The organism is Pseudomonas sp. GP01-A4 (assembly GCF_058780865.1).
This window is the reverse complement of record NZ_JBYSWF010000048.1, coordinates 1-56106: the sequence shown is the minus strand read 5'-3', so window position 1 is coordinate 56106 and position 56106 is coordinate 1. Positions and strand designations below refer to the sequence as shown.

The 56106-nt window shown below is 60.1% G+C and carries 53 protein-coding genes and 1 pseudogene; 29 read left to right on the top strand and 25 right to left on the bottom strand.

Going from position 1 to position 56106, the window contains the following annotated elements:
- Positions 1 to 92: 92 nt before the first annotated feature.
- From AC3WKX_RS23780 to AC3WKX_RS23765, 4 genes are all read right to left on the bottom strand, one after another.
- Complete coding sequence (locus tag AC3WKX_RS23780) at positions 93 to 2261, bottom strand: cysteine peptidase family C39 domain-containing protein (RefSeq protein ID WP_010567875.1); 2169 nt, start codon at positions 2259 to 2261, stop codon at positions 93 to 95.
- A gap of 781 nt (positions 2262 to 3042) precedes the next feature.
- Positions 3043 to 3474 (bottom strand): ubiquitination-like system serine protease family protein, encoded by a 432-nt coding sequence (locus AC3WKX_RS23775; protein ID WP_010567874.1) that lies wholly within the window; start codon positions 3472 to 3474, stop codon positions 3043 to 3045.
- A complete protein-coding gene (locus AC3WKX_RS23770) occupies positions 3471 to 4658 on the bottom strand; it encodes a ThiF family adenylyltransferase (protein WP_102604455.1) in 1188 nt (395 codons plus the stop codon). Before AC3WKX_RS23770 ends, AC3WKX_RS23775 begins: the two co-directional genes overlap by 4 nt.
- The gene (locus AC3WKX_RS23765; RefSeq protein ID WP_010567872.1) at positions 4633 to 5382 is read right to left on the bottom strand and encodes a multiubiquitin domain-containing protein; all 750 of its coding nucleotides are present in this window, start codon (positions 5380 to 5382) and stop codon (positions 4633 to 4635) included. The genes AC3WKX_RS23770 and AC3WKX_RS23765 overlap by 26 nt, the downstream gene beginning before the upstream one ends.
- Before the next feature lie 213 nt (positions 5383 to 5595).
- Here AC3WKX_RS23765 and AC3WKX_RS23760 point away from each other — a divergent pair, with 213 nt between their 5' ends.
- The 3 genes from AC3WKX_RS23760 (at position 5596) to AC3WKX_RS23750 (ending at position 8099) form a co-directional block, all read left to right on the top strand.
- Positions 5596 to 5967, top strand: a complete 372-nt coding sequence (locus AC3WKX_RS23760) for a helix-turn-helix domain-containing protein (RefSeq protein ID WP_010567871.1) — start codon at positions 5596 to 5598, stop codon at positions 5965 to 5967.
- Between the two features lie 14 nt (positions 5968 to 5981).
- Positions 5982 to 6851 carry an ImmA/IrrE family metallo-endopeptidase gene (locus AC3WKX_RS23755; protein WP_010567870.1) on the top strand — a complete coding sequence of 290 codons (870 nt, stop codon included), beginning with the start codon at positions 5982 to 5984 and terminating at the stop codon, positions 6849 to 6851.
- 906 nt (positions 6852 to 7757) lie between these two features.
- A complete protein-coding gene (locus AC3WKX_RS23750; RefSeq protein WP_102604454.1) occupies positions 7758 to 8099 on the top strand; it encodes a DUF6124 family protein in 342 nt (113 codons plus the stop codon).
- 69 nt (positions 8100 to 8168) lie between these two features.
- Here the strand turns inward: AC3WKX_RS23750 and AC3WKX_RS23745 are convergent, their stop codons facing one another.
- Genes AC3WKX_RS23745 through AC3WKX_RS23735 form a run of 3 tightly spaced genes read right to left on the bottom strand, consistent with a single transcriptional unit; the run spans position 8169 to position 9773 of the window.
- Entirely contained in the window at positions 8169 to 8879 is a 711-nt protein-coding gene (locus AC3WKX_RS23745; protein WP_003218108.1) for an SDR family NAD(P)-dependent oxidoreductase, read from the bottom strand.
- A gap of 31 nt (positions 8880 to 8910) precedes the next feature.
- The gene (locus AC3WKX_RS23740; protein ID WP_102604453.1) at positions 8911 to 9561 is read right to left on the bottom strand and encodes a DsbA family oxidoreductase; all 651 of its coding nucleotides are present in this window, start codon (positions 9559 to 9561) and stop codon (positions 8911 to 8913) included.
- On the bottom strand, positions 9558 to 9773 hold the full coding sequence (locus AC3WKX_RS23735) for a tautomerase family protein (protein WP_003218111.1): 216 nt from the start codon (positions 9771 to 9773) through the stop codon (positions 9558 to 9560). The genes AC3WKX_RS23740 and AC3WKX_RS23735 overlap by 4 nt, the downstream gene beginning before the upstream one ends.
- A 258-nt stretch (positions 9774 to 10031) precedes the next feature.
- On the opposite strand from AC3WKX_RS23735, the gene AC3WKX_RS23730 reads away from it, so the two are divergent.
- A complete protein-coding gene (locus AC3WKX_RS23730) occupies positions 10032 to 10805 on the top strand; it encodes an alpha/beta fold hydrolase (RefSeq protein ID WP_173882999.1) in 774 nt (257 codons plus the stop codon).
- Positions 10806 to 10877: 72 nt separating this feature from the next.
- Here the strand turns inward: AC3WKX_RS23730 and AC3WKX_RS23725 are convergent, their stop codons facing one another.
- Together AC3WKX_RS23725 and AC3WKX_RS23720 are read right to left on the bottom strand one after the other, a co-directional pair.
- Positions 10878 to 12164, bottom strand: a complete 1287-nt coding sequence (locus AC3WKX_RS23725) for an OprD family porin (protein WP_003218115.1) — start codon at positions 12162 to 12164, stop codon at positions 10878 to 10880.
- A 272-nt stretch (positions 12165 to 12436) separates the two neighbouring features.
- Complete coding sequence (locus AC3WKX_RS23720) at positions 12437 to 13144, bottom strand: DsbA family protein (protein WP_102367902.1); 708 nt, start codon at positions 13142 to 13144, stop codon at positions 12437 to 12439.
- Between the two features lie 227 nt (positions 13145 to 13371).
- Between AC3WKX_RS23720 and AC3WKX_RS23715 the strand changes: the two genes are divergently transcribed.
- On the top strand, positions 13372 to 15444 hold the full coding sequence (locus AC3WKX_RS23715; RefSeq protein ID WP_102604452.1) for a TonB-dependent receptor: 2073 nt from the start codon (positions 13372 to 13374) through the stop codon (positions 15442 to 15444).
- A gap of 169 nt (positions 15445 to 15613) precedes the next feature.
- Here the strand turns inward: AC3WKX_RS23715 and AC3WKX_RS23710 are convergent, their stop codons facing one another.
- The 4 genes from AC3WKX_RS23710 to AC3WKX_RS23695 form a co-directional block, all read right to left on the bottom strand.
- The gene (locus AC3WKX_RS23710; protein ID WP_003213240.1) at positions 15614 to 15826 is read right to left on the bottom strand and encodes a hypothetical protein; all 213 of its coding nucleotides are present in this window, start codon (positions 15824 to 15826) and stop codon (positions 15614 to 15616) included.
- Positions 15827 to 16069: 243 nt separating this feature from the next.
- A complete protein-coding gene (gene aguA / locus AC3WKX_RS23705; protein ID WP_102604451.1) occupies positions 16070 to 17176 on the bottom strand; it encodes an agmatine deiminase in 1107 nt (368 codons plus the stop codon).
- 6 nt (positions 17177 to 17182) lie between these two features.
- On the bottom strand, positions 17183 to 18061 hold the full coding sequence (gene aguB, locus AC3WKX_RS23700) for an N-carbamoylputrescine amidase (protein WP_102604450.1): 879 nt from the start codon (positions 18059 to 18061) through the stop codon (positions 17183 to 17185).
- Positions 18062 to 18186: 125 nt separating this feature from the next.
- On the bottom strand, positions 18187 to 21096 hold the full coding sequence (locus AC3WKX_RS23695) for an aminotransferase (RefSeq protein ID WP_102604449.1): 2910 nt from the start codon (positions 21094 to 21096) through the stop codon (positions 18187 to 18189).
- A 180-nt stretch (positions 21097 to 21276) separates the two neighbouring features.
- Here AC3WKX_RS23695 and rfbB point away from each other — a divergent pair, with 180 nt between their 5' ends.
- From rfbB to AC3WKX_RS23660, 7 genes are read left to right on the top strand one after another with little or no spacing between them, the layout of a single operon-like run.
- Positions 21277 to 22359 (top strand): dTDP-glucose 4,6-dehydratase, encoded by a 1083-nt coding sequence (gene rfbB / locus AC3WKX_RS23690; RefSeq protein WP_102604448.1) that lies wholly within the window; start codon positions 21277 to 21279, stop codon positions 22357 to 22359.
- Positions 22356 to 23231 (top strand): glucose-1-phosphate thymidylyltransferase RfbA, encoded by an 876-nt coding sequence (gene rfbA, locus AC3WKX_RS23685; RefSeq protein WP_003213231.1) that lies wholly within the window; start codon positions 22356 to 22358, stop codon positions 23229 to 23231. The genes rfbB and rfbA overlap by 4 nt, the downstream gene beginning before the upstream one ends.
- Positions 23228 to 23773 (top strand): dTDP-4-dehydrorhamnose 3,5-epimerase, encoded by a 546-nt coding sequence (gene rfbC / locus AC3WKX_RS23680; RefSeq protein ID WP_003213229.1) that lies wholly within the window; start codon positions 23228 to 23230, stop codon positions 23771 to 23773. Before rfbA ends, rfbC begins: the two co-directional genes overlap by 4 nt.
- The gene (rfbD, locus tag AC3WKX_RS23675; protein WP_003213227.1) at positions 23770 to 24651 is read left to right on the top strand and encodes a dTDP-4-dehydrorhamnose reductase; all 882 of its coding nucleotides are present in this window, start codon (positions 23770 to 23772) and stop codon (positions 24649 to 24651) included. The genes rfbC and rfbD overlap by 4 nt, the downstream gene beginning before the upstream one ends.
- A 36-nt stretch (positions 24652 to 24687) precedes the next feature.
- Positions 24688 to 26496, top strand: coding sequence for a sensor histidine kinase (locus AC3WKX_RS23670; RefSeq protein WP_023659335.1), 1809 nt, complete (start codon positions 24688 to 24690; stop codon positions 26494 to 26496).
- Positions 26493 to 27878 (top strand): sigma-54-dependent transcriptional regulator, encoded by a 1386-nt coding sequence (locus tag AC3WKX_RS23665; RefSeq protein WP_102604447.1) that lies wholly within the window; start codon positions 26493 to 26495, stop codon positions 27876 to 27878. The genes AC3WKX_RS23670 and AC3WKX_RS23665 overlap by 4 nt, the downstream gene beginning before the upstream one ends.
- Positions 27879 to 27905: 27 nt before the next feature.
- Positions 27906 to 28361: a YiiD C-terminal domain-containing protein gene (locus AC3WKX_RS23660; protein WP_087692720.1), complete on the top strand. Its 456-nt coding sequence runs from the start codon at positions 27906 to 27908 to the stop codon at positions 28359 to 28361.
- A 113-nt stretch (positions 28362 to 28474) separates the two neighbouring features.
- Here the strand turns inward: AC3WKX_RS23660 and cysQ are convergent, their stop codons facing one another.
- Positions 28475 to 29311: a 3'(2'),5'-bisphosphate nucleotidase CysQ gene (cysQ, locus tag AC3WKX_RS23655; RefSeq protein ID WP_003213220.1), complete on the bottom strand. Its 837-nt coding sequence runs from the start codon at positions 29309 to 29311 to the stop codon at positions 28475 to 28477.
- Positions 29308 to 29874 (bottom strand): ADP compounds hydrolase NudE, encoded by a 567-nt coding sequence (gene nudE / locus AC3WKX_RS23650; RefSeq protein ID WP_003213218.1) that lies wholly within the window; start codon positions 29872 to 29874, stop codon positions 29308 to 29310. The genes cysQ and nudE overlap by 4 nt, the downstream gene beginning before the upstream one ends.
- Positions 29875 to 29961: 87 nt before the next feature.
- Here nudE and yrfG point away from each other — a divergent pair, with 87 nt between their 5' ends.
- Positions 29962 to 30624, top strand: a complete 663-nt coding sequence (gene yrfG / locus AC3WKX_RS23645; protein WP_010168969.1) for a GMP/IMP nucleotidase — start codon at positions 29962 to 29964, stop codon at positions 30622 to 30624.
- A gap of 120 nt (positions 30625 to 30744) precedes the next feature.
- Here the strand turns inward: yrfG and lysM are convergent, their stop codons facing one another.
- Positions 30745 to 31185 (bottom strand): peptidoglycan-binding protein LysM, encoded by a 441-nt coding sequence (gene lysM, locus AC3WKX_RS23640; RefSeq protein ID WP_003213215.1) that lies wholly within the window; start codon positions 31183 to 31185, stop codon positions 30745 to 30747.
- A 130-nt stretch (positions 31186 to 31315) separates the two neighbouring features.
- Between lysM and AC3WKX_RS23635 the strand changes: the two genes are divergently transcribed.
- The 4 genes from AC3WKX_RS23635 to AC3WKX_RS23620 all read left to right on the top strand — a co-directional run bounded on the left by AC3WKX_RS23635 (position 31316) and on the right by AC3WKX_RS23620 (position 36197).
- Positions 31316 to 32203 carry a LysR family transcriptional regulator gene (locus AC3WKX_RS23635; RefSeq protein ID WP_003213213.1) on the top strand — a complete coding sequence of 296 codons (888 nt, stop codon included), beginning with the start codon at positions 31316 to 31318 and terminating at the stop codon, positions 32201 to 32203.
- Positions 32204 to 32298: 95 nt separating this feature from the next.
- On the top strand, positions 32299 to 33138 hold the full coding sequence (gene fdhD, locus AC3WKX_RS23630; RefSeq protein WP_102604446.1) for a formate dehydrogenase accessory sulfurtransferase FdhD: 840 nt from the start codon (positions 32299 to 32301) through the stop codon (positions 33136 to 33138).
- On the top strand, positions 33135 to 35483 hold the full coding sequence (locus AC3WKX_RS23625; protein ID WP_102367895.1) for an FdhF/YdeP family oxidoreductase: 2349 nt from the start codon (positions 33135 to 33137) through the stop codon (positions 35481 to 35483). Before fdhD ends, AC3WKX_RS23625 begins: the two co-directional genes overlap by 4 nt.
- Before the next feature lie 231 nt (positions 35484 to 35714).
- Positions 35715 to 36197, top strand: coding sequence for a glycine zipper domain-containing protein (locus tag AC3WKX_RS23620; protein WP_008435777.1), 483 nt, complete (start codon positions 35715 to 35717; stop codon positions 36195 to 36197).
- A gap of 165 nt (positions 36198 to 36362) precedes the next feature.
- On the opposite strand, the gene AC3WKX_RS23615 is transcribed toward AC3WKX_RS23620, so the two are convergent.
- From AC3WKX_RS23615 to AC3WKX_RS23605, 3 genes are all read right to left on the bottom strand, one after another.
- Positions 36363 to 36794: an acyl-CoA thioesterase gene (locus AC3WKX_RS23615; protein WP_102604445.1), complete on the bottom strand. Its 432-nt coding sequence runs from the start codon at positions 36792 to 36794 to the stop codon at positions 36363 to 36365.
- 60 nt (positions 36795 to 36854) lie between these two features.
- On the bottom strand, positions 36855 to 37712 hold the full coding sequence (locus tag AC3WKX_RS23610) for a M15 family metallopeptidase (protein WP_008435779.1): 858 nt from the start codon (positions 37710 to 37712) through the stop codon (positions 36855 to 36857).
- A 114-nt stretch (positions 37713 to 37826) separates the two neighbouring features.
- On the bottom strand, positions 37827 to 39764 hold the full coding sequence (locus AC3WKX_RS23605) for a RecQ family ATP-dependent DNA helicase (protein ID WP_102604444.1): 1938 nt from the start codon (positions 39762 to 39764) through the stop codon (positions 37827 to 37829).
- Between the two features lie 209 nt (positions 39765 to 39973).
- Here AC3WKX_RS23605 and AC3WKX_RS23600 point away from each other — a divergent pair, with 209 nt between their 5' ends.
- From AC3WKX_RS23600 to AC3WKX_RS23585, 4 genes are all read left to right on the top strand, one after another.
- The gene (locus tag AC3WKX_RS23600; RefSeq protein ID WP_003213201.1) at positions 39974 to 40144 is read left to right on the top strand and encodes a YhfG family protein; all 171 of its coding nucleotides are present in this window, start codon (positions 39974 to 39976) and stop codon (positions 40142 to 40144) included.
- Positions 40144 to 40737, top strand: a complete 594-nt coding sequence (locus AC3WKX_RS23595) for a putative adenosine monophosphate-protein transferase Fic (protein WP_008435782.1) — start codon at positions 40144 to 40146, stop codon at positions 40735 to 40737. Before AC3WKX_RS23600 ends, AC3WKX_RS23595 begins: the two co-directional genes overlap by 1 nt.
- A 79-nt stretch (positions 40738 to 40816) precedes the next feature.
- Positions 40817 to 41011, top strand: coding sequence for a hypothetical protein (locus tag AC3WKX_RS23590; RefSeq protein WP_102650689.1), 195 nt, complete (start codon positions 40817 to 40819; stop codon positions 41009 to 41011).
- A gap of 168 nt (positions 41012 to 41179) precedes the next feature.
- Positions 41180 to 41533, top strand: coding sequence for a DUF1493 family protein (locus AC3WKX_RS23585; RefSeq protein WP_102604443.1), 354 nt, complete (start codon positions 41180 to 41182; stop codon positions 41531 to 41533).
- Here AC3WKX_RS23585 and AC3WKX_RS23580 read toward each other — a convergent pair.
- Positions 41511 to 41633, bottom strand: a pseudogene (locus AC3WKX_RS23580) (outer membrane lipoprotein carrier protein LolA); the annotation flags it as partial. The gene AC3WKX_RS23585 and the pseudogene AC3WKX_RS23580 overlap by 23 nt on opposite strands.
- Before the next feature lie 21 nt (positions 41634 to 41654).
- On the opposite strand from AC3WKX_RS23580, the gene AC3WKX_RS23575 reads away from it, so the two are divergent.
- Positions 41655 to 42506: an EamA family transporter gene (locus tag AC3WKX_RS23575; RefSeq protein WP_087692724.1), complete on the top strand. Its 852-nt coding sequence runs from the start codon at positions 41655 to 41657 to the stop codon at positions 42504 to 42506.
- Between the two features lie 57 nt (positions 42507 to 42563).
- On the opposite strand, the gene AC3WKX_RS23570 is transcribed toward AC3WKX_RS23575, so the two are convergent.
- Complete coding sequence (locus AC3WKX_RS23570) at positions 42564 to 44105, bottom strand: phosphoenolpyruvate carboxykinase (RefSeq protein WP_003213191.1); 1542 nt, start codon at positions 44103 to 44105, stop codon at positions 42564 to 42566.
- Positions 44106 to 44284: 179 nt separating this feature from the next.
- Entirely contained in the window at positions 44285 to 45187 is a 903-nt protein-coding gene (hslO, locus tag AC3WKX_RS23565) for an Hsp33 family molecular chaperone HslO (RefSeq protein ID WP_003213189.1), read from the bottom strand.
- Positions 45188 to 45312: 125 nt separating this feature from the next.
- Here hslO and AC3WKX_RS23560 point away from each other — a divergent pair, with 125 nt between their 5' ends.
- The gene (locus tag AC3WKX_RS23560) at positions 45313 to 46113 is read left to right on the top strand and encodes a phosphatase PAP2 family protein (protein WP_102604442.1); all 801 of its coding nucleotides are present in this window, start codon (positions 45313 to 45315) and stop codon (positions 46111 to 46113) included.
- Between the two features lie 42 nt (positions 46114 to 46155).
- Here the strand turns inward: AC3WKX_RS23560 and AC3WKX_RS23555 are convergent, their stop codons facing one another.
- Complete coding sequence (locus AC3WKX_RS23555; protein ID WP_003213184.1) at positions 46156 to 46563, bottom strand: RNA-binding S4 domain-containing protein; 408 nt, start codon at positions 46561 to 46563, stop codon at positions 46156 to 46158.
- Between the two features lie 116 nt (positions 46564 to 46679).
- Between AC3WKX_RS23555 and rimA the strand changes: the two genes are divergently transcribed.
- Genes rimA through rimK form a run of 3 tightly spaced genes read left to right on the top strand, consistent with a single transcriptional unit; the run spans position 46680 to position 48860 of the window.
- Positions 46680 to 47459: a S6 modification regulatory phosphodiesterase RimA gene (gene rimA, locus AC3WKX_RS23550; RefSeq protein ID WP_003213183.1), complete on the top strand. Its 780-nt coding sequence runs from the start codon at positions 46680 to 46682 to the stop codon at positions 47457 to 47459.
- Between the two features lie 16 nt (positions 47460 to 47475).
- A complete protein-coding gene (gene rimB / locus AC3WKX_RS23545; RefSeq protein ID WP_003213181.1) occupies positions 47476 to 47958 on the top strand; it encodes a retropepsin-like aspartic endopeptidase RimB in 483 nt (160 codons plus the stop codon).
- The gene (rimK, locus tag AC3WKX_RS23540) at positions 47955 to 48860 is read left to right on the top strand and encodes a 30S ribosomal protein S6--L-glutamate ligase (protein WP_003213178.1); all 906 of its coding nucleotides are present in this window, start codon (positions 47955 to 47957) and stop codon (positions 48858 to 48860) included. Before rimB ends, rimK begins: the two co-directional genes overlap by 4 nt.
- A 124-nt stretch (positions 48861 to 48984) precedes the next feature.
- On the opposite strand, the gene AC3WKX_RS23535 is transcribed toward rimK, so the two are convergent.
- Together AC3WKX_RS23535 and ompR are read right to left on the bottom strand one after the other, a co-directional pair.
- Positions 48985 to 50298, bottom strand: coding sequence for an ATP-binding protein (locus AC3WKX_RS23535; RefSeq protein ID WP_003213176.1), 1314 nt, complete (start codon positions 50296 to 50298; stop codon positions 48985 to 48987).
- Positions 50299 to 50414: 116 nt separating this feature from the next.
- Positions 50415 to 51155, bottom strand: a complete 741-nt coding sequence (gene ompR / locus AC3WKX_RS23530) for an osmolarity response regulator transcription factor OmpR (protein WP_003213175.1) — start codon at positions 51153 to 51155, stop codon at positions 50415 to 50417.
- Positions 51156 to 51512: 357 nt separating this feature from the next.
- On the opposite strand from ompR, the gene AC3WKX_RS23525 reads away from it, so the two are divergent.
- The 3 genes from AC3WKX_RS23525 (at position 51513) to gshA (ending at position 56018) form a co-directional block, all read left to right on the top strand.
- Positions 51513 to 53837 (top strand): Tex family protein, encoded by a 2325-nt coding sequence (locus tag AC3WKX_RS23525; RefSeq protein WP_102367889.1) that lies wholly within the window; start codon positions 51513 to 51515, stop codon positions 53835 to 53837.
- Positions 53837 to 54220, top strand: coding sequence for a PaaI family thioesterase (locus AC3WKX_RS23520; protein WP_003213170.1), 384 nt, complete (start codon positions 53837 to 53839; stop codon positions 54218 to 54220). The genes AC3WKX_RS23525 and AC3WKX_RS23520 overlap by 1 nt, the downstream gene beginning before the upstream one ends.
- A 214-nt stretch (positions 54221 to 54434) precedes the next feature.
- On the top strand, positions 54435 to 56018 hold the full coding sequence (gene gshA, locus AC3WKX_RS23515; protein WP_008435798.1) for a glutamate--cysteine ligase: 1584 nt from the start codon (positions 54435 to 54437) through the stop codon (positions 56016 to 56018).
- The last annotated feature ends 88 nt before the right edge of the window (positions 56019 to 56106 follow it).

Sequence of the window (56106 nt, the reverse complement as noted above, 5' to 3'; positions counted from 1 at the left end):
CGCGGGTGGAGTGCCTTGCCAGCCTAGACTACGGAAGCATGCCGCCCCGGTGTCATTAGGGGGAAGGACATAGCCCTCCCCTAATGAAACCATCACTCCGCCTTGGGAGCGGGAGCGTCCGGGTAAAACGCTTCAAACGTATCGCGAGGAAACAGTGATCGGATCTTCAGCAGGGCATTCGCAAGATACAGGGTCTTCTCAGCCGCAGAGTAGTCACTGCTGTATCGGCCAGAGAAGAAATTGACGACCCAGCCGTCTTTGGTACGACGTATCTCTCCTGCAATTCGTGCAGCCTGCATCCCCGTCATGCTCGGGTGCCCTAGCTCAGCCGGCTTAGGAATGTCTTCGGCGAGGAATAGCACACCATCCTTACCAATCGCCCAAATAAGCTTTCGCGTGAAGCTTGGGTCTTCAGCCACCTCTTTGTACGCCTCATGAATTTCACTGAGGGGTATTTGTTGAGGATCCCAGAATCGCTTCGCGGTCGGATTGGTACCCTTGCCGTCCCGTGAAACTTCGTTATCTTTGATATGGTTGGGCGCTCTCAACGTTCCATACATGCTGTTGAGGTGGCTTTCGTAGTCATCCCGGCGACGCTTGAGCGCTCGAGTGAAGGCAGAGAAAAAGTGTTGATCGTCGAGCCCCCCAACCTTTAGCTCCAGGCCCTTGAATCCTCCAAGCATGGCATCAGCGTAGATCGGATCGTGTATATAAATGCCCGAAACGGCGTTGCCCAATGGAATATCCGTAGCGTCGAGCAATATACGAAACGCAGGCTCGTCATCCCAGAAAAAGTCGATCTGCCATTGCAGGCGGGCAAGGTGGCCGTTCAAGAAAGCGAGCTTGTCTTCTCTCCAGCGAACGATCAAGGACTCATCTAACTCCCATTCGCCCAAGCGGTCGCCCGGCTTGCGATGAGTCACATGTGTTCGCACATCATCACGGGCTTCGGCAATCGAGGCCAGTTTTATGTGGAAGCTAACCTTCGGCACCTTGACCTTAATCAGAGGGCATACCTCTGATACCAGGAAGCCGTCGATCTGCTCGGCGATCCGAATTGCCGTGCCATGGGCATAGATGAAAGGCAACCGGGTCTTTCTATCGGCTGGAACGATGGAGATGTCAGGCACGATCACTTCGTGCGGCTCGACCCATGTCGAGGCATCAGGCTCTCGAATCGACATCGCCAAGCCCCAGCGCGTCTCCATCCCCGCAGGCGTGTTCTTTTTGAGGATGTCTTTAAGCATGACCATTTGAGCACGAGCGTATGGCCCAAGGCGGTCGTCATGGACATAGACCCATTTATTGCCATCTCGGAAATCGTAACCGAGGGCGGTGATGGCGTGCCCAGCTTTGACAAACTCTCCGGATTCGTCAGGTGTCAGGCCAAACACAGTACCAGTCAAAATTACAGGCAAGTCGCTGTCGATGTGCGCGGCCAAGTATTCCTGGAAGAATTCCTGGCTGGATTTCTCCAGGTTGCTGTTGTGGTAACGCAAACCTTCGACATCCAACGTTCGCTGAATCTGCTTATTGCTAAGCTCTTTGTTTGGGAAACCGTTGCTTGATCCGTCCACAAAATTCAAAGCCGCGGTGGTGATCTCACTGCAGGACTTGATGTCTTTAACCCCTCGGCCTGGCAGGCCATGAAGGGCCGTCCAGATCGCGGTGGTAGCGCAAGCAGCAACAACCTTGTCCTGTTCTTGGAAGGCGATTGAGTCGACGGTGAGCTTCAGGCCGAAGAGGTTCACCTCGTAGCGCCTGTCGATTTTCTTCTTGCCCGGCCCTCTGTCACCACTTACCCGCAGGCAGGTTTTACCCACGAACGTTCGGGTCAGTGGCTTGATCACCATGAAACCGAGGTAATGTTCCTGCAGCGACTCCAGAGTCAGCTTCAGTTCTGGCTTGTCTGCAAAAACCACATCCGAGTCCCCCACCAGCAGCGCGTCGAGCTGCTTGTGCGTGAGGTCGCAGTTGAAGAAATGCAACCGAGCGCACTTATAGCCATCGTTGCCGAAACGCCCCAGGTAGAAACGCGAGTAATCTTCTAGGAAATCTCGGTCGATGTACTGATGCTCGAGCAGAATGCTACCGACAGTCTTCTTATCTTCCGATAGCTCCGGCATGAACGACTTGAGGTAGTTGTAGATGTACTTGATCTGGCGCTTTTCGAAGATGTCAGCGTGGTCGTAGGCAAACGGCTCATGGATCAACGCTGCCAGCGTCGCTTCCTCGAAGCTGGTAATGAGGTATGGGGTCATTGTGATCGCGCAAAAAAAAGCAGCCCATCAGGCTGCTTTTATATGAAGAGATTTTTCAGAGGCTGCAGGTCTTGGCCAGCAGAGCCGGAGTCACTTCTTGAGCCGTGAAATGAGAAGCCAGACGCTTATTGGTGTTAACCATACGCTCACGCGCAGCCCGTAGGCTCTCTGCATGCGTGCCATTGCGAGTGCGGGCTTCTTCAATCAGACGCTCAAGAGTCATCGCTCTATCCTCTAAAATACAGGTTCCACTTACAACAAGTAGTACCCAATGCGCGACCACAGACTTCGAAAAATCGAAGCTAGCGTGGTACTCGAGACGCTCACCAAGGAGGCGCGGATTATCAATCCTCGCCATCTCTCACTACAAGCGACCATCTCACCAGCCGACAAGCGGCAATGAGACTGTAGTTCAGACCGAGCGAAAGCTCCAAGGTTCATGAAAAACAGCTCCAGAGCTGGCAACGAGCAGTACCCACGAGGGTGATCCGCTCACGCAGATCTTGGTTGGCCCGCCTTACCCTACGGCACATAAATGCCGAAACCTCCACACACGGAAGTGCCCTAACGAGGGCAGGAGGCATTGGATGGATCCAGTATGGCATATGGCCGTCGTACACTTAAAGTGTAATTTTCGACAAATTTGAGCACCCTAACGGTGCAAAAAGACGGGAGACTCAGTCGAGGGGAGGTCGCTTCAATCGCAGAATTAGGGCCCTTCCTAGCACGGGCCCTTCCTCTTTCTCTACATACAGTGGAACGTGAGAGGCCAAGCTGGCCACTACAACCCCAGCCATTTCCTCAATTTTTCGAACAGTGAGAGCTCTGACTGTAATGTCGGCACAGGTTGATGAGTCTCGCCGCTTGGCTTGGCAACCTGAAGGCGCGCCTTCGCTTCCGCGTCTCGCTTACGCCCGGCGTTGATCGCTTCCTGAGACATGTCCCCAGCCCACTCGATACGACCCGAGCGTACCCAATAGTGCGAGCGGCAAGGAAACGTCCAGTTGCCCACAGAGGGCTTGAGAGAAACGTCTTCCCCATCGAATGACATTTGCCAATCGGTTGGGGAAAAAGGTGTGATCACCTTGGTTCCGCAACCACAGGCGCACAGGTGAGCGGCGGTGGCGAACTCCATGGCGAGATAGATCTCTCCTGGCTCCAGCTTGCCTGGGAAGCTTTCGACAAACTGCGGTGCCAAATGCTTTACCTTCATGACTCGTCCTCGCTGTTGCCCATCTCGTTGAGGTTGGTCGAGTAAGTGACGTGGCCCGCTTTACATTGATCGACGTAGAAGCCACAAAGCCGCTTCCACATGCCCACTGCGAGAACCGCGTTGAGTGCATTCAGATCAGCGATTTGAATGTTCGAGCGGTAAGCATCCTCTGCCTCATTGTCGGTCAACGGCATCGTACGGGCGGCGTGGTCATGGTGATTCAGTGTCAGAGCCGTCACCCGGCAGGTGCCCCAGACTTGCTGAGTATCATTGACCAGATGTACTCCCATGCCCACATCAAGCAGTGACGTACGAGTTCCATTGAGTTCCCGGACGACCAGAGCTCGCGCTGGGGTGTTGTCTACACAAAGAAACACGTAATCAAATTGTCGGAGTTCACCCACGTTCTCTGCGGTGATCATCGACGGGTGCTGAGTGATTCCACGATGCATCTGGCTGTAGACCTCTTGGAGGTACTCCACCTTTTTCAGTCCTCGCTCCAATGTGGCAAACGGTACAGCACCTGGATAGCGGAATGCGTTGTGCTGCTGGAGCAGATCGCCATCGTAGAGGTGAATCTCTGCCACTGGCGTTTTCGCGATTTGATCCAGGATGTAAGCACCGGTGCCGCCCAACCCTACAATCGCAATTTTCAGCCCCTTGAAATTCTGTGTGGGCATCGCGATACCTGCGCGTGGTGACGCCGTGTCCGTGTAGGCGAACACAGTGTCTTCCGTCTCCGACCGAATGGGAGCGAAGGTTTTAGCAGTTACGCTAGGGTCTATTGCCTGGGCTTGGCCGGTCAACATTGATACGTAGATCGAGACTTTCTGGTAGTAATCGGCGTAGTCGCTACCCCGAAGCTTGGCCGAGAAATAGTGGTTCACCACCAAGTCCGGCAGCAGCGTAGCCGCGTTGCTGTTGTTGATGATTTCATCAAGGGGACGCCCTTGCGAATTGCAAGGGCAGTCACCAATGAAATGTGCTGTATGGTCGCTCGGTTTTCCCGCAACATCAGCCACCAAGTTGAGCGCCATAACCAACACGCCTTTGCACACCTGACGCTCAGCGTTCACGTAGGGGACGTCCCGAACCAGGAGATAACCTTCCTTGGTGTCTAGGTTGTACCCTTCGTTGCGCAGGCTCAGGAGATGAGGACTACGACTTATCAGTTGGTGTGACATTGAAGTGCATCCCCTTCTTGATACGGACGTGTTGGCCATCAACCAGGTTGGTGAGCGAGTTGCCTTCGTGGCCTTTGGCGTAGGTCACGGTGAAGTGGGCATTGGGGGCCGGCTGCGCATCCGGGTAGGCCAAGTGCACTACCTCCCAGTACGACAGAGTGTGGGAGTGAACAAACACTGGCTGCGTATTGACGAAGACCTTGATGTTGATTTCAACCGCAGCAAAGTGCTCCACACCCGGACGGGCCAGGTCGAACAGGTCACGATCTTCGATCAGCTCATCGTCATCGCCCGGCACCACCAGGAAAATGTCGTACTTCTGCGCGTCAACGCCGGCGAGTTGCTTGAGAGTGCGCCCGGAGATCCGCTGAGCCCCCCAGTCCTGAGCTTGGCCATTGATGAAGAAGCGGTAGGAGCGGTCGCTTTTGAAAGCTAAAAATTTCTCAATACCAGCCAGACGCAGATCTGTCGTGTCTCCCGGGCTGAGCAGATCTAGATGGCCGTTGGTGAGAAGTTGATACAGCAGGTATTCGTCGACCGGACGGAAGCCGGCCTCCTCCAGCACCTGCCGCCCGGTTGGAACGGGGTCAGTAATTACGAGAGGCCGGTACTCCAGATTTTCGTTCCCAATCTGGATTTTGTAGGGGCCATGGTCACGTACCTGGCGACCTGCGGCGAGGGCGGCGGCAACGTCTTCAATCTCTAAGTCGTTCAACTGTGTCATGGATAAATCCTCGCATTTGAACCAGATGAGCCGTTGCCTAGCCAGACAACACTATGGCTCTAAAAAAACGACCCCGATGGTCGTTGCCTAGCCAGACAACAGTAGACTTCAAAAAAAACCCGCTTATCATGGATCATGAATCGCGAGCTGTTGCCTAGCTAGACAACAGCCTACTCCCGCCCCAATGGGCATTGCAATAGGTTGGAGAAAATAATGGATTTGGCCGGGTTCATCGCGAGCATGCGTGAACGAAAAGAGCTGAGTTTCCGTGACTTGGAGAAGCGCGCAGGTGATCTTGATCACGCCTACATCTGGAGGCTGGAGAAGGGAGATCGAGCGGCTCCGTCAGAGGATGTCGTCGTCCGCCTGAGCCATGCACTCGAGCTCGACAACCGAGAGAGTGACGTGTTTCGGTTACTGGCCAAGTCCGTGACGGTAGAGAACGCGCTGTATCTCCTAATGCTCGAGCGCAAGGACATCCCTTGGGAAGACTTCGAGGATGTGGCCACCATGAGCTTCCGGGGCGAACGCCCAGATACCAAAGAAGCCTGGATAAAGCGGATCGAGCTCATTCAACAGATGTAGGAACGGAGATTTTCATGGACGAAACCACTGCGGTTTTATTGGCCCGCAAGCTGCTGAAAGACGCCAACGTCACAACGGCGCCAATTGATGTTGAGGCATTGGCGCAGTCATTGGGCTTCCAAATCTCCCGGAAAGAGCTCGATGAGGGAGAGGCAGGCTTCACGCTCATACGGCGCGAGAAGAAGTACATTTGCGTAAACCAGCAGGACAGCGTAGTGAGGCAACGCTTCACAATTCTCCATGAGATTGCACACCATGTGCTCGATCAACCGTCCAAACATGAGAAGGTGCCTTCTGACGAACTAGAGCGCTTCACCGGGCGCCCTCCCGAGGAAATTCTGTGCGACATCTTTGCTGCAGAATGCTTGGTGCCATGGCAATTGATCCAACCGCTCGCGGAACAGAAGGACTTTACGCTGGAGCATCTGACCGAACTGGCTGAGCAGTTCCAGGCTTCCCGCTCCTGCATTGCCTCCAGGTTTGCCCAAGCTTCCAATGATCACTTGGCATTCGTGGTGACCGAAGACGGCATCATCAAATACTCCATCGTTTCTAAGGCACTCAAGGCATCAAGAGTATGGATCAGCAAAAACGTCGTCCTTCCTAAAAACTCCGCTGCCGCCAAGGCATTGAAGTCGGGTGTCAGCGGGCTTCATGAAGCAGATACGGAAGGTCTGGATTGGAGTAATAGTGATGACGCTAGGCGGTTCGCCTGCTATGAGCAAGCAACTTATTACGCACCGACCAAACAGACCCAGTCCATCATCATTTTCGATGAGCTTGAACAGCGCCCGGCTTCAGCAGGCTATCGTGCCGCCGATGACAACGGTGGTTTGCTGGAGGAGCTCGATGGCTATCCTGGGTGGTCGAAGCCCCGCTACTAACCGCTCCCCCGGCATCTAACAGAGGGTGAGCAGCTAGCGCTCACAAGCTCAAAACTGATATCGCAAGTATGCTTGTACAACGCGATCTGGCCTGAGCCCGGTGTTCGATAGGGAACGGTGGTTCCCAGCTCATCTGGCGAGTTCTTCAGGCGTCGCGAAATGAACTGGATCATCGAGTCCGGGAAATACACCAACGCCTCGTTGAAGCCGACCCGTTGCTCGATCAATCTCACCGAGTAATCGCTCCTAGTTTGGCTTTTTTTGCGTCGATGAAAGAACGGGCACGTCAAAGGATATTTTTAGAGGTAGTTGGTTGTATATCATCAATAAAAGTATTTATAAATCATATGGCTAATAAGATTTTCGACTCCTGGTGCCGCACCATACAAAACGAAGCCCTCGCAGAAATGCGGGGGCTTTGTTGTTTCTGGGGTGTTCATATTCTGTCTACGCCTGGCGCCCCAACTGAACAAGCCGGTGAGCCTCCAGAAAGATCAATTCCTGTAGCGAAGTCCCGCCTTCAGCGTTTTATGCAGAATTATGGGTAGCCAATAATTATGGCGTATCCATAAAAAGAGCTAATTCATGAGCACATGCCGCTGCGGCCCCGAATTTTCGTACACCCATATCAGCTTGCCTCCCCATCCTCCACCCCGCTAACCTCCCCCAGTCGCTGCAAAATCAGCGGCCGGATGTGGAAGTCCGTACTATGGCTAAAGGCGCTCAAACGCCCATGAACACCTGCCGGCGTTTTTTTTCGCCTGTATTCTTGTGTTATGGCGGCTGTGTGCGGGGCACTTCGGTGCGCCGGGTTCCTTTAGCCCCGGTCTTCCACACCTGCGCACAGCTGCCACCCTCATGTGGAAGTGAGATTGGCAGTTCCTGAATCGCTAAAGGAGCTTCGCCATGTTCAAGGTCACACCCAACCCGCCTCAAGCCCCAATCGACGCCAAGCTTCATACCGCCGCACAGCGGGCGATTGATCATTACTTGCACCCATCAGACGATGCAGAACCTGCGGCGCGTCCAGGCAGTAATCTGTTCTCCGTTTCGCCCGATGTGGATACCGAAACGCTGCTGGCCAATGCCGCAGAAACCCTCTCATCAGCCAACGAGATGGTCTCGAATCTGGCATTTGAGTTGGAAGGATCACAAAGGGCAGTGGCATTGGGGATTCAGCAACTGATTGAGTTGAGTTCAATGCTGGTAGATCGAGCGTTGGAACAAGTCGCGCCTGCAACCCGTTAATTTCGACAGGCCAACAAAAAACGCCCCGAACGATCACTGTCCGGGGCGTTTTTTATTCAGCCGTATCGCTTAGTGCCCAGCACTCTGCCCACCGTCCACATGCAGAATTTCCCCGGTCACAAACCCAGCCGATTCCAGGTACACAATCGCCTGCGCAATATCCCGCGCTTCACCCATGTGCCCCACCGGATGCAGGCTGCCCAACGCCGCATGCGTCTCTTCCCCATGCATCGGCGTCTTGATAATCCCTGGGCTCACCGCGTTCACGCGAATGCCGCGCTTGGCGTATTCAATCGCCAGCGATTTGGTGGCCGAGTTCAGCCCGCCTTTGGTCAGCGATGCCAGCACCGACGGCACGCCATCAATCGCGTGGTCCACCAGACTGGTGGTGATGTTGACGATGTGCCCGGCGCCCTGTTTCAGCATCTCGGTAATCGCCAGTTGGGTGATGTAGAAGAACCCGTTCAGGTTCACCGCCAACACGTTTACGTAGTCTTCGTGGGTGTAGCTGGTGAACGGTTTGGCGACGAAGATCCCGGCGTTGTTGATCAGGCTGTCGATGCGGCCAAAACGCGCTACGCCTTCGCGGATGACGCGCTCGGCGGTGGCCGGGTCGGCGATGTCGCCGGCCACGGTGAGGATGTCCGGATCCGTCGACGGTTTGATCGACCGGGAGGTGGCAACCACGCGGTAATCCAGCTCGCGGTAAGCCTTCACTGCTGCAGCGCCCAGGCCTTGGGATGCGCCGGTGATCACAACGACTTTTTTCGAATTGCTCATGATGAAACCTCTATATGGAAAATGGGATGGTTCAAGCAGCCGCGGCGGACATTTCCCGCAGCATCTGTTCGTAGTAACTGACGGATTGCGACCCGGAGACCAGTTGGCGGCCATTGAGGACCATGGCCGGTACGGAGTTGATGCCGTGCTCGCGGTAGAACGCTTCCAGCGCGCGCACTTCATTGGCGTAGGCGGTAGAGCCCAGCACCCGTCGTGCGCCTTCAATATCCAGCCCGGCCTCGGCGGCCAGACCCGCCAGGGTTTCGTGATCACTGACGTTCTGGCCATCGCTGAAATACCCGCGCAACAGCGCCTTTTTCAGCTCGAGCTGGCGCCCTTGCTGCAAAGCCCAAAACAGCAACCGATGGGCGTCGAAGGTGTTGTAGAAGTGGCTGCGCTTTTCCAGGTCGAAGGTGAAGCCGATGGCCGCGCCTCGCTCCATCAACATCCTTTTGCCGCTGGCAACTTCCTCGGCGCTGCGCCCGTATTTGCGCATCATGTGGGCAACGGCATTTTCGCCTTCGGCCGGCATGTCGGGGTTGAGCTCGAAGGGTTTGAAGGTCAGTTCAACCTTCACTTCGCCCGCCAGGTTGTCGATGGCTTGCTCTAGGGCGGTGGCGCCGAGGGCGCACCATGGGCACACCACGTCGGAAATGAAGTCGATGGTGACAGGCGTGCTCATGACGGATTTTCCGCGAGCTGTTTGCGGTACTGGGTGGTGGTGATGCCGGCGTAGCCCCAGTTATCGGTGTCGACTTCTTCAATGACGATGTGGGTCAGGTCGGGGCGTTTGTTGAGGACGCGTTCGAGGGTTTCGGTGATCTCGGCAATGACCTGGGCTTTCTGCTCCGAGGTAACGCCGTCGCGGGTGATACGTACGCTGACAAATGGCATGACAAGGCTCCAGTGACTTGCCCATCGACATGGTGGGCAGGCAGTGAGGCCAATTTAAGAGGTTGCTTGAGGTGGATAAAGGTGGGTCGGAGTACTTCATTAGTGATGCTATGTAATCAATAGAGACGTCCGGCGCTGCGTTTTTTTACTGCTCCCTGGAATAACCGCCCTCCCCGCGCGTCTTGCCTACATGCTTAAGGCAGGCTGCAAACGCCTTGAGTGCTGGCCGATAACCCCTCACTTACGGACGTGCCCCACATGCTTAAATCCACATTCAAAACCCTGTTGCTGCCTACACTGATGGCCGCCGCGATGCTCAGCGGCCAGGCCTATGCCGCCATCCCGGCGCTGTCGGACACCACCGTGGTGCTGGTGCACGGCGCCTTTGCCGATGGCTCCAGCTGGAACAAGGTGATTCCGTTGTTGCAGGCCAAAGGCTTGAAGGTGGTGGCGGTGCAAAACCCGCTGACGTCCCTGGCCGATGATGTGGCCGCCGCCCAGCGGGTGATTGATGCCCAGAGTGGGCGGGTGGTTCTGGTGGGCCATTCGTGGGCCGGCAGTGTGATCACACAGGGCGGCACCAGCGACAAGGTCAAGGCACTGGTTTATGTGGCCGCGTTCGCGCCGTCCGAGGGCCAGAGCTCTGCCGAGTCCGAGAAAGGCTACCCAACCCCGCCGGGTATCGAGACCATCAGTGCCGACGCTTCCGGCTACTTGTATTTGCCCGCCGCGTCCGTGGCGAAAAACTTCGCCCAGGACTTGCCTGCCGACCAGGCCAACCTGATTGCCGTGACCCAGGGGCCGATTCTGGGCAAGGCGTTCGACGATAAAATCACGGTCGCCGCCTGGAAAACCAAACCCAACTATTACATCGTCGCCGCCAAGGACCGCATGATCGACCCGGGCCTGGAGCAGGCCTACGCGAAGAAAATCAATGCCACCACCACCGTGGTGCAAACCAGCCATGTGCCGATGCTGTCGCAGCCGCAAAAGGTCGCAGATGTGATCATCGCAGCCGCCAGCAAGCGCTGATCGCAGGCATAAAAAAACCCCGAACCAGTCGGGGTTTTTTATCGCCTTGAATCAGGCGCGACGCCGAATCAATTAGAAAACGTTGATTGGGTAGTCGGCGAACAGGCGGATCTCGTTACCACCCACGTTGTAGTTGCTGGCGTTGTTGGAAACGCGCAACCACGACGCACGGGCACGCAGGCTCAGGTCTTTCGCCGGGCCGCTCTGTACTACGTATTTGAACTGGTTGAAGATTTCACGCTCGGTGCCACTGCCGCGGTTGGAACCGTCGTCAATGTTGGTGCCGCGCACGTAGGCGATGTTGTAGGTCAGGCCAGGCACGCCGAAGGCGCTGAAGTCCAGGCCGTAGCCTGCTTGCCAGGAGCGCTCGTCCTTGCCGTTGAAGTCAGACCAGTAGGAGTTGGCCAGCAGGATGGTGTTGCCACCGTCGCCGATGCCGCCTGCGTTGCGGTAGCCGCCGTACAGGTAACCGGTGTCACCGGTGCTGCGCTGGTGAGCCACGGTGAAGCTGTGCGGGCCAACGGCCCACGTGGCGCCCAGGCTCCAGATTTTGTTGTCGCGAGCGTCGGCGTCACCTTGGTTTTCCAGGGCGAAGCTACGGTCGAGCTTGGTCTTGTAGCCGTTGAAGTCGAAGGTCAACGATTGCTTCTCTGGCAGGGCCAGCACGTAGTTGACGTTGACGTATTGCTTCTTCAGCACGTCCTGCATGTTGGAAGCGTAGAGCGCTGCCGACAGGCTTTCGGTGAATTTGTAGCTACCGCCGATGTAGTCGATGCTTTTCAGCGCGCCACTGTCGGAACCCTCGGCGCTCTTGCGAGCTTCCTTGGTGAAGTGACCAGCGTCCAGCTGCAGGCCGGCGATTTCCTTGGAGACGATCGAGGTACCGGTATAGGTTTCGGACAACAGGCGGGAGTTGTCGTATTCCAGGACCGGCACGGCTGGCATCTGATCACCGTACTTGATCACGGTGTTGGAGATGCGTGCCTTGACGGCAGCGCCGCCCTTGGCCAGGTCGTTGGCTGCTTCGCCGCTGTCGCCTTGCTTGAAGAAGTCGATACCGCCAGCGCCGCTGCGACCTTTACCACCATCCAGGCGAATGGCGTATTGGCCGATCACGTCCACACCCACACCAACGGTGCCTTGGGTGAAGCCGGACTCGAACTTGCCGATAAAGCCCTGGCCCCATTCGGCTTTGTCTTGCTTGCCGTTTTTGTAGTCGCGGCTGATGTAAGCGTTGCGTGCCGCGATGTTCAGGTGGCTGTCTTCAACAAAACCCTTCGATTGGGATTGGTCGTCAGCCATTGCTTGCGTAGCGCTCAAAATCCCCAGAGCGATCAGCCCCATCCGTTGCTTCAACATTTTCTTATATTCCTTATTACTGGTTGAGTACGCGCTGTGACACCAGGCTCCGTGTTGCTTTTCTGGTGTCGACTTTCCCAGATAAAAAAAGGCCCGCGGACGACGTGAAATGCCGCGGGCCTTTTTTTATTGGGGAAGTCATGGCGGTTAGCCACAGGCGTTGGGGCGAATCCTATCCGCGCCCTTTACTGTGTGTCAATTTCGTGAATCTTCTGTATTTAGGCTAAAAAAGTCTAAGAAACATTAAATAGCCATCATTGCGCAAGGCTCTATCAAGCGCTTCCTGGATCTGCACACCCCTGCAGGCCACACATTGGTGCACTCGATTGGGTGGGTTGAATCGAAATTGCGACTCTTTGTCTCAGCCACTCAACGAAGGCTTCTGGCTTGCCCAACCAGGGGCTGATATCGAGCAATTGCAGTTGCCCATTCTGCTCCAGGGCCAGTGTGGGGAAGCCCTGGCCGCCGACTTTTGCCAGCCATTGGCGGCTGTCATTGATGTGCGCTTGAGTTGCTGCGCCAAGGATTTCACTGAAAGCGGCGGTGAAGGCTTGGGGATCCAAACCGATGGATTCGGCCAGGGTCAGCAGCACGTCCTTATCGGCAATTCGGCGACCTTCGACGTAGTGCGCCGTTTGCAGACGCGCCAGCAGTTCCAGGCCTCGACCGGCGATTTTTTCTGCGGCCAGCACGGCGCTGGTCGGCGGGGCTGAATCGAACACCGCACCGTGGTCCCGCAACAAACCTTCGAAATACGCTTCGCCAAACGGTTGCCCGGTGTACTCGGCGATGCGCCGGTCGTGGGGCATTACGTAGTCACGCAACTGCGGCGATACGGATTGACGATTCGCGCCGGTCATCATGCCGCCGCCGTGCAACTGGATTGATAACACGCTCCGGGCGGCGCTCAGCAGCGGCTCGGCGCCGTAACACCAGCCGCACAGCGGGTCGTAAATGTAGTGAAGTGTGGCTGCCGACATGACGGGCTCCGATGGATGTTGATGACCGGCAGATTAGTCTTACGCACAATTGGGAAAAACCCCGGATCGGCTTTCAGACTGTTTCGAGAATCGGTCGAATACCCTTGAAAAACATACGCCGTAACATTTTTCAGAAAGGTCCGCCTAGGAATAGATAACCTGCGCAAATAGTAAGCATTACCATTAACGCGCTTTTATTCTGCCAACCTTTTTGGATACACACCCCGATGCCTGCCCTTCGCCTGACGCCCATGACCCTTGGGCTCTCTGTCCTGCTGTCTGCCGGATTTACCTGCGCTGCCACTGTCCTGCCGGAAACCTCCGTGAGCGCCGAAGCTGACGAGGACGACCCGCGCGTCAAGGAAACCAGCACCGCCACCCGCACCGCCACACCCGTGCGTTATGTGCCCCAGGCCATCGACTCGGTAAAAACCGACAACCTGCGTTCCTACGGCACCAATGACCTGGGCCAGGCCTTGAGCGGTATACCCAACGTCAGCAGCGGCGCCGACACACGGTTCGACAGCCTGCGCATCCGCGGCTTCGACGCCAGCAACGATTTCTACCTGGACGGCGTTCGCGACGACAGCCAATACGTGCGCGACCTGCACAACATCGAACGCATCGAGGTGCTCAAAGGCCCGGCAGCCGTGTTGTACGGCCGCGGCGGCCAGGGCGGCATCGTCAACCGTGTGAGCAAGCTGCCCCAGGCCGGTCGCGCCTCCAGCATCGAGGCCCAGGGCGGCAGCAATGATTTGCGCAGCCTGTACGCCGACCTCAGCACCGACCCCACCGACACCATCAGCCTGCGCCTGAACATGGGCAACCAGGACAACAACAGCTTTCGCGACGGCGTCAGCGGCAATCGCCAACTGTTTGCGCCGTCCATGAGCTGGCAACTGAGCCCCGACCTGAACTGGCTGGTGCAGTACGAATACAGCCGCTACAACCGCACGCCGGACCGGGGCATTCCCGGGGTCAATGGGCGGCCGGCAGATGTCAGCCGCGGCACCACTTATGGTGACAAGCGCGATTACATCGACGACACGTCACAATCCCTGCGTTCGCGGCTTGCCTATGAGCTGAACGACAGTTGGCAACTGCGCCATACGTTGGGCGTGTTCACCCTAGACAGCGACTTCGATAACACTTACGCCGTCAGCTACGACCCAAAAACCGGCAAGGTCGGGCGCCAGCGCTGGCAGCAGGACTTGACCACCCGCAACATCCTCAACAACGTCGAACTGGAAGGCGGCTTCACCACCTTCGGCCTGGAGCATCGCTTGCTCACCGGAGTGGAATTGGGCAACCAGCGCCGTGACCCGAAACTCTATCGAGCGCCGCTCGCCGCTGTGCCGAGCGTGGATGTGTACAACCCCAACCCGGACCTGCGCCGCTACGGTCGCCTGCCGGCATTCAGCAGCAGTCACACCGAAGCGCAAAGCCAGGGCCTGTATGTGCAGGACCAACTGCGCCTGAACGATCAATGGCAACTGCTCGCCGGCTTGCGCTATGACCGCTTTGATGTGGAGTCCACCAACAAGCTGACCAACGCCTCGGAACAGGTCGTGAGCCACAGCACCAGCCCGCGCGTGGGCCTGGTCTGGACGCCGCTGGAACACCATTCGTTCTATGCCTCGTGGAGCAAGACGTTCTCGCCGACCGGCGGCGGCCTGATCGGCATCACGCCCAATGCCACGGGCAACGCCAACGACCTGAGCCCGGAGCTGACCAAACAGAAGGAAATCGGGGTCAAGAGCGACTGGTTCGACGACCGCCTGAGCACCACCCTGGCAGTGTATGAATTGGAGCTCTACAACCGCCGCACCCGCGACCCGCTGGACCCGACCATCACCCTGCTCAGCGGCGAGCAGCGTTCCCGTGGCGTGGAGTTGACCGCTACCGGCAAGGTCGTCGGCAACTGGTACGTGCGCGGTGGCGTCGGCCTGCAGGACGCCACGGTGGTGAAAGACAACAATGGCTTTGAAGGCAAGCGCATCAGCGACGTGGCCAAGCGCAACGCGAGCCTGTTCGTCACCTGGAAACCGGAGATGGGCTGGTACGCGGAAACCGGGCTGACGCTGGTGGGTGAGCGTTATGCGGATAACGCCAACACGGTGGCGTTGCCGGGTTATGGCCGTTGGGACGCACTGGCCGGGTTCCGGCAGAAGGAATGGGATGTGCGGGCGGCGCTGAACAATATCAGCGACAAGACATACTACGCGTCAGCGACGAGTGCGGCGCAGATTCAGTTCGGCGACCCGCGCAGCCTGGTGGTGACCGGAACCTACAGTTTCTAACAGGCTTGCGTGGCGAGGGAGCTTGCTCCCGCTGGGGTGCGAAGCGCCCCCAAAATAGGCGACTGTGTTTTTTCAGATAGAACTCGATGATCTGTTTTGGGGCTGCTGCGCAGCCCAGCGGGAGCAAGCTCCCTCACCACAAGGTCCAGTGCAACATTGAAAACAACCGTCAGCCTTGCATCAATTCACACAACGCCTGCACCTCGTCCTCGCTGAACAGCCCCGCCGGGTACCGTTCGCTCATCACCCGGCGCGGGTCGGGCGTCCTGATCTGCCGAGAACCGTTTGCCTTCAACCAGAGCGCCAGCGCATGGATCGCGTCACCGTTCACCCGCAAAGGGTGGAACGTGCGCGTGTACATCAGGTTGATATCGGCATTCATTTCAGCGCTCTCTCCGACGGCATGAGCGGCTAACTTACTCAAGGTTTATGACAGAACCGCTTAGTCATACACCGTGCTGTGTGTCGCAACAGCGATACAAGAGCTATGCCAATGTGCCCGGTTTGTCGGCACTTGCACACAAAAAAGCCCGCGAACCTGACGGGCCGCGGGCTTGCTGTAAGCGCGCAAAACATGGCGCACTCGATTGCCGTTAAACCCGGCACCAGGCTGTTACAAGTGCACTCAGTTTTTGTGCGGGGCCGGCTGTTGCTGGGTCAGACAGTGGATGTTGCCACCCCCCAGTAACAGTTCGCGGCCAGGCACCATCACCACTTCATGCTGCGGGAACAGGCTCTGCAGAATCTCCTTGGCGCGGCTGTCCAGCGGGTCGTCGAAGCTCGGCGCGATGATGCCGCCGTTGACGATCAGGAAGTTGACGTAGGAACCGGCCAACCGCACGGTGGGATTGCGCTCCTGGGTGCCGTCTACCGGGTCCACGCCTGCGCATTCTTCCTCGGTGGCGTACAGCGGCCCCGGGATCGGCATTTTATGCACTGTGAACGAGCGGCCCTGGGCGTCGGTGCTGCTTTGCAGTACGTCCATGGCGGCATGGCAGCGCGCATAGTTCGGGTCTTGCGGGTCGTCGGTCCAGGCCAGCAACACTTCGCCTGGGCGTACGTAGCAGCAGAAGTTATCCACATGCCCATCGGTTTCGTCGTTGAACAGGCCATCCGGCAACCAGATGATCTTATCCACCGCCAGGTTGGCGCTGAGCACCGCTTCGATTTCCTCACGCTGCAGGTGCGGGTTGCGATTGCGGTTAAGCAGGCATTCTTCGGTGGTGATCAGGGTGCCTTCGCCGTCGACGTGGATCGAACCGCCTTCCAGCACAAACCCTTCGGTGCGATAACGCGGGCTGCGCTCGATCTCGAGGATCTTGCCGCCCACCTGGGAGTCGCGGTTCCACGGCGAGTACAAGCCACCATCAAAACCGCCCCAGGCGTTGAAGTCCCAGTTCACACCGCGCACTTCACCGCTGTTGTTGATCACGAAGGTCGGCCCGGTATCGCGGACCCAGGCGTCGTCGCTGGACATTTCCACCAGGCGAATATTCGGCACGTCCAGGCGCGCCCGGGCGTTTTCGTACTGGCCGGCCGAGACCGCCACGGTCACCGGTTCAAAACGTGCGATGGCCTTGGCCACCGCCACATGGGCGGCCTGCGCCGGCTTGCCGCCCAGGCGCCAGTTGTCCGGGCGTTCGGGCCAGATCATCCAGGTCTGGGTCTGTGGCGCCCATTCGGCAGGCATGTAGAAGCCGTCGGCGCGGGGGGTGCTGTGCAAAGTGGTCATGGCGATTCAGGACTCCAGGGAACCGTCGAGGGTTTTAAGCGCACCATACAGGTTCGGACGGCGGTCGCGGAACGAACCCCAGGCGCTGCGAATGTGTTCAAGTTCATCGAGATCGAAGCGGTGCACCAGGATGCCTTCTTCGGTTTCGTTGAGTTCTTCTACTTTCTCGCCGAACTGATTGGCAATGAAGGACGAGCCGTAGAAGGTGATGTCGTAGCCGTCTTGCTCCTCTTTACCGATGCGGTTGCTGGCGATCAGCGGCATCAGGTTGGCGCCGGCATGGCCTTGCTGTACCCGCTGCCAGTGGTCACGGGACGAAATTGTCTTGTCGTGGGGCTCGCTGCCGATGGCGGTCGGGTAGAACAGGATTTGCGCGCCTTGCAGCGCCATGCTGCGGGCGGCTTCCGGGAACCACTGGTCCCAGCAGATGCCCACGCCGATCTTCGCGTAGCGGGTGTTCCACACCTTGAAGCCGGTGTCGCCGGGGTTGAAGTAATACTTTTCATGGTAGCCCGGGCCGTCCGGGATGTGGCTTTTCCGATAAATCCCGAGGTTGGAGCCGTCAGCGTCGATGATCGCAATGCTGTTGAAACGCGCGCGGCCGGCCAGTTCATAGAAACTGATGGGCAACACCACCTGCAGTTCCCGGGCGACCTTCTGGAAGTGCTTGATCGCGACGTTATCTTCAACCGTGGTCGCCAGTTGCAGGTAGTCCGGGTTCGGCTTCTGGCAGAAGTACGGGGCCTCGAACAGTTCCTGGATCAGGATGATCTGCGCGCCCTTGGCGGCGGCCTCACGCACCAGCCTTTCAGCGGTTTCGAGATTGGCATCAAGGTCCCAGGAACAAGCCATCTGGGTCGCGGCAACGGTAACGATACGGCTCATGAATCATCTCCTCGGCGGCGGGCAAGTGGACGCCTTTATAGCGGATAAAAATCGGCTTTTGAAGCTAATAAATATCCGCTCATCGAAAAATGATCAAATTTTACCGATAACAATCGAGTTTATTGTTACAAGCCTTCCTCCAGAACCTTCGCCAGCATGTCGACGAAGAAATCCACACTGTGCCGTGAGGTGACCATCGGCGGCTTGATCTTGAGGATGTTCAGGTAGTCGCCGGTGGGCTGCATGAAGATCCCCAGTTCCCGCAGCCGGTCACACAGCAGCGCGGTCTCTTCGGTGGCCGGTTCCAGGGTCTGTCGATCGCGGACCAATTCCAGCCCCAGGTAAAACCCGGAACCATGCACTGCGCCCACCAATGGATACTGCTCGACCAGCGCCTCCAACCGCGCCTTGAAGTGTCCGCCCACCTCCTGGGCGTTTTCCCACAGCTTTTCTTCCTCCATCACATCCAGCACCGCCATGCCGATCCGGCAACTCACCGGGCTGCCTCCCGATGAGGAGAAGAAGTAACCCTCGGCCTCCAGCGCCTCGGCGATTTCCCGGCGGGTGATTACCGCGCCCAACGGCTGGCCATTGCCCATGCCCTTGGCCATGGTGATGATGTCCGGCACCACGCCCTGCTCTTCAAAGCCCCAGAAGAAATGCCCCATGCGGCCGTAACCCACCTGCACTTCGTCGGCGATGCACACGCCGCCCTGCTCCCGGACCAGCGCGTACACTTGCTGCAAATAACCGGGCGGCAAGGAAATCCCGCCGGCATTGCCATACACCGGCTCGCAAATGAAACCCGCCAGCTGGCGATTCTGCGCGGCGATTTTCGCCAGGTTGTGTTCCACGCTGCGTACGTAGTCGGGGGCGCTGTCCTGCCCGCGAAACTCGCCGCGATAGGTATTCGGCGCGGTCACCGGGTGCACCCAGTCCGGGCGGCTGCTCAAGGCCTGGGGGTTGTCGGCAATCGAGGTCGACACCGCATCCGCCGCCACCGACCAGCCGTGGTACGCCTCCAGCACGCTGAGCATGTCGCGCCCGCCGCTGTAGGCCCAGGCCAGGCGAATCGCCAGGTCGTTGGCCTCGGTGCCGCTGTTGACCAGGAACACCCGGTCCATGGAGTCCGGCGCCAGCGCCAGCAAACGCTCGGAGAATTCGGCAATCGCCGCATAGTGGAAGCGCGAGTTGGTGTTGAGCAGCGACCATTGCCGCGCCGCCACCTCGGCCATGCGCGGATGACCGTGGCCGAGGACGGCGACGTTGTTGAGCATGTCGAGGTAGGAACGGCCCTGCATGTCGATCAAATGGTTGCGCCAGCCGCGCTCGATGCGCGGCGGGTCGACGTAATAGTGCTTCTGCGAGCGGGCGAAGCTGGCATCCCGACGCGCCAGCAGGGCTTCGGGGTCCAGCTCCGGCTCGGCGTCGCAGGCCAGCCCCAGCAAGGTAGCCGGGGATGGGCAGAGCGTTTGCCATGCCGCCGCCCGGGAAGGCGTGCAGAACAGCGGCGGCTCAAGCTCGGCGCGGCACAGTTGTACTGTCAGCGGCGCGACCACGTCGCCGATTACCTGGCCTTTTACCACTGCGGCGCCGTGCTTCAACAAGGCGTTCACGCCCCACAACCGAACACTCAACTGGGCGCTATGCAGGCTCAGCAGGCCTTCGGCGCCATAGCGCAAGGTGCCGGCGAACGGTGCTTCCACCGTGGCGCCCAAGGGCATGTGCAGTTCTACGTGAAGCGCGAAGGTGTCGGGCTCGACGGCACTGTCGGGTTGGGTGCGGGACAGACGGTATTGACCATAACGACTGGCTGCCAGGCCATGGACCACGGCCGCTTGTTCCAGCAATCGGCGATCAATGCCCTCCTGCTCCCAGTTACCCGCCTCGAAATGCGGGCTGAGCACGCCCAGATCGATCAACGCGAATTCACGCCCAACGAGCCCCGGCAACAAAGGCGCGAAGCCTTCACCGACAATCGGCGGCAATTCGGCACCGACGCAGTTCAGGATCGCCGCCTCCATCAATTCAAAGGGCACCGAGGTGGCTACGTGGAAAATTTCCCACTCATGCTCGGCATTCTTCAACAGGTACGCGTTATCCGGGTCCAGGCGTTGCTGCTGTTCGCTGCTCAGCACCAACACCGCGGCCCGCGCGACGATCAGCGGCCATAGCACCTGCAACTCTTCGCGCTGCAACGGCGTGATCCGGTGGCACGCCTGGATCGCCGGCAGGATCGCGAACGGATCACCCTCGGCATGATGCAGCAGCGCCGCGCAGGTCACCGACAGGTCGGCAATGCGCCAGGTGCGCACCAGGTCGCCAAAATCGATCACGCCTTCAATCTGCCAATGCCGCTGGGCATCGCGCTGCCAGACCACGTTGTCATCGGTGATGTCCATGTGCACGGCTTGCCAGGGCAAGCGGTCGGCCAACGGCCGCAGACGCTGCCCGACCTGCTCCACCACGCGCTCCAGCCCGGCCCGGTGCGGGAGGTTTTCGAGAGTCGCCAGCAAATGAGTGATCAGCTCAAGGGCATGGCGTGGGTCCCATTGCAGGGTACGTTCCAGGCCCGGATGCTCGAAGTCGGCCAGCGCCTGGCTCATCCGCCCGCAGAGTTCGCCGAAGCCTGCGATCACCTCGCGCCCCAGATGGGGCAGATGGGTCAGCGGCTGGCCGTCGATGTAGTCCAGCAACCGCAGGTGCACGGTTTGCCCGGCGACGGTCTCGGTCAGCAGTTCTTCGCCACCGAGCGACGAGATCACCTTGGGCACCCGTACATCCGAATGGCCCTGCAGATGCTTCAAAGCTGCGTGCTGGGCCTGCAACTCGACGGCGGCGTAGTCGCCCCGGCAGATTTTCAGCACAAAACGGCCACGCTCGCTGTCGATACGGTAGTTGAGGTCTTGCTGGCTGCCGAGGGACCGCAACGCCCCACCCAGGCCGTAATGCTGCTCAAGTAGCTGCGTCGCAGGCACAGGCCCGACTTGCGGGCATGGCAGGCTGGCGCGATGAATCAACGTGGCGAGCAACATGTGAAGACCCCTAGTGTTTTTATCAGGCGCCTATATCGCCATTGTTGAAGGGGGTTACGCAACCCCTGCAAATACGGTGTTTCGGCACGCAAATTGCCATCGGGCCTTGCACCGTCTCGCGCCACAACTCAAGCTATGCTCCATTCGCTTAATGTCCGTCTAAGGAAAAGGGCTTCCGACATGCGCATTCTCATCACCGGCGGCGCCGGATTCATCGGTTCCGCTCTGATCCGGCACCTGATTCAACACACCGAGCACGAAGTGCTCAACCTGGACAAACTGACCTACGCAGGCAACCTCGAGTCGCTGACCAGCATCGCCAGCGATAGCCGTTATGAGTTCGTCCAGGCCGACATCATCGACCAGGCCACCGTCAGCGCCATACTGACGCGCTTTGAGCCCCACGCGATCATGCACCTGGCGGCCGAGTCCCATGTGGACCGTTCCATCGACGGCCCGTCGGATTTTATCCAGACCAATATCGTCGGCACCTACAGCTTGCTGGAGGCCGCACGCGGTTATTGGCAGAAGCTGGAAGAGCCGGCCAAGAGTGCCTTCCGCTTCCACCACATCTCCACCGATGAAGTGTATGGCGACCTGCACGGCGTCGATGACCTGTTCACCGAAACCACGCCCTACGCCCCAAGCTCGCCGTACTCGGCCAGCAAGGCCGCGTCCGATCACCTGGTACGCGCCTGGCAGCGCACTTACGGCCTGCCGGTGCTGTTGACCAACTGCTCGAACAACTACGGCCCGTTCCACTTCCCCGAGAAGCTGATCCCGCTGGTGATCCTCAACGCCCTGGCGGGCAAACCGTTGCCGGTGTACGGCGATGGCCTGCAAGTGCGCGACTGGCTGTTCGTCGAAGACCACGCCCGCGCGCTGTTCAAAGTGGTGACTGAAGGTGTGGTAGGCGAGACCTACAACATCGGCGGTCACAACGAGCAGAAGAATATCGATGTGGTGCGCAGCATCTGCGGCCTGCTGGAAGAGTTGGCGCCACAACGCCCGGCGGGCTTGGAGAAATTCACTGACCTGATCACCTTCGTCAAGGATCGCCCGGGCCACGACCAGCGCTACGCGATCGACGCCAGCAAGATCGAACGCGAGCTGGGCTGGGTGCCCGAAGAAACCTTTGAAACCGGCCTGCGCAAAACCGTGCAGTGGTACCTCGATAACCTGGAATGGTGCCGCAGGGTCCAGGACGGCAGTTATCAGGGTGAACGACTGGGCAACACTGACTTTAAGGATCTGATCGCATGATGAAGGGAATCGTATTGGCCGGTGGCTCCGGCACCCGTTTGCACCCCATTACACTGGGTGTTTCCAAGCAACTGCTGCCGGTGTATGACAAGCCGATGATCTACTACCCGATCTCGGTGCTGATGCTGGCCGGGATCAAGGAAATCCTCGTGATCTCAACCCCGGCAGACCTGCCGCAATACCGCAACCTGCTGGGCGATGGCAGCCAGTTTGGCGTGCGTTTTACCTACGCCGAACAACCGTCGCCGGACGGCCTGGCACAAGCGTTCTTGATTGGCGAAGAGTTCATCGGCGATGATCCGGTGTGCCTGATCCTGGGCGACAACATCTTCCACGGCCAGCATTTCGGCGACCAACTGCGCACTGCTGCAGAGCGCCCATCTGGTGCCACGGTGTTCGGTTACTGGGTGAAGGACCCGGAGCGTTTCGGCGTGATCGATTTCGACAGCGAAGGCCGCGCACTTTCCATTGAGGAAAAACCCGCCAAGCCAAAGTCGAGCTACGCGGTGACCGGCCTGTATTTCTACGACAACGACGTGATCAAGATCGCCAAGGCGGTCAAGCCATCGCCGCGCGGCGAATTGGAAATCACCGACGTCAACAACGCCTACCTCCAGCGCGGCGACCTGCACGTAGAACGCTTCGGCCGTGGCTTTGCCTGGCTGGACACCGGGACCCACGACAGCCTGCTGGAAGCCTCGACGTACGTTCAGACCATCGAACACCGCCAAGGCCTGAAAGTGGCGTGCCTGGAAGAAATCGCTTACGAGAACGGCTGGATCGACCGTGATCATTTACTGGAACGGGCCAAATATTTTGGCAAAACCGGCTATGGTCAGTACTTGTTCACTCTCGCTGGGGAAACTAAATGAATGTAACCGCCACTGAACTGCCCGGTGTATTGATCATCGAGCCGAAGGTTTTTGGCGATGAGCGCGGCTTTTTTTATGAAAGTTTCAACGCCCGGGCTTTCGCCCAGGCGACCGGTTTGCAACAAGAGTTTGTGCAGGACAACCATTCGCGCTCTCAAAAGGGTGTGCTGCGTGGCCTGCATTACCAAGTGGAACACGCTCAAGGCAAGCTGGTGCGTGTAACCGCCGGTGAAGTGCTGGACGTGGCGGTGGATATCCGTCGCGGCTCACCACTTTTCGGCAAATGGGCCAGCGTGCATTTATCCGCGGAGAATAATCGCCAGCTGTGGATTCCACCGGGATTTGCACATGGTTTTGTGGTGCTCAGCGACTACGCCGAGTTCCTCTACAAAACCACGGATTACTACACGCCCTCGGCAGAACGCTGCATTCGCTGGGACGATCCGGACCTCAACATCAACTGGCAACTGACCGGCACGCCAACCTTGTCCGCCAAGGACCAGAACGGTAAAAGCCTGAAAGAAGCCGACCTGTTCCCATGAACAGCCCGTTGAAAATCCTCATCAGCGGCCAACACGGCCAGGTCTCCCGGGAGCTGCAACAGCGCCTCCAGGGCCTGGGCGAGTTGGTCGTGTTGGGCCGCGACCAGCTTGACCTGACCCGTCCCGAGCAGGTCCGCGACCAAGTACGCGCCCATCGCCCGGGCCTGATCATCAACGCAGCCGCCCATACGGCCGTCGATCAAGCCGAGAGCGAGCCGGACGTGGCCTTCGCCATCAACGCCACCGCGCCCGGGATTTTCGCCGAGGAAGCCAAGGCACTGGGCATTCCGCTGATTCACTATTCCACCGACTACGTGTTCGACGGCAGCAAGGCCGCGCCCTACAACGAGGACGACGCAACCAACCCGCTGGGCGTCTATGGCGCAAGCAAGCTGGCGGGCGAACAGGCGATCGCGGCCGTCGGCGGTGAACACCTGATCCTGCGCACCAGCTGGGTCTACTCGACCCACGGCAAGAACTTCCTGCTGACCATGCAACGCCTGCTGCAGGAAAAACCGCAGATGCGCATCGTCGCCGACCAGATCGGCGCGCCGACCTGGGCCGGGACCATCGCCAACAGCACCCGTGCACTGATCGAGCGCTGGCAGGCGGGCCAGGCCGGGGATTGGGGTGTCTACCACCTGACGGCCCAGGGCGAGACGTCGTGGTTCGGCTTTGCCCAGGCCATCGGCGAGCAACTACGGGCCAACGGTCGTGCCTGCGCCGAGCTGGAAGCGATTCCCTCCAGCGCCTATCCAACGCCGGCCAGGCGCCCGCTGAACTCACGCCTCGATTGCAGCCGCCTGCAACAGCAATGGCATGTCTCGCAACCGCAGTGGCATGACGCATTGCGCGAGTGTCTTGCCGAGCAGCACTAGGCATAATGCGCCTGTACCCACAGGCGCATGACTCCGATGACTCCACCCCTTCCGCGAAGACCCCGCTGGCGCAGCCTGGCATTGCTGGCGCTATGCCTGGCACCGCTGTTGTGGCCGCTGGAGCACTTGGCCGAGCGTTATTACCGCAACGAACTGGCCGGCCAGAACCGCCAGACGCTGGACCTGTACGTCGCCAACCTGCTGGGCACCCTGCACCGCTACGAAGTGTTGCCACAAATTCTCGGTGACCTGCCGGCCCTGCGCACCGCCATCGACGCGCCTCACGTCAGCACCAACCTGGTCAATGCCAACCACCTGCTCAAGGACGTTGCCGCGCAGGCCGGGGTGGAAGTGATGTACCTGATGGACACCACCGGCAAGACCCTCGCCGCGTCCAACTGGGACAAGCAGGACAGCTTCGTCGGGCGTAATTTTTCCTTTCGCCCCTACTTCAGCGAAGCCATGGCCGGGCGCCTCGGGCGCTTCTTCGGCCTGGGCACCACCTCAGCCAAGCGCGGTTACTTCTTCGCCGCCGCCGTACGCGATGGCGACAAGATCATCGGTGTGCTGGTGGTAAAGGTCGACCTGGACCACACCGAAAGCCTGTGGGGCAACACCCCCGAACAACTGCTGGTCACCGACCACAACGGCGTGGTGATCCTGACCTCGCGCCCGCAATGGCGCTTTCGTGCCACCCGGCCGCTGACGGATGAAGAACGCCGCGCCATCATCGCCATCCAGCCCTATCCGACCCGCGACCCGCAGCCGCTGAGCCTCAGCCCGACGGCGTGGGTGCGCCAATCCACCGACATCGCCGAAACCGGCTGGAAAGTCGAGATTCTCGCGCCGCGCACCTTGATCAGCCGCCCGGTGCGCACCGTGGTCGCGGTGGGTGGCGCCGCCTTGCTGGTGCTGATGCTGTTGCTCGGCCTGATGATGCAGCGCCGTCGTCACTACCTGGAACGCATCGCCTTCGAAGCCAAGGCCCGTCGCGAACTGGAGATGCGCGTGATCGAGCGGACCAGCGACCTGGAAGGCCTCAACCGGCGCCTGAAACAGGAAGTGCTGGAACGTGAACATGCGCAGCAGGAACTGGTGCGCGCCCAGGACGACCTGGTGCAGGCCGGCAAGTTGTCGGCGCTGGGCACCATGTCGGCGAGTATCAGCCATGAACTCAACCAACCGCTGGCGGCGATTCGCAGCTACGCGGAAAACGCCGGGATTTTGCTCGACCATGAGCGCACCGACGACGCCCGTGGCAACCTCAAACTGATCAGCGAACTGACCGGGCGCATGGCCTCGATCATCGCCCACTTGCGCGCCTTCGCCCGACGCGACCGGCATGCGCCGGAAAGCGTGGCCCTGCAACCGGCCCTGGACGATGCCCTGGCGCTGCTGGCCAAGCGGCGGCGGGCAATGGAAGTGGAACTGATCCGCGACCTGCCCGAGGCCACCTTGTGGGTGGCGGCGGGCGAAACCCGCCTGCGCCAGGTGCTGGGCAACCTGTTGGCCAACGCTCTGGACGCCCTGACCGAAAAAGGCCCGCCGCGCAAACTCTGGCTGAGTGCCCAAACCACCGAACAGGGCGTCAACCTGTACATTCGCGACAACGGCCCGGGTTTCTGCATGGAAGCCCTGGGCCGCGCCAGCGAGCCCTTCTACACCACCAAGACCCGCACCCAGGGCCTGGGGTTGGGCCTGGCGATCTGCGACACCCTGATGCGCGCCTTTGGCGGTGAACTGTTGTTCGCCAACCACAAGGAAGGCGGCGCACTGTTAACCTTGAAACTGCGCGCCGGAGCACCGGGTGTCAGTCTGCAACCGTCCGAGGACCGCAGTGTATGAGTATCGATAACCAGATTCAGGTGGTGTTGATCGACGATGATCCACACCTGCGTCAGGCCCTCTGCCAGACCCTGGACCTGGCCGGGCTGAAAGTCCTGACCCTCGGCGAAGCCCAGGGCCTGACCGCGCGCCTGTCCCGGGATTGGCCGGGGGTTGTGGTGAGCGACATCCGCATGCCCGGCATGGACGGCCTGGAACTGTTGAAGGAACTCCACGCCCAGGACCCGGAGCTGCCGGTGCTGCTGATCACCGGCCACGGCGACGTGCCACTGGCGGTGCAGGCGATGCGCACCGGCGCCTATGACTTCCTGGAAAAACCCTTCGCCAGCGACGCCCTGCTCGACAGCGTGCGCCGCGCCCTGGCCCTGCGCCGCCTGGTGCTGGACAACCGCAGCCTGCGCCTGGCCCTGAGCGACCGTCAGCAATTGAGTACACGCCTGGTGGGCCACTCCCCGCAAATGCTGCGCCTGCGCGAGCAGATTGGCGCGCTGGCGGCGACCAAGGCTGATGTGCTGATCCTCGGTGAAACCGGTGCCGGCAAGGAAGTGGTAGCGCGTGCGCTGCACGATCTGTCGAACCGCCGCAGCGGCCCGTTTGTGGCGATCAACGCCGGCGCCCTGGCCGAGTCGGTGGTGGAAAGCGAGTTGTTCGGGCATGAGCCAGGGGCCTTTACCGGCGCCCAGAAGCGGCGCATCGGCAAATTCGAATTCGCCAACGGCGGCACGCTGTTTCTCGACGAAATCGAAAGCATGAGCCTGGATGTGCAGGTCAAGCTGCTGCGGCTGTTGCAGGAGCGTGTGGTGGAGCGTCTGGGGGGCAACCAACTGATCCCGCTGGATATCCGCATCATCGCCGCCACCAAGGAAGACCTGCGCCAGTCCGCCGACCAGGGGCGCTTCCGGGCGGACTTGTATTACCGCCTCAACGTTGCGCCGCTGCGCATTCCACCGCTACGCGAACGGGGTGAAGATGCGTTGATGCTGTTCCAGCACTTTGCCGACGAAGCCAGCACGCGCCACGGGCTACCGATGAAAGAGCTGCAACCGGGCCAGCGCGCCCTGTTGTTGCGTCACAGCTGGCCGGGCAATGTGCGCGAGCTGCAAAACGCCGCCGAGCGTTTCGCCCTGGGCCTCGAACTGGCGCTGGACAGCACCCCCGACAGCACTTCGCCGGGCATCCTCACCAGCACGCCCGGCGGCTTGAGCGAACAGGTCGAACAGTTTGAAAAAAGCCTGATCGCCGCCGAACTGGCGCGCACCCACAATTCCATGCGCAGCCTCGCCGAGGCATTGGGCGTGCCGCGTAAAACCCTGCACGACAAACTGCGCAAGCACGGGCTGAACTTCGCCGACAGCGGCAACAGTCACGCTGACGACGAATGACCCTTTTCCCCCTGCCACGAGGCCACCATGAGTCGCGATAGCCGTTACCTGGAATCGATCCTTCACCACGACATTCCCCTGACCCGGGAAATGGGCCTCAAGGTTATCGACTGGCAGGACCGGCAGCTGCAACTGCGCTTGCCGCTCGACGCCAACATCAACCACAAGAGCACCATGTTTGGCGGCAGCCTGTATTGCGGCGCCGTTCTGGCAGGTTGGGGCTGGCTGCATTTGCAGTTGCGCGAGGAAGGGATTGAAGACGGGCACATCGTGATTCAGGAGGGGCAGATCAGTTATCCGCTGCCGGTGACCACCGATGCGACGGCGATTTGCCAGGCGCCTGATGACAAGGTGTGGAAGCGGTTTTTGGCGACCTATAAACGGTATGGCCGGGCGCGCTTGGCGCTGGAGACATGGATCGTCAACGAGGGCAGTGAAGAGCGGGCCGTGGCCTTTACCGGGCAGTACGTCCTGCACACATAACAAATGTGGGAGCGGGCTTGCTCGCGAAAGCGGTGGATCAGCCAATACATCTGGTGACTGACACACTGCCTTCGCGAGCAAGCCCGCTCCCACATTTTTGATCGGCGCTGTGTTTAAGAACGGGCCAGAGTCAGCAACCGCTCACGCCATTCAGCCTTGGCCGGCAGTGCCAAAAAGAACGGATTCAACAGCGATTCCCGCGCCGGGTAACTGAACGGCTGCCCATTCAATTCCAGCACTTCACCGCCCGCTCCTTCCAGCACACCCTGTGCCGCAGCGGTGTCCCACTGCGAGGTCGGCGCCAGACGCGGGTAGCAATCGGCGCTGCCTTCGGCCAACAGGCAAAACTTCAATGAACTGCCGATGTTCGCCAGCTTCAACTCACCCAACCCGGCGCTTAGGCCCGCGAGCAAGCGGTCCTGTTCAGGGCTCGTGTGGCGACGACTGGCAACCACGGTAAATGCTTCACCGCTCGCCGGTGTCTGGCGCACCTGGATTTGCTTGGGCGCAGCACCTACATCGGAACGCCAGGCACCCAGCCCGGCACCCCCGAAGTAGCACCGACCGCTGGTAGGCATCGACACCACACCGAACACCACGCGGCCTTTTTCGATCAGCGCGATGTTGACGGTGAACTCCTCGCTGCCGGAGATGAATTCCTTGGTGCCATCCAGCGGGTCCACCAGCCACCAGCGCTGCCAACCGGCGCGCACGCTCTGGTCAATGTCCGCGTCTTCCTCCGAGAGCACCGGAATGCTCGGGTCCAACGCAGTCAGCCCGGCGAGGATCAAGTGATGGGCAGCCAAGTCGGCGGCAGTGACCGGTGAATCATCGGTCTTGGTGGTGACGGCAACATCGGCGCGCCAATACGGCAGGATGACCTCGCCAGCCTGGCGGGCCAATTCGATCGCGGGGGCAATAAACGGGTGACCCAGGAACAGTTCGCTCATGGCTGGAACGCTCCACGTTGAGTCAACAGGTCGCGTACCAGGTACAGCGCGGCCAACGCGCGGCCCTCGCTGAACTGCTCGTTCTGCGCCAACTGCGAGAGCTCCCTCAGGTTGACCCGGTCGACGCGCATCGGCTCGGGCTCGTCGCCTTCCAGGCGCTCTTCATACAGTTCGGTGGCCAGCACCACCTGGATTTTCTGGCTCATGTAGCCGGGGGACAGCGACAGCTCGGTGATGTGCTCCAACTGGCGGGCGCCGAAACCGGCTTCTTCCTTGAGCTCACGGTCGGCTGCCGCCAACACGTCTTCGCCCGGTTCGATCAGGCCCTTGGGCAGTGACAGTTCATACTCGTCGGTGCCGCCGCAATATTCTTCGATCAGCAACGCATGGTCCGAGTCGATCATCGCCACGATCATCACCGCGCCATATCCGGCCCCCCTGCCCACCAGGCGCTCGTAGGTCCGCTCCACGCCATTGGAAAAGCGCAATTGCACTTCCTCCACGCGGAACAAACGGCTACTGGCGACTATTTCGCGGGCGAGGACGGTGGGTTTCTGGCGCATGAGCGGCTCCTTGGCGTGATCGGGTTACTATACCGTGGCTTTTCCGATTGTCTGTGTCGGATATCTTTTCTTACATGAGTGTTCTTTATGCCTCCATTGCCCTGGCACGCCATCGACACCGTCCTGCTGGACATGGACGGCACCTTGCTCGACCTGCACTTCGACAACCATTTCTGGATGGAGCACCTGCCCCAGCGCTATGCCGAGTTGCATGGTGTGAGCCGGGCCATGGCCGAGATGGAGCTGCAGCCGCTGTTCGAGCGTAACGCCGGACAGTTGCAATGGTATTGCCTGGATTTCTGGAGCGCCGAACTCAAGATCCCGGTACGCGAGCTCAAGCTGGAAACCGCGCACCTGATTGCCTTGCGCCCGGATGCCGACACCTTCCTGGCGGCGATCAAACAGGCGGGCAAGCGGGTGATCCTGATCACCAACGCCCATCGGGATTCGCTGTCGTTGAAGCTGGAACGCATCGAGTTGGCGCCTTATTTCGAGCGACTGATCAGCTCCCATGACTATGGTTTTGCCAAGGAAAACCCGCAGTTCTGGGACGCCCTGCACGCCGACATCGCCTTCGACCCGGCCCGCAGCCTGTTTATCGACGATACCTTGCCGATCCTGCGCAGCGCCCGGGATTTTGGCGTGGGGCACTTGCTGGCGGTGAAGGAACCGGACAGCCGGAAGGGGCCCAAGGACACGGCGGAGTTTGCAGCGGTTGGGGATTACCGGGAATTGATCGTAGGTTTGTAACAACGCTGAAGGTCCAATGTGGGAGCGGGCTTGCTCGCGAATACGGTGTGTCAGCCACTGAATATATTGACTAATCCACCGCTTTCGCGAGCAAGCCCGCTCCCACATTGGGTCCGCGGATTACTCAGGAATACGCAGCGTCTGCCCTGGGTAGATTTTGTCCGGATGGGACAGCAGCGGCTTGTTGGCCTCGAAGATTTTGTTGTACTGGTTGGCGTTGCCATACACCGCCAGCGAAATCGCACTCAGGGTGTCGCCCTTTTTCACCACTACAAAGCGGGCCGCCGCGACAGCAGGACCGGAAACGGTGATCTGGTCATCAACACTCGCAACGCCGGCGATGTTGCCCAGCGCCAGCAATATCTTCTCTTTCTCTTCCTGGCTGGCGACTTCACCTGTCACGGTCACCTTGTCACCGTCGACGGTGGTTTGCACATTGGGGTTACCCAATCCAACCTTGGCCACGTGCTCTTTTAACTGCTCGCTCGCGTTGGCATTACCCGGTGTCAACAGGTCAATCAACTTCTCGCCTGCTTCCTTAACAAAGCTTAAAAGACTCATGGTGCGCTCTCCTTGGGGTTTAATTTCCAGATGCCAAAGACTAGACCAGTCCTACAGAATTGGGTTCCAGCCTGACCAAAGACCCAAACACGCTAGAATCCCACCGCATTGGAATAAGCCCGGAGCGAAGATGGACATCAAACAGCTGAAATTCCTCATCGCCCTCGACGAAACCCGTCACTTCGGCCAGGCGGCGGCGCGCTGCCATATCACCCAGCCGACCCTGTCGATGCGCCTGCGCAGCCTGGAGGAAGAGCTGCAGTTGCCGCTGGTCAATCGCGGGCAGCGCTTCGAAGGCTTTACCGCCCCCGGCGAACGCGTGCTGGCCTGGGCACGCACGGTGCTGGCGGCCTATGACGGCTTGCAGGCCGAGGCCGCTGCGTGTCGCGGCAACCTGGTAGGCACGTTGCGCCTGGGGGTGGTGCCGTTGTCGAGCTTCGATCCGCTGGCGTTGATGCAGAAGCTGCACAAGGAACACCCCAGCCTGCGCTTTGAGTTGTCCGCGTTAAGCTCCGAGCAAATCCTTGAACAACTTGCCAGCAACCGCCTGGACCTCGGTGTGTCGTACCTCGAGCGCCTGGACGCCGAGCGTTTCGACTCCCTGGCCCTGGGCGAAACCCGCATGGGCCTGCTGTACGACCAACGGTTCTTCAGCTTCGGCGACAAGCCCCTGAGTTGGGAGGCGCTGATCGAACTGCCCCTGGGCATGCTCACCAGCGGCATGCACTTTCGCCAGTCCATCGACCATAACTTCCACAGCCGTGGCCTCAACCCGCAGCCGCTGTTGCAGACCGATGCCGTCCATCAATTGTTACAAGCGGTGCACGGCGGCCTGTGTTGCGCGGTGATGCCACTGGACGGCGGCCTCGACGCCCTCACCGAGCACCTGCGCCTGCAACCCATTGAAGATGCTCACACTTTGGCTCGCCTGGGGTTGATCATGCGCCGCAGTGCACCCCGTTCGGCCTTGGCGGAAGCGTGTTTTGCGCTGTATCAGAAATCGCTGATCGAGACTTGATCGACGGCATCTATCGGTAGATCAGTACTGACGATTAGACGCGACCCTTTGTCGCGCCTAGTCTTACAGCTGAATACTCCCGGTGGTAATGCCCAATGAACGCCCAGCGCCCAATCTGCGCGGCGCCCGCCCTCGAAACGCCCGCGCCCGCCGCCAGCCAGAGCTACCAGTTTTGTAATCTCGAACACACCGAATCGGCCAGCACCGCGCTTGCCGAGGAAGTTGCGTTGGCGATTGCCTATAACGACATCAGCCAGGCGGTGATGCTGGTGACGCCGACCGACCTTGAAGACTTTATCGTCGGATTCAGCATCGGTAGCGGCATTATCGAAGACGTTAGCGACATTTATGACCTGAAAATCAGCGGTTCGGGCTCGACCCAATACGCTCAGGTGCAGATTTCCAGCCGCGCGTTCTGGAATATGAAGCAGCAGCGCCGGCAACTCGCCGGCACCAGCGGCTGTGGGCTGTGCGGCGTAGAAGCCGTGGAGCAGGCGCTGCCCAACCTCAAGGTGTTGCCCGGCGCGCCGTTGCCGCCTGCCGAATGGCTGGATGGCCTGCGCCAGCGCATCAGCGCGTTCCAACCGCTGGGCCAGTACAGCGGCGCGGTGCATGCGGCGGTGTTCATGAACAACCAGGGCGAATTGCTGCTGGGCCGTGAAGACATCGGCCGGCATAACGCCCTCGACAAGCTGATCGGTGCGCTGATCCGCCAAAAGATTCCGACCGACGGCGGCCTGGCGATTGTTACCAGTCGCTGCAGCCTCGAACTGATCCAGAAAGTCCTGCGTGCAGGCATCCAGACCCTGGTCAGCCTGTCGTCGCCCACCGGCCTGGCCCTGCAATGGGCTCGCCGGCACAACCTCAATCTCATCCACCTGCCGCAGAAAAGTGCGCCGCGGGTCTATAGCCCTGCGATGGAGAATCAAGCGTGAGTAATCATCATCAAGCCGACGACAAACCCACCCCGCGCTACAAGCCCTATAAAGGCCCGGCGGGTGGTTGGGGCGCACTGATCAGCGTGGCGCAAGCCTGGCTGACCAGCGACAACGCGCTGAAAAACATCCGCATGATGCTCAAGACCAACCAGAACGGCGGCTTCGACTGCCCGGGCTGCGCCTGGGGCGACTCGCCGGAAAGCGGCATGGTCAAGTTCTGCGAGAACGGCGCCAAGGCGGTCAACTGGGAAGCCACCAAGCGCCGGGTCGACGCGGCATTCTTCGCCAAGCACAGCGTCAGCGCGCTGCTGGAGCAGAGCGACTACTGGCTTGAGTACCAAGGCCGCCTGACCGAGCCGATGAGCTACGACGCCGAAACCGACCGTTACAAACCCATCAGCTGGGAATCGGCTTTCGACTTGATCGGCAAGCACCTCAATGCGCTGCCAAACCCGGACATGGCCGAGTTCTATACCTCGGGCCGGGCCAGCAACGAAGCGGCTTACCTGTATCAACTGTTTGTGCGCGCCTACGGCACCAACAACTTCCCGGATTGCTCGAACATGTGCCACGAAGCCAGCGGCGTCGCCCTGGCGCAAAGCGTGGGCGTGGGCAAAGGCACCGTGACCTTCGATGACTTCGAGCATGCCGACGCGATTTTCGTCTGGGGCCAGAACCCCGGCACCAACCACCCACGCATGCTGGAGCCACTGCGCGAAGCGGTAAAACGCGGCGCCCAGGTGGTGTGCATCAACCCGCTGAAAGAGCGTGGCCTGGAACGCTTCCAGCACCCGCAACACCCGCTGGAAATGCTCACCAACGGCGACAAGCCAACCAACACCGCCTACTTCCGCCCGGCGCTGGGAGGCGACATGGCCATCCTGCGGGGCATGGCCAAGTTCCTGCTGCTGTGGGAACGCCAGGCCCAGGCCGAAGGCAAGGAGGCCGTGTTCGACCACGACTTCCTCAACGAACACACCGCCAACGTGCTGGATTACCTGGGCAAGATCGACGACACCTCATGGGATGAAATCGTCGAGCAGTCCGGCCTGACCCTGGTAGAGATCGAGCAAGCGGCGCGCATGTACGCCAAAGGCAAGAACGTGATCATGTGCTGGGCGATGGGCATCACCCAGCATCGCCACTCGGTGCCGACCATCCAGGAAATCGCCAACCTGATGCTGCTGCGCGGCAACATCGGCCGCCCGGGCGCGGGCCTGTGCCCGGTGCGTGGCCACAGTAACGTGCAGGGCGACCGCACCATGGGCATCAACGAACGGCCACCGGTGGCGTTCCTCGATTCCCTGGAGCGTCGTTTCCAGTTCCAGGTACCGCGCGATAACGGCCACAACGTGGTGGAAGCGATTCACGCCATGCTCGAAGGCCGCTCCAAGGTCTTTATCGGCCTGGGCGGCAACTTCGCCCAAGCCACGCCGGACAGCCCACGCACCTTTGAAGCACTGCGCAATTGCGACCTGACCGTACAGATCAGCACCAAGCTCAACCGCAGCCACCTGATGCATGGCAAGGACGCGCTGATCCTGCCATGCCTGGGCCGCACCGACATCGACATCCAGGCCGAAGGCCCGCAAGCCGTGACCGTTGAAGACTCGTTCAGCATGGTCCACGCCTCCAACGGCCAGCTGCAGCCGCTGTCGAAACAGATGAAATCCGAGCCTGCGATTCTGGCGGGCATTGCCGCCGCCACCCTGGGCAGCAAGCCGGTGGACTGGAACTGGCTGGTGGCCGATTACGACCGTATTCGCGACCTGATCGCCGACACCATTCCGGGCTTCAAGGACTTCAACGAGCGCCTGAAAAACCCGGGCGGTTTCTACCTGGGCAACTCGGCTGGCGCTCGTCGCTGGAACACCCCGTCGGGCCGCGCCAACTTCCGCCCGAACATCCTGCCCAAGGACCTGGTGCACGAACGCACCCGCAACACCGGGCAATTGCCGGACCTGATCATGCAGTCGATGCGCTCCCACGATCAGTACAACACCACCATCTATGGCCTGGACGACCGCTATCGCGGGGTCAAGGGCCAGCGGGATGTGTTGTTCGTCAACGAAGCCGACATCATCCGCCTGGGCTTCAAGCCGGGGCAGAAGGCTGACATCGTGTCGATCTGGGACGACGGCCGTGAGCGTCGGGTGAAGGGCTTTACCTTGCTGGCATTTGATATTCCGGCGGGGCAGGCTGCGGCTTATTATCCGGAAGTGAATCCGCTGGTGCCGCTGGAAAGCACGGGGGATGGCAGCCATACGCCAACGTCGAAGTTTGTAGCGATCCGCCTGGAAGCAGCGAGTGCGACCGGCTTGATCATGGCGAAGTCGGCCTAAGCGACACCTCGCCACAGACAGCACCCGAGTTTCTTACGGGCACAAAAAAGGCCGCTTTTGCATAAAAGCGGCCGTTCCGAAGTAACTAAAGACTCGCAAAACTCACTTAAGTTCCTCATACAAAACAGTAACTTAGAGAATTGTATACAACCCATACCACTGGTCGGGTTTCGATTGTCACCGTCTCGATACAACCTCAGGATCGCGCCGTCATCCTCTTGAGGTTCCTATATGAAGTTCTCCTCGATTCTCTTGTTGTCCCTTGGCCTGGTCAGTGGCGCAGCCATGGCCGGTGGCACCACCGAAGCCGGTGTGGGCGGCGCATTGGGCGGGGTTCTAGGTTCTGTCGTAGGTCAGCAGTTGGGCGGTAACACTGGTTCAGCCATCGGTGCGGCTCTTGGCGGCGCAGGCGGCAGTGCGGTGGGCGCAGACAAGCGCAGCCGCGGTGAAGCAGCCATTGGTGGCGCATTGGGCGCGGCCGGCGGCAACGTGGTAGGTCGCAGTGTCGGCGGCAGCACCGGCAGCCTGATCGGCGCAGCAGCCGGCGGTGGCGCCGGTGGCGCACTGGGCAACTACATGGGCAACAAGAGCGATGACGATGATCGTCGTTACCGTGGGCGCGATAACCGCCGTTATGACCGCGATGACCATCGCGGGCGCGGCCATGCTTATGGGCATCGCAAAAACAAGCATCACTATCGCCACCACCGGTAACACGCGAATCGAAAGAACACAGCGGATTTAATGTGGGAGCGGGCTTGCTCGCGAAGGTGGTGGATCAGTCGCCGGATGTATTGGCTGATACAACGCCTTCGCGAGCAAGTCGAATCGTCGCACCGCCACTCCCACATTGGATTTTCATTGCTTCGCAGATCGTATTCAGATCACCAATCGCTGTAACGCCTCGCGCAACATCCCCGGGATCGTCACCGGCTGGTTCGACGCCCGATCCACAAACACATGCACAAACCTCCCCGCAGCACAGGCATCTTCTTCTCCCGCCTTGAACACCGCCAACTCATACTGCACCGAACTGTTGCCCAACTTGCCCACCCGCAGGCCGATTTCGATGCGGCCCGGAAAGGCAATCGAGGCGAAGTAGTCGCACGCCGAACTCACCACAAACCCAACCACTTCGCCGTCATGAATATCCAACCCGCCCTGCTCGATCAGGTAGGTATTCACCGCGGTGTCGAAGAAGCTGTAGTAGGTGACGTTATTCACATGGCCATATACATCGTTGTCGTGCCAGCGCGTGATGATCGGCTGGAAGTGGCGGTAATCGGCGCGTTGTGGCATGGCGTTGGTCATCGGTAAAACCCGGGCAGGAGGAGGCTCTCTTGATACTGGGTTCAAGCACTACCCGCAAGCCTAGGTTGGGCTTTGCTCAATCGTTTGCTGGACGCACGCCATACGCTTGAGCGCTTGATCCGTCTCGGCCGATTGCTGCAGGCACTGGCGATAGGCGGTGATATAGGTCTCGACTGCAGCGCTGGCCTGCTGCGGCGTGACCCGCGCCAGATACTCCACGAACGAACGCCGGCCGATCTGGAAGTGTTGGTAATCCAGCGGAAAATCCCAATAACCACCCCAGGTCAAAAAGCCGTGTTCGGCGAACAGGTCAATCACCTCTTCTGCCCGGCCAGGGCGCGCCGGCTTGCCGGGGCGGGCATCCAGGCGGTTAACGGCAGTCGCGGTACTTGCCCTGGGCTCAACAGTGGCCTGGCCGGTGAATTCACCTCGCGGGTTACGCCCGAACAAAACGAATGGGTTTTGCAGAGGGTTAAGGTCAATTGCGGCGCCATAGGCGTGCAGCGACCACCCCGAAGCGCCACTGACCTGGCGCCCATTAAAACCAGTGGTATTGTTGCGGGCCATCGAGACCTTGTCGTTGCCTCGATAGGTTTCCAGCCTGACCGCCTGATGCACCGGGAACCGACGTTGCAGCAACTGCCTGAAGATCTCCTCCACATGGGGTGCGATGGCATCCAGCACCACGAGCTGCCCGTTGTTATGCAGCACTCCGCCAAAGTCCACATAGCTGAACGTCACCCGCGCCAGGCGTGCGCAGGGCAATGGATTGGCGGCGGTGATAGTGTTGCGAAGCTGCATCTGCCGACAGTCATTCACGCTCAACGGGATGACCGAGGCCAGCGTGCCTTGTGCGACCAGCAACCCGGCGAACAGCAAGACGCCGGGGACAACACCACGAGAAAAACCAAAAGCCATGGGCAATTCCTTTGCAGAAGAAGTGAAGCGTCAAACCTTCTCACCTGCGGGCACGGTCCGGCTGTCGGCGGCGTCTGCCACTGGAAGGGAAAGCGCGACCTTCCAGACCGGAAATCAGAGTGCCTCCAACCCTGCCTCCGCCCATTCACGAACCTCTGCATAGGGATACTCCTCCAGTACCGCGAAACCTGGAATCCCTCGTGCCTTCAGCTTGGTAAACAACGGCACGCTGAGACCGCATAAAAACCGTGTCAGCCGCTCCGCGCTCGGCAAGTCGCCGCTGTATTCATGGTGGCTGTGGATAAATTCACCGCAAAGCGCGAGAAAGTTTTTATCCACAAGCGGCGGCAAGCTCGGCGGCGCCGGCAAGTGGGCGACGTTACCGTGGCACACCGAGCAGTGCCCGCACTGCCGGGGCGCGTTTTCATCGCCGAAATAGTGCGCCAGGCGGTAACCCAGGCACTCCTCTGTGGCGAACAGATCCAGCATGGCGTGAATTCGCGCCACCTCCGTTACCTCATGCTGCTTGAAGCCTGTGTATAACTCCGTGCTCAGCGCCTGTGGATCGAAGTCGGTATTCAGCAGGGCGTAAACCTCGGTCATCTGCCGGCTTTCCATCTCGATCAGGCCTTGTTCCTGAAAGTAATCCAGGGCCTTCACCACCCGGCTGCGCTCGGCCTGGTGCTGTTGATACAGCGCGTCGAAGTCCACCGTCGCCCAGGTTTTCGCCCGTTTGCAGACCTGGATAATCGCTTCGACAAACTGCTGCCGCTCGCCGGTAAAACGCGCCAGCAATGCCTCTGGTTCAATCAAATACTTGAAGCGGTATTCGGCATAAAACGCGTAGCGCGGCGCGATCACAGCCTTGAGTTCAAGCTGCACGAGCAAGGTCTTCAGCGGTAGTTCACGGATGTTGCTGTGGTCCGACAGTGAGCGGAGCATAAACTCCCACTGTCCATCGGCACGGACCGCCTGTATTTCCTCCAGGACTCGGCGAATACCTTCCTGTTCCGGCGTATCGCCGTACACAAAGTTTTCCAAGATATTCAGGCTGTCGCGGTTGGCCAGAACCAGACACTCAGACGGCTGCCCGTCACGCCCGGCGCGGCCGATTTCCTGGCTGTAGTTCTCGATGGATTTGGGCAGGTCGAAGTGCACCACGTTGCGGATATCGCTTTTGTCGATGCCCATGCCGAAGGCAATGGTGGCGACGATGCAGTTGGACTGCCCGCCCATGAATCGCTTCTGAATGGCCTCCCGCTTATCGTGAGCCAGGCCCGCGTGATAAGCCTCGGCCTGGATTCCATTGCGATTCAAATGCTCGGCAATCTGCTCCGCGGTTTTTTGCAGCGTGACGTAGACGATGCTTGGCTGATTGGCTCGCTCCTGCATCCACGTCACCAGCCGTCGTCGCTTGTCCTGGCCACTGACGGGCTCAACCAGCAGGTTGAGGTTGGAGCGGTAGAAGCCGGTGGTGATCACATCGTCAGGTGCAATGGCGAACTTGGCCTGCATGTCGGCGATCACCTTGGGCGTCGCCGTGGCGGTCAGCAGCAGCGCCTGGGGGATGCGGAACTGGCGTTGGTAATCCGGCAGCTTCAGGTAGTCCGGGCGAAAGTTATGGCCCCATTCGGAAATGCAGTGAGCCTCATCCACCACCAGCAGCGAGATCGGCACGCTTTGCAGGAAGTTGCGAAAGCGCTCGTTCTTCAAGCGCTCCACGGAAACCATCAGGATCTTCAGCTCGCCCGAACGCGCCCGGGCCATGACGTCATTGGCATCATCGCGGCTCTGGGCCGAGTCGATGCTGCCCGCCGAGATACCGTGGCGCTGCAGGAAACCCAACTGGTCCTGCATCAGCGCCAGCAACGGCGACACCACCAGCGTCAGGTGCGGCAGCAACACGGCGGAAAGTTGATAACACAGGGACTTGCCGGAACCGGTGGGAAAAATCGCCGCCGCGGAACGGCCGGCCAGCACGGCACTGACCACCGCCTCCTGGCCCAAACGAAACTGTGGATAACCAAAGACCTGTTGGAGGGTGTTGTGCATAAGCTGTCACTCCATTGACCGCTGAACGAGCCCAAAACATAGACCAGCGCATTCAGCGAATCGAGAAAGGTCGCAAGGAAAAAAGAGTCTGGATGATACACAGCCTGGGAAGTGGAGTAGGCACCCGTAAGAATCGTTCCAACCTTACGCGGGACGCATCTCGAAACTCATTGCGCTACAATCAACCTTCGCACCGAGAGGACGCTGTCATGGCCGAACTGACGTTTGAGCAAAAGCAGGATCACTACGACAAGATCCGTCGTTCCAACTACCTCGCCAGCCTGCGCCTGGAAGGGTTCGACACCCAGCCCGCCGACGTCGACAAACCCCTGCCGACCCGCGAAGCCGTCCTCGCCAAGTACCGCAACACCCCACGCTGATGCTCGACAAATATGGCGTGGGCCAGGACCCGTACTGCTACCCCGGTAGCAGCGTCCTGCGTAACCGCCTCGATTTGTTCGACGAAGAACGCCTGCACCAGGCCGAGCGGGAACTGTCTGAAATCGCTGTCGGCAGCCTTCCGCTGTATCCCCCGCCCTACGACTTGGAACGCCTGCAACACATCCACCGCACCCTGTTCGCAGACATTTACGAATGGGCCGGGGAACTGCGTACGGTCAACATCCAGAAAGGCGACACGCTGTTCTGCACACCGGAGCGTATCCCGCCTGAGGCGAGCAAGATCATCCAGCACATGGCGCAGGCGAACTGGTTTGTCGGGGTGACGCAGGCGGAGTTGGTGACGCAAGTCGCCGAAGCTTATGGCGACCTCAACGTGATCCACCCGTTTCGCGAAGGGAACGGCCGGGCGCAGCGGATTCTGTTCGAGCAGATCATCGTGAATGCCGGGTTTTCGGTGAACTGGTGGCTGGTGAAGAACGCAGCGTGGATACCGGCGAACATTGATGCGGTGGCGTGTGATTATCGGGGGTTGGAGGCGATTTTCGAGCGGTGTATCAGTACCCCGCGCTAGCCCCGATCGTTCCCTACGCTCCGCGTGGGAATGCCGCCAGGGACGCTCCGCGTCCCGTCATCCGCGCACGACCCAAGCCATGAACACTGGTGACGCGGAGCGTCACGGGATGCATTCCCACGCGGAGCGTGGGAACGATCAGTACATCACCAACGCCCTGTACCTGCTCGTCCAGGACGGTTGCGATCTACTGGAAGCCGCCCAAACCGGCATGATGCAACTCACCACCACCGACGCCGTAAAGCGAACCCCACCTGAGCAGTCGCAGAGCTAGAAATGTGGGAGCTGGCTTGCCTGCGATAGCGGTGTGTCAGAAAACACTTCTACCACTGACACACCGCCATCGCGGGCAAGCCCGGCTCCCACATTTGACCTGTTTCGTTTGAAGGATCACGGTTCGATCGATAAAGTCTGTCGCCCTGCCCACTCACGCGTAACCACCATGAACCTGGCCCCCAACTTTCCTGAAGACTTTGCCATGCAACAGCTCTTGCAACTGCTGGATGAAGAAATTGGCCTGCCTGAACATAAGACGCTGCGCCTTGAAACGGCCATCAACCTGGACCTGGGTTGCGACGGCGCCGAAGCCAATCAATTGATGGAAGCGCTGGAACAAGGCTTCGCCGTCGACCTGAACGACTACGACGCTTATCGTTACTTCCAACCTCCCGTATTCGACGTCTTCCTGAAGCACAGAGCCAAAGGTCGCGGCGACAAGCTCCCGCTGACCATCGGCATGCTTTACCTGGCTATCAAGACCCAACGCTGGGACACGCAAACCCTGGAAAACCTGTAGGAGCGAGCTTGCTCGCGAAAAACCTGAGAGCGCCGCGTTCCCCCTGAAAGCCCGCATTATCGTTAACGACCTTCGCGAGCAAGCTCGCGCCTACAACCAAGGACCTTACATGGACGTACTAATGGGCCTGCTGGCCGCCCTGCTCTGGGGCGGCACGGACTTCCTCGTGGGCCTCAACGCCCGAGCTGTCGGCGTCAAACGCGCGGTGTACTTCGGCCAGGCGCTGGGCTTCCTGATCATGACCCTGCTGCTGGTCATATTCCCGGCTTTCCTCGTCAAATCCCTCGCGGCGCCTTTGAGTGTGTGGCTCCTGGGAGCCGCAGCAGCCCTGCTGACCGTCTCCGGCGCCCTTGCGCTGTCCAAGGCCTTCTCGCTGGGCAAAGCGGCCATTGTCGCGCCGCTGGTGACGTCCTACGGTGTCGTGACTACTTTGCTGTCATGGGCCAGCGGCGAACACATCAGCCTGATCCAACTCGGCTGCATCGCTCTCTGCGTAATTGGCGTGATCCTGTCCAGCATTCACAAGGACAATGGCGTCCCTCACAACAGTTCCAGCCGCTCAATCGCCTACGCGATGCTCGCAGCGTTGCTCTACGGCACAAGCTTTTGGGTGCAGGGCCGCTACACCCTGCCGACGCTTGGCCCGGTCACGATGCTTTGGCTTGGGTATTTGGTTGGCCTGTGCGTCCTGGTGTTGATGGTGCTTAAGATCAAAGACGGCCTGAAAATCCCACCGCTGAAAAACTGCGCAACGCTGACCAGCGCGAGCCTGATGAACCTGGGTGGGTTCTCGGCGTTCTCGTGGGGCGCAATGGCGGGGTCGGTTTCCGTGGTGACGGTGATCAGCACCCTGTCCGGTGGGATCGCCGCGATTCTGGGGTTTGTGTTTTTCAAGGAGCGGCTGTCAGCGGTGCAAGTGACCGGTGTGGTGCTGGTGTTAGTGGGAGCCGTGGTTCTGCACCTCGTCGACTGATCCTTCGCCCACAAAAAAGCCGCCCACTAGGGGCGGCTTTTTCACAACGGCCGAATCTTACAACTTCGGACCCGCAGCCTTGATCGCATCGCTCACTTCAAACTTCTTGAAGTTCTCGATGAATAGACCCGCCAGCGCTTTCGCCGCTTCATCGTAGGCAGCCTTGTCAGCCCAAGTGTTACGTGGGTTCAACAGGCCAGTCTCGACGCCCGGTACAGCCAATGGCACGTCCAGGTTGATGGTGTCCAGGTGCTCGGTCTCGGCACCAATCAACGCACCGCTCTGGATCGCTGCAATCACGCCACGGGTGGTCGGGATGTTGAAGCGCTTGCCAACGCCGTAGCCGCCGCCGGTCCAGCCGGTGTTGACCAGGTAGACCTTGGAGCCGAAGCCACGCACGCGCTTGATCAGCAGTTCTGCGTATTCACCAGCCGGGCGTGGGAAGAATGGCGCGCCGAAGCAGGTGGAGAAGGTCGACTTGATGCCGCCGCCCGAACCCATTTCGGTCGAGCCCACCAGAGCGGTGTAGCCGGACAGGAAGTGGTAGGCCGCTTGTTCTTCGCTGAGGATCGACACGGGCGGCAGTACGCCGGTCAGATCGCAGGTCAGGAAGATCACAGCGTTTGGCTCGCCACCGAGGTTTTTCTCGGAGCGCTTGGCCACGTGCTCCAGCGGGTAGGCGGCGCGGCTATTCTGGGTCAGGCTGACGTTGGTGTAGTCGGCGTGCTTGGCATCGTCGATCACCACGTTTTCGAGCACGGTGCCGTGCTTGATGGCTTTCCAGATAACCGGCTCGTTCTTCTCGGACAGGTCGATGCACTTGGCATAGCAACCGCCTTCGATGTTGAACACCACACCTTCGCCCCAGCCGTGTTCGTCGTCGCCGATCAGGTAGCGGCTTTCGTCGGCGGACAGGGTGGTTTTACCGGTGCCCGACAGACCGAAGAACAGGGTCACGTCGCCGGCTTCGCCGATGTTGGCAGCGCAGTGCATCGGCAGCACGTCTGAGGCCGGCAGCAGGAAGTTCTGCACCGAGAACATGGCTTTTTTCATTTCACCGGCGTAACGCATGCCGGCGATCAGGACTTTTTTCTGGGCGAAGTTGAGGATCACGCAACCGTCGGAGTTGGTGCCGTCACGCTCTGGCACGCATTCGAAGTTGGCCACGTTGAGCACTTGCCACTCTTCACGACCGGCCGGGTTGTACTGGGCCGGGTTGATGAACAGGCAACGACCGAACAGGTTCTGCCAGGCAGTCTGGGTGGTCATTTTCACGGCCAGGTAGTGGTCTTCTGCAGCCCCTACGTGAACGTGGGAAACGAAATGCTCTTGCGCGTTGTTGAATGCCTCGACGCGAGCCCACAGGGCATCGAACTTGTCGGCCGGGAACTTGCGGTTGATCGGGCCCCAGGCAATGGCAGCCTGGGTGGAAGGCTCTTCAACGATGAAGCGGTCGACTGGCGAACGGCCGGTACGGTGACCGGTTTCTACGACCAGCGCACCGGTATCGGCAAGCACGCCTTCACCGCGCTGCAGGGCTTCTTTGACCAGATCGTCAACACTCAGATCGGTGTATACGGCGTTATTGGCTTGCGTCATGAGGTTCCCCGTCGGCCAGTGGCCGAGTGCTCCAAACGTTTTGTAGTAGAAAGTTGCGCACTACTACCGCGAAAAAAGTGGGCCGGATTATGCCAGAAAAGCCCAAAAAGAGTAGGGCCCTCCGGTCAGAACGGCGGAAATCCGGCGTTTGTCAGGTGATTTACCTGTGCTTAAACGTTTTAGTGGCGGGTGCCTGAAGGGGTATCTACGCCCGCGCCGGCGAATAATTGAGCAATATCGGCGGCGTCGAACAGGTAGCGCTGGTTACAGAACTGGCAGTCGATCTCGATGTTGCCACCGTGTTCCACCACCAGGTCCTGCGCATCTTCCAGGCCCAGGCTGACCAGGGCCGTGGCCGAGCGCTCGCGGGAGCAGCTGCAGTGGAAGCGCAGGGACTGCACGTCGAACAGGCGCACGGCCTCTTCGTGGTAGAGGCGGTGCAGGATGGTTTCGTTATCCAGGCCCAGCAACTCTTCGGCTTTCAGGGTGCCGGCCAGGGCGGTGATGTGGGCCCAGCTGTCGGCGCGGTCTTCTTCGTCCTTGATGCGGTCGGCCGGCAGTTGTTGCAGCAGCAGGCCACGGGCGCGCTTGCCGTCGGCGTTGAGCCAGAAGCGGGTGCCCACTTGCTGGGACATCACGAAATAATTGGTGAAGCAGTCGGACAGGGTTTCGCCGTCGAGGTCGACGATGCCCTGGTAACGCTGGCCTACCGTCGGATCGACGGTCAGGGCCAGCACGCCGTCTGGCATCAGGTCAGCCAGGGTCGCATCGGGGGCGATGCGGTCCGCGTCGTAGCGGGCCAGCCCACGGATTTCGCGCTCGCTGGAGCATTCGATCATCAGCAGCGGGATCGGGCCTTCGGAACGGGCCTGCAGGATCAGCAAGCCATCGAACTTCAGGGTGCCCACCAGCAGCGAGGCAGCCGCCATCAGTTCGCCGAGCAATTGCGCGACCGGCTCCGGATAGGGGTGCTTGGCGAGGACTTCGGCATAGCTGCGCTCCAGGGCGACCAGTTCGCCGCGGGCGTCGCTGTCGTCGAAGATGAAGCGTTGGGTGAAGTCGGTATCCGGTAGATCAGTCATAGGTCTGGGTATCTGAATTGATGACAAAAAGATGACAAGGTTTATAGAATTACACGCTTTAGCACCGTTTTGGTGCGGCCTTCTGTGGGAAAACGAAGCGCTTTAAAGCAAAGAGGAAACAGTTTATGAACAATCCGGGTTTGTTCCAAGCCAGGTGGGACCTCGGGCGATTGGCCCTGTGCAATTTACTCGCTGTGGGGCTGTTGTGTTTCTGGCTCTGGCCGGCGGGCCAGGCGCTCTGCACGGTTTTCGACGAGTGGCTGTTTCATCTGCTCAATGACCCGCTGGCAAGCAGCTCGGCGTGGCTGCATGTGTGGGCGGTGGCCAGTTTGCGGCCGTTTGACGCGGTGGTCGGGGTGATTCTGCTGACGCTGTTGGTCCGTGGCGACTGGGTGTTCAAGGCGATTGAAGTGCGCCAGGCGTTTTTCGGCTTCCTGGGCATTCTGCTGCTGTTGCTGTTTATCCGCATGCTGTTTTCCAAGCTGGCGGCGCAAATGGGCTGGCAACACCATAGCCCGTCGATGGTGATCAGCGGCGCGATTCAGATGAGCGACTATTTCCCAGGCCTGGAGAAGACATGGGAGTTGAAGGACCGCTCCAGCCAGAGCTTCCCGGGGGATCATGCATCGGTATTGTTGATCTGGGGGATGTTCATGACCGTGTTTGCCAAGCGGATCGGGCAGGTGCTGGTGATCTGGGGCTTGGCGCTGCTGTTCATGATGCCGCGGCTGGTAGCCGGTGCGCATTGGGGGCAGGACGATTATATCGGTGGGGTGTTGCTGGCGCTGTTGGCGTTGGGCTGGGGTTACTACACGCCCTTTGCAGCGAAGGTTTCGCGGGGGCTGGTGCGAGTGACGAGCCCGGTGTTTGAGTTGTTTCGGCGAGTACCGCTGGTTAAGCGCTTGAGCGTGATTCGCAGCGTTTGAGTTGAAATAGCAGGAGCCGACCTGGCTCCTGCGGTCTGCCGATTAATCATCATTGCCACTGCCGCGAAACTTGAACAGGTCGCGCCGCTGTTTCTTGCTTGGCTTGCCGTCGGTGGTCATGCCCAGGGACCCCGCCTTGCGCATGGCCGCCGCGTTTTCGCGCTTGGCGATGCTGGCTTCGGTCTCGGTATACAACGCCTGCGCCTCGGGAGCGCCCCTTCGCACAATTGAAAGCGCCTGGACCACGACGGTTCGTTCATCAAACCCGGCACGGATCTGAAACTCATCGCCGATGCGTGGCTCCTTGCCGGGCTTGCAACGCTCGCCGCGCCAATGCACCTTGCCACTCTCGATCGCCGCCTTGGCCAAGGCACGGGTCTTGAAGAAACGCGCCGCCCACAACCACTTGTCCAAACGGACTTTTTCTTCCTCTTCCTGCTTCTGAGCCACTTGAATTCCTCGCTCTGAAAAATGTCGCAACTTTACCGTTGAAACCCTTCAACGCATAAACCCTTGAGCTCACCTAAGATACGCCAGGTAGCATCCTGTTTTCGCGAGGTTAACGTGTGACCGACTTTCCCATTTCACTGACCTCGCCCAAACAAGCCTGTGCGGGCTGCCAGCAAAGTGAGCCGCTGGGCTTTGAGTTCGCCTTTGCGTATCAGCCTATCGTGGACCTGCGTGACCAGTCGGTCTTTGCCCATGAAGCCTTGGTGCGCGGCGTCAACGGTGAGGGCGCGTTGACGGTGCTGGATCAGGTCAACGACAGCAATCGCTACCGTTTCGACCAGCAATGCCGCACCCGCGCGATCGCCACCGCTTCGACACTCAACATGCAGACGCACCTTTCAATCAACTTCATGCCCAACGCGGTCTATCGACCAGAACTGTGCATCCGCAGCACCCTGGAGGCGGCCCGGGCGCATAATTTTCCGTTGGATCGGCTGATTTTCGAGACCCTGGAAAGCGAGCATGTAGATAACTATCGCCATTTGACGAATATTCTGCGTGAATACCGCGAATTCGGCTTCAAGACCGCCATCGACGATTTCGGGGCGGGCTATTCGGGGCTGAATCTGCTGGCCGATTTCCAACCTGACCTGATCAAACTCGACATGGCGCTGATCCGCGATGTCGACCGTGATCGTGTCCGTCAGGTGATCGTCCGGGGGATTGTCACAATCTGTGAGCAGTTGGGCGTTACTGTCATCGCCGAGGGCATCGAAAGCGCCGGCGAGCGGGACTTTCTCGCCGACTGTGGAATATTTCTGATGCAGGGCTACTGGTTCGCCAAGCCTGCATTCAAAGCCCTGGCCGAGGTATCACCCGCCGCCTGGGCGAATTAATTGCCGGTTATTCATATTGAAGACATTTGACCATTTGACCGTTGTGGGTCTGCGTGAGTGGGTGGCACTTCCCGACTTGGGAGTGGCAGGCCTGCGCGCCAAGATCGACACCGGCGCCAGTACCTCAAGCCTGCATGCCACCGAGATCGAGCCATTTGAGCGCGACGGTGCAAAGTGGGTGCGCTTCACCGCGCACCTGGGCAGCGTGGTGCAACTGCGTCACCGGCGCTGCGAAGCACCGCTGGTGGCGATGAAAACCATTAAAAGCTCCAACGGCCAGGCCCAGGTGCGGTATGTGATCAGCACCACCCTGGCCCTGGGCGATCGGGTATGGCGGGTGGAATTCACCCTCGCCTGCCGCAAGGCCATGCGTTACCGCCTGTTGCTGGGCTCCAAGGCCCTGATTGACGGCCAACTGGTGGTCAGTCCCGGCGTCAAATACGTTCAAGACAAGCCGGTGTTCCCGGTCTCTACTACCTCTGCCACAGGTGCTGCATGAAGATCGCTGTGCTGTCGCGTAACCCGCGTCTGTATTCCACCCGTCGCCTGGTCGAGGCCGGCACCGAACGTGGCCATGAGATGGTGGTGATCGATACGTTGCGCGCCTATATGAACATTGCCAGTCATAAGCCGCAGATCCACTACCGGGGCAAACCGCTGGAAGGCTTCGATGCGGTGATCCCGCGTATCGGTGCTTCCGTGACGTTCTATGGCTGCGCGGTACTGCGCCAGTTTGAAATGATGGGGGTGTCTCCCCTCAATGAATCGGTGGCTATCGCCCGTTCGCGGGACAAGCTGCGCTCGCTGCAGTTGCTGTCGCGCCGTGGCATTGGCTTGCCGGTCACCGGCTTTGCGCACTCCCCGGATGACATTCCCGACCTGATCGAGATGGTCAACGGCGCGCCGCTGGTGATCAAGGTGCTGGAAGGGACCCAGGGCATCGGCGTGGTGCTGTGTGAAACCGCGACTGCGGCCGAGTCGGTGATCGAGGCGTTCATGGGCCTCAAACAGAACATCATGGTGCAGGAGTACATCAAGGAAGCCGGCGGTGCGGATATCCGCTGCTTCGTGGTGGGCGACAAGGTGATTGCCGCGATGAAGCGCCAGGCCAAGCCGGGTGAGTTTCGGTCCAACCTGCACCGTGGCGGCAGTGCCAGCCTGATCAAGATCACCCCGGAAGAACGCATGACCGCACTGCGGGCAGCCAAGGTCATGGGGTTGAGCGTGGCGGGTGTGGATATATTGCGCTCCAACCACGGGCCGCTGGTGATGGAGGTGAACTCGTCACCGGGCCTGGAAGGAATTGAGACCACCACCGGCAAGGATGTGGCGGGGATCATCATTCAGCATCTGGAGAAGAGTGGTGGGCCGAATATGACCAGGACCAAAGGCAAAGGTTGAGGACACCCAACCTGTAAAGCACCGCAAAACCAGTGTGGGAGCGGGCTTGCTCGCGAAGGCGGTGGATCAGTCGACATTTCTATGGACTGACCCACCGCCTTCGCGAGCAAGCCCGCTCCCACATTTAGACCGCGTCCCTGGGCAACATCAGCCCCAACGGCAAGCGCACTCGCGCTTCCAGGCCGCCATCCGGCCGGTTGCGCAATTCGACATTGCCGCCATGCATCGAAGCAATCCGCCGCACAATCGCCAGCCCCAGGCCCGTGCCTTTGCCACCCCGGGCACGGTCGCCGCGGGTGAACGGGTTGAAGATACCTTCCAGTTCCGCCGGATCGATGCCGGCACCACGGTCCATGACACTCAGCACCACGTAAGGCGCACTGGTATCCCCGGAAACGTAGGCTGCTACTTCCACATCGGAACCAGCGTGATGCAGCGCGTTACCAATCAGGTTATTCAGCAGGCGCTTCATCGAAACCCGACGCAACGCGAACGGCTGGATCGGTTCCAGGCGCATCCGCACCTGTTCGCCATTCTGGTTGTAGGGCGCAACCACCTCGCGAACCAGGTCCGTCAGGTCGACCTCTTCCACCACCTCGTCCCGGCCATCGCGGATAAACGCCAGGAACTGGTCGAGAATCGCGTCCATGTCCTCGATGTCTCGAACCATGTCGTCGGTAAGGTCGGTGTGGTTACCCATCAGTTCCAGGGAAAGCCGCAGACGCGTCAGCGGCGTGCGCAGGTCATGGGACACTCCCGCCAGCATCAGCTCGCGCTCGCGCCCCGCCTGTTCGACATCCTCGGCCATCTGGTTGAACGCGCTGTACACCTCGGTCATTTCACTCGGCGTATCGCTGATGGGCAGGCGCACACTGCGGCCCTGGCCCAGCTGGCGTGCCGCAAACACCAGGCGTTTGAGCGGCTGGTTGAGCTGGCGCACGAAAATCCAGGCAGACGCGGTGGAAAGCAAGCCAATCGCCAGGAACCAGCCCAGCACGTTCCAGATCTTCTGCCCCCGCAAGGGATGCGGATACAGCGGCACTTTCAGCCAGTCCTCCCCCAGGCTCGGCGCTCGCACCCACAGCGCCGGCGACACATGCATGCGCAGCCGCACCTCGGTGTCTTCACCCAGTTCGGCCTGCATCTGGCGCTGGTAGATTTCGCTGTAGGGCCAATGTTGCTCGCCCTCGGGCACGCCCGCGCCCGCGACCCGGACCAGGGTAGCGGCCTTGGCGATCTTCTCGCGGTTCTCGGGGTCTGCGGCCCAGTAGGCGCGCAAGGTCAGCGCGACACCGTGGCTGTACTGCCGGTCCACCAGCACGTCTTCGTTCATCAACAGATAAACCAGTGTCAGGGCCTTGGAAAACAGTACGACGATGAGCACCAGCCAAAGGGTGCGTGAGAAGAAACTCTGCGGGAACCACAACGGGGTTTTCATAAAAGACAGCTGGACACCTTGCAGGAGCGAGCCAAGCTCGCAGAATTGCAAACGCCGGGCAACCGGCTGACTCTTATCGAGTCATCACCGGCACGCCCGCCTCTGCAAATCATCGGTCACTTGGTTGCAGTGCCATCCGGCACAAACACGTAACCCACACCCCACACCGTCTGGATATAACGCGGCTTGGATGGATCGGGCTCGATCATCCGGCGCAGACGGGAGATCTGTACGTCGATGGAGCGCTCGAGGGCGTCCCACTCACGGCCACGGGCCAGGTTCATCAGCTTGTCGCGGGTCAGCGGCTGGCGAGCGTTCATCACCAGTGCCTTGAGCACGGCGAATTCGCCGGTGGTCAGCATGTGCACTTCATCGCCACGCTTGAGCTCACGGGTGGCCAGCGACAACTCGTAGTCGCCGAAGGTCACGCTTTCGTCTTCGCTGCCTGGAGCGCCCGGTACCGGGGCGGCCTGGCGACGCAGTACGGCCTTGACCCGTGCCATCAGCTCGTCCGGGTTGAACGGCTTGGCCAGGTAATCGTCGGCGCCCAGTTCCAGGCCCTTGATGCGGCTCAGCTCATCGCCCTTGGCGGTCAGCATGATGATCGGGATCTGATTGTTGGCGCCGCGCAGGCGTTTGCAGGCGGTCAGGCCGTCTTCGCCGGGCAGCATCAGGTCCAGCACCACCAGGTTGAAGACTTCACGTCCCAACAGGCGGTCCATCTGTTCGGTGTTTGGCACCGCGCGGGCACGGTAGCCCTTGGAGTTGAAGAAACGCTCCAGCAGGCTGCTCAGCCCCGGATCGTCATCAACGATGAGAATTTTTTCGCCTTCAGCAGTTTGTGCAGTGCTGCTCATTAGATGCTCCTCTTATCTCGGCGCGCATTATGGCGTAGCTGCCGTTATACGCACCGTGTGCATTGTTAGCAGATTTTTCCTCTACCGCCAGCGAACCCGCGCCCTACAACCTTGGCGGCAATCCCCCCAAGGGCAGAACGCTGGTTATAATGCGGCGCCTTTGTGCAGGGCAACGTCAGTTCGTTACCGTTTACTGCCAGGGGATTTTTTTCACCCGCTTGTAGTGATTTTTTCGATTTCGAGGGTCAATAGGCTGCCTCTTGACCCAGGCAGCGGCGCCAGACGGGCCGCTCAACCAGCCTCGCGAGCCTTGTTTTCCGGGCCTGCGAGCCTGCTTTCAGAATTTCAGGTGGTTTTATGGACAGCATCAACAGCCGCATCGCCGAGGAACTCGGCGTACGCCCACAACAGGTCGAAGCGGCCGTCGCTCTACTGGATGAAGGCTCCACAGTGCCCTTCATCGCCCGTTACCGTAAAGAAGTCACCGGCAGCCTCGATGATATCCAGTTGCGGCATCTGGAAGAGCGCCTGCGCTACCTGCGAGAACTCGACGAACGGCGTATCAGCATCCTCGCCAGCATCGAAGAGCAAGGCAAGCTGACCCCGCAGCTGGAACGCGACATCAAGCTCGCCGACACCAAGACCCGCCTCGAAGACTTGTACCTGCCGTACAAGCAGAAGCGCCGCACCAAGGGCCAGATCGCCCTGGAAGCCGGCCTCGGCGAGCTGGCCGACGGCCTGTTCAACGACCCGTCCCTGGCCCCGGAAACCGAAGCGGCACGCTTTGTCGATGCCGAAAAAGGCGTCGCCGATGTCAAGGCCGCCCTCGAAGGCGCCAAGTACATCCTCATGGAGCGCTTCGCCGAAGACGCCAACCTGCTGGAAAAACTGCGCAACTACCTGAAGCAGGAAGCCACCCTCAGTGCCCGCGTAATCGCCGGCAAGGAAGAGGAAGGCGCCAAGTTCCGCGATTACTTCGAACACGACGAGCCGCTGAAAAGCATGCCGTCCCACCGTGCACTGGCGATTTTCCGCGGCCGCAACGAAGGCATCCTGAGCTCCGCGCTGAAAGTCGGCGACGAGCTGCCAGGCACCATGCACCCGTGCGAAGGCATGATCGGTCAACAGTTCGGCATCCAGAATCAGAATCGTCCTGCGGACAAGTGGCTCAGTGAGGTCGTGCGCTGGACCTGGAAGGTCAAGCTCTACACCCACCTCGAAACCGACCTGCTGGGCGAGTTGCGCGACGGCGCCGAAACCGAAGCCATCAGCGTATTCGCCCACAACCTGCACGACCTGCTGCTGGCCGCACCCGCCGGCCCACGCGCAACCCTGGGCCTCGACCCGGGCCTGCGCACCGGCTGCAAGGTTGCCGTGGTCGACGCCACCGGCAAGCTGCTGGATCACGCCACGGTTTACCCCCACGTGCCGCACAACAAGTGGGACCAGACCATCGCCATCCTGGCCGCCCTGTGCGCCAAGCACTCGGTGGACCTGATTGCCATCGGCAACGGCACCGCCAGCCGTGAAACCGACAAGCTGGCCGCCGAGCTGATCAAAAAATACCCAGGCATGCAGATGACCAAGGTGATGGTCTCCGAGGCCGGCGCTTCGGTGTACTCCGCGTCTGAACTGGCTTCCAAGGAATTCCCGGACCTCGACGTGTCGATCCGTGGCGCAGTGTCCATTGCTCGCCGCCTGCAGGACCCACTGGCCGAGCTGGTGAAGATCGACCCGAAATCCATCGGCGTCGGCCAGTACCAGCACGACGTGTCGCAGCTGAAACTGGCTCGCGGCCTGGACGCCGTGGTTGAAGACTGCGTGAACGCCGTGGGCGTGGACGTAAACACCGCTTCGGTTGCGCTGCTGGCCCGCATCTCCGGCCTCAACGCCACCCTGGCGCAGAACATCGTGACCCACCGCGACGAAAACGGTGCGTTCAAGACCCGTGCAGCGCTGAAAAAAGTCGCACGCCTTGGCGAAAAAACCTTCGAGCAAGCCGCCGGCTTCCTGCGCGTCATGAACGGTGACAACCCGCTGGATTCCTCGGCTGTCCACCCGGAAGCCTACCCGCTGGTACAACGCATTGCCGCTGAAACCGACCGCGACATCCGCTCGCTGATCGGCGACGCCGCCTTCCTCAAGCGCCTCGACCCGAAGAAGTACACCGACGAAACCTTCGGCGTGCCGACCATCACCGACATCCTGCAAGAGCTGGAAAAACCTGGCCGCGACCCGCGTCCCGAGTTCAAGACCGCCGAATTCCAGGAAGGCGTCGAAGACCTCAAGGACCTGCAACTGGGGATGATCCTCGAAGGCGTGGTGACCAACGTGACCAACTTCGGCGCGTTTGTGGATATCGGCGTGCATCAGGACGGTTTGGTGCACATCTCTGCGCTTTCGGAGAAGTTCATCAAGGACCCGCGTGAAGCGGTGAAAGCCGGTGATGTGGTCAAGGTCAAGGTCATGGAAGTCGACATCCCGCGCAAACGCGTCGGCCTGTCGATGCGCATGAGCGACACCCCGGGCGAGAAAATCGACGGTGCCCGCGGCGCACGCCCGGGCTCGGCGCCACGCCAGTCCCAAGGCGCCGCCCCCCGCAAGGAAACCGCTGCGCCAGCCCCGGCCAACAACGCCATGGCTTCGCTGTTCGCCAACGCCAAACAACTGAAGAAACGTTAATGGAACTGCCAGCCGGCTTGACCCACAGCGCGTTCAGCGAACTCATTGGCTGCCGCCTGCAGCGCCTGGAAACCGGTGTTGCCGAGGTGGCCTTGACCCTGGAACCGCAGTTGCGCAACCGCGCTGGCAAGCTCCATGGCGGGGCGATCTTCAGCCTGGTGGACATTGCCATGGGGCTGGCGTGTTCCAGCTCCCATGGTTTCGACCAGCAGAGCGCGACCATCGAATGCAAGATCAACTACATCCGCGCCGTTTCCGACGGCGATGTGCTGTGCACCGCCCGGGTGATTCACCCGGGCCGGCGCACGCTGGTGGTCGAGGCGGACGTGTACCAGGACGAAAAACTGGTCGCAAAAGCACAAGGCACCTTCGCTGTCCTATAGCTCCCTGTCATCGATTTGAGTTAATTTCGGCGCTTCGAAAGTTGCGCCGAACTTTTCCTCGTGCGCGATAGCCAGATTCAGGGACGAGGGCGGCTCTTTCAGAGTGGGTCAATCCGGCTCAAAAACCAGGCGATAACGCCAGTTTCCACTTCACCCTTGTAGACCGTCCTGACCACCCCCATATTGGGGCGACTGACGCGTGAAGGAATCCAACTTGAGCGAACTTCTCAACCGCCGCCTGGCCCTGCTCGGCAAGCACGAACACCTCTCTTTGCTCGAGCAATGCCTGCACGGCATCGAGCGCGAATGCCTGCGCGTCACCGGTGAAGGCCGACTGGCACAAACGCCGCATCCCGAGGCCCTGGGCGCTGCACTGACCCACGAACAGATCACCACCGACTATTCCGAGTCGCTGCTTGAGTTCATCACGCCGGCGTTGCCCAACCCGGCCGATACCCTGAGCAGCCTCGACAAGATCCACCGTTTTGCCTACAGCAAGCTCGGCAGCGAGTACCTGTGGAGTCCATCGATGCCGTGCCCGTTGCCGGCCGAGGAAGATATTCCGATTGCCTACTACGGCACCTCCAACATCGGACAGCTCAAGTACGTGTATCGCAAGGGCCTGGCCCTGCGGTACGGCAAGACCATGCAGTGCATCGCCGGGATCCACTACAACTTTTCCCTGCCGGAAGACCTCTGGCCGTTGCTCAAGGAAGCCGAAGGCTTTGTGGGCACCGACCGGGATTACCAGTCCACGGCCTATATCGCGCTGATCCGTAACTTCCGCCGCTACAGCTGGCTGCTGATGTACCTGTTCGGCGCCTCGCCGGCCCTGGACGCGGGTTTCCTGCGCGGTCGTTCGCACCAGCTCGAAGTGCTGGACGCCGACACCCTGTACCTGCCGTACGCCACCAGCCTGCGCATGAGCGACCTGGGTTACCAGAGCAACGCCCAGGCCGGCCTGACGCCGTGCTACAACGACCTGGCGAGCTACACCGACAGCCTGCGCGAAGCTGTGGCAACACCCTACGCACCGTACGTCGAAGTCGGCACTCATAAGGACGGTGAGTGGGTTCAGCTCAACACCAACATCCTGCAGATCGAAAACGAGTACTACTCCAACATCCGGCCCAAGCGCGTGACCTACACCGGCGAACGGCCGATCCAGGCGCTGATGGCCCGTGGCATCCAGTACATTGAAGTGCGCTGCCTGGACATCAACCCGTTCCTGCCGATGGGCATCGACTTGCAAGAGTCGCGCTTCCTCGATGCGTTCCTGCTGTATTGCGCGCTGAATGACAGCCCGCTGTTCGCCGACAATGAGTGCGGCAACGCCACCTCCAACTTCCTCAGCGTGGTCAAGGAAGGCCGCCGTCCGGGCCTGCAATTGCAGCGCCGTGGCGAATCGGTGGACATGAAGGAATGGGCGGCAGAGCTGCTGGAGCAGATTGCTCCGCTGGCGGCGATGCTGGACCAGAGCCAGGGCATCAATGAACACAGCCAGGCGCTGGACGCGCAGCTGGCGAAGGTCAAGGATTCGTCCCTGACCCCGTCGGCCCAGGTGCTGGCGGCGATGAGCGAGCGTAAAGAGAGCTTTGCGCAGTTCTCGCTGCATCAGAGCCAGGTGCATGCGGAGTACTTCCGCAGCGAGCCGTTGAAGGCAGAGGAACAGGCACGTTTTGAGGAGCTGGCGCGCAGTTCGCTGGCGCAGCAGGCGGAGCTTGAGCAGAACGAAGTGGGTGATTTTGACGTGTTTGTCGGGTCGTACCAGGCGAGCATCCTCGCCATCAGCAACTAAAAGCCTGACACAGACCCCTGTGGGAGCGGGCTTGCTCGCGAAAGCGTTGTATCAGTCGATGTATTCGGTGACTGATTCACCGCTTTCG

Bases quoted from the DNA above. Each gene is read 5' to 3' on its own strand.
- fdhD (WP_102604446.1), top strand. From the start codon at position 32,299: ATGAACGCCCAGCGCCCAATCTGCGCGGCGCCCGCCCTCGAAACGCCC.
- aguA (WP_102604451.1), bottom strand. From the start codon at position 17,176: ATGACCACTTTGCACAGCACCCCCCGCGCCGACGGCTTCTACATGCCT.
- AC3WKX_RS23720 (WP_102367902.1), bottom strand. From the start codon at position 13,144: ATGTCGGCAGCCACACTTCACTACATTTACGACCCGCTGTGCGGCTGG.
- AC3WKX_RS23595 (WP_008435782.1), top strand. From the start codon at position 40,144: ATGCTCGACAAATATGGCGTGGGCCAGGACCCGTACTGCTACCCCGGT.
- rfbB (WP_102604448.1), top strand. From the start codon at position 21,277: ATGCGCATTCTCATCACCGGCGGCGCCGGATTCATCGGTTCCGCTCTG.
- rimK (WP_003213178.1), top strand. From the start codon at position 47,955: ATGAAGATCGCTGTGCTGTCGCGTAACCCGCGTCTGTATTCCACCCGT.
- AC3WKX_RS23590 (WP_102650689.1), top strand. From the start codon at position 40,817: ATGAACACTGGTGACGCGGAGCGTCACGGGATGCATTCCCACGCGGAG.
- AC3WKX_RS23585 (WP_102604443.1), top strand. From the start codon at position 41,180: ATGAACCTGGCCCCCAACTTTCCTGAAGACTTTGCCATGCAACAGCTC.
- AC3WKX_RS23615 (WP_102604445.1), bottom strand. From the start codon at position 36,794: ATGACCAACGCCATGCCACAACGCGCCGATTACCGCCACTTCCAGCCG.
- AC3WKX_RS23715 (WP_102604452.1), top strand. From the start codon at position 13,372: ATGCCTGCCCTTCGCCTGACGCCCATGACCCTTGGGCTCTCTGTCCTG.
- AC3WKX_RS23770 (WP_102604455.1), bottom strand. From the start codon at position 4,658: ATGTCACACCAACTGATAAGTCGTAGTCCTCATCTCCTGAGCCTGCGC.
- AC3WKX_RS23710 (WP_003213240.1), bottom strand. From the start codon at position 15,826: ATGAATGCCGATATCAACCTGATGTACACGCGCACGTTCCACCCTTTG.
- AC3WKX_RS23575 (WP_087692724.1), top strand. From the start codon at position 41,655: ATGGGCCTGCTGGCCGCCCTGCTCTGGGGCGGCACGGACTTCCTCGTG.
- AC3WKX_RS23765 (WP_010567872.1), bottom strand. From the start codon at position 5,382: ATGACACAGTTGAACGACTTAGAGATTGAAGACGTTGCCGCCGCCCTC.
- AC3WKX_RS23775 (WP_010567874.1), bottom strand. From the start codon at position 3,474: ATGAAGGTAAAGCATTTGGCACCGCAGTTTGTCGAAAGCTTCCCAGGC.
- AC3WKX_RS23780 (WP_010567875.1), bottom strand. From the start codon at position 2,261: ATGACCCCATACCTCATTACCAGCTTCGAGGAAGCGACGCTGGCAGCG.
- AC3WKX_RS23745 (WP_003218108.1), bottom strand. From the start codon at position 8,879: ATGAGCAATTCGAAAAAAGTCGTTGTGATCACCGGCGCATCCCAAGGC.
- AC3WKX_RS23600 (WP_003213201.1), top strand. From the start codon at position 39,974: ATGGCCGAACTGACGTTTGAGCAAAAGCAGGATCACTACGACAAGATC.
- AC3WKX_RS23735 (WP_003218111.1), bottom strand. From the start codon at position 9,773: ATGCCATTTGTCAGCGTACGTATCACCCGCGACGGCGTTACCTCGGAG.
- AC3WKX_RS23695 (WP_102604449.1), bottom strand. From the start codon at position 21,096: ATGTTGCTCGCCACGTTGATTCATCGCGCCAGCCTGCCATGCCCGCAA.
- yrfG (WP_010168969.1), top strand. From the start codon at position 29,962: ATGCCTCCATTGCCCTGGCACGCCATCGACACCGTCCTGCTGGACATG.
- AC3WKX_RS23620 (WP_008435777.1), top strand. From the start codon at position 35,715: ATGAAGTTCTCCTCGATTCTCTTGTTGTCCCTTGGCCTGGTCAGTGGC.
- rfbC (WP_003213229.1), top strand. From the start codon at position 23,228: ATGAATGTAACCGCCACTGAACTGCCCGGTGTATTGATCATCGAGCCG.
- AC3WKX_RS23670 (WP_023659335.1), top strand. From the start codon at position 24,688: ATGACTCCACCCCTTCCGCGAAGACCCCGCTGGCGCAGCCTGGCATTG.
- AC3WKX_RS23535 (WP_003213176.1), bottom strand. From the start codon at position 50,298: ATGAAAACCCCGTTGTGGTTCCCGCAGAGTTTCTTCTCACGCACCCTT.
- AC3WKX_RS23525 (WP_102367889.1), top strand. From the start codon at position 51,513: ATGGACAGCATCAACAGCCGCATCGCCGAGGAACTCGGCGTACGCCCA.
- AC3WKX_RS23755 (WP_010567870.1), top strand. From the start codon at position 5,982: ATGGACGAAACCACTGCGGTTTTATTGGCCCGCAAGCTGCTGAAAGAC.
- AC3WKX_RS23740 (WP_102604453.1), bottom strand. From the start codon at position 9,561: ATGAGCACGCCTGTCACCATCGACTTCATTTCCGACGTGGTGTGCCCA.
- AC3WKX_RS23730 (WP_173882999.1), top strand. From the start codon at position 10,032: ATGCTTAAATCCACATTCAAAACCCTGTTGCTGCCTACACTGATGGCC.
- AC3WKX_RS23750 (WP_102604454.1), top strand. From the start codon at position 7,758: ATGTTCAAGGTCACACCCAACCCGCCTCAAGCCCCAATCGACGCCAAG.
- AC3WKX_RS23605 (WP_102604444.1), bottom strand. From the start codon at position 39,764: ATGCACAACACCCTCCAACAGGTCTTTGGTTATCCACAGTTTCGTTTG.
- AC3WKX_RS23570 (WP_003213191.1), bottom strand. From the start codon at position 44,105: ATGACGCAAGCCAATAACGCCGTATACACCGATCTGAGTGTTGACGAT.
- hslO (WP_003213189.1), bottom strand. From the start codon at position 45,187: ATGACTGATCTACCGGATACCGACTTCACCCAACGCTTCATCTTCGAC.
- ompR (WP_003213175.1), bottom strand. From the start codon at position 51,155: ATGAGCAGCACTGCACAAACTGCTGAAGGCGAAAAAATTCTCATCGTT.
- AC3WKX_RS23760 (WP_010567871.1), top strand. From the start codon at position 5,596: ATGGATTTGGCCGGGTTCATCGCGAGCATGCGTGAACGAAAAGAGCTG.
- aguB (WP_102604450.1), bottom strand. From the start codon at position 18,061: ATGAGCCGTATCGTTACCGTTGCCGCGACCCAGATGGCTTGTTCCTGG.
- AC3WKX_RS23560 (WP_102604442.1), top strand. From the start codon at position 45,313: ATGAACAATCCGGGTTTGTTCCAAGCCAGGTGGGACCTCGGGCGATTG.
- AC3WKX_RS23665 (WP_102604447.1), top strand. From the start codon at position 26,493: ATGAGTATCGATAACCAGATTCAGGTGGTGTTGATCGACGATGATCCA.
- AC3WKX_RS23610 (WP_008435779.1), bottom strand. From the start codon at position 37,712: ATGGCTTTTGGTTTTTCTCGTGGTGTTGTCCCCGGCGTCTTGCTGTTC.
- AC3WKX_RS23635 (WP_003213213.1), top strand. From the start codon at position 31,316: ATGGACATCAAACAGCTGAAATTCCTCATCGCCCTCGACGAAACCCGT.
- AC3WKX_RS23660 (WP_087692720.1), top strand. From the start codon at position 27,906: ATGAGTCGCGATAGCCGTTACCTGGAATCGATCCTTCACCACGACATT.
- rfbD (WP_003213227.1), top strand. From the start codon at position 23,770: ATGAACAGCCCGTTGAAAATCCTCATCAGCGGCCAACACGGCCAGGTC.
- AC3WKX_RS23725 (WP_003218115.1), bottom strand. From the start codon at position 12,164: ATGTTGAAGCAACGGATGGGGCTGATCGCTCTGGGGATTTTGAGCGCT.
- cysQ (WP_003213220.1), bottom strand. From the start codon at position 29,311: ATGAGCGAACTGTTCCTGGGTCACCCGTTTATTGCCCCCGCGATCGAA.
- lysM (WP_003213215.1), bottom strand. From the start codon at position 31,185: ATGAGTCTTTTAAGCTTTGTTAAGGAAGCAGGCGAGAAGTTGATTGAC.
- rfbA (WP_003213231.1), top strand. From the start codon at position 22,356: ATGATGAAGGGAATCGTATTGGCCGGTGGCTCCGGCACCCGTTTGCAC.
- AC3WKX_RS23520 (WP_003213170.1), top strand. From the start codon at position 53,837: ATGGAACTGCCAGCCGGCTTGACCCACAGCGCGTTCAGCGAACTCATT.
- nudE (WP_003213218.1), bottom strand. From the start codon at position 29,874: ATGCGCCAGAAACCCACCGTCCTCGCCCGCGAAATAGTCGCCAGTAGC.